The sequence below is a fragment of the Acinetobacter proteolyticus genome (genome assembly GCF_000367945.1).
GTDB classification, from domain to species: Bacteria; Pseudomonadota; Gammaproteobacteria; order Pseudomonadales; family Moraxellaceae; genus Acinetobacter; species Acinetobacter proteolyticus.
Genome location: NZ_KB849179.1, coordinates 230,687 through 288,357, shown reverse-complemented (window position 1 = coordinate 288,357; position 57,671 = coordinate 230,687). Strand labels below are relative to the sequence as shown.

Annotated in this window: 44 protein-coding genes, 2 tRNA genes and 1 pseudogene (2 of these 47 running past the window's edge); 19 read left to right on the top strand and 28 right to left on the bottom strand. The window is 41.3% G+C overall.

What is annotated here, in order from left to right; all coding sequences use genetic code 11:
* Nucleotides 1–542 carry the 5' portion of a TetR/AcrR family transcriptional regulator gene (locus F993_RS15420; protein ID WP_004652888.1) on the bottom strand. It extends 76 nt beyond the left edge of the window, so only the first 542 of its 618 coding nucleotides appear in the window; it begins with the start codon at nucleotides 540–542; its stop codon lies beyond the left edge, outside the window.
* Nucleotides 543–690: 148 nt separating this feature from the next.
* Here F993_RS15420 and F993_RS15425 point away from each other — a divergent pair, with 148 nt between their 5' ends.
* The 5 genes and pseudogenes from F993_RS15425 to F993_RS15445 all read left to right on the top strand — a co-directional run bounded on the left by F993_RS15425 (nucleotide 691) and on the right by F993_RS15445 (nucleotide 7,205).
* Nucleotides 691–1,863 (top strand): isovaleryl-CoA dehydrogenase, encoded by a 1,173-nt coding sequence (locus F993_RS15425; RefSeq protein WP_004652887.1) that lies wholly within the window; start codon nucleotides 691–693, stop codon nucleotides 1,861–1,863.
* Nucleotides 1,864–1,887: 24 nt separating this feature from the next.
* On the top strand, nucleotides 1,888–3,489 hold the full coding sequence (locus tag F993_RS15430) for a carboxyl transferase domain-containing protein (RefSeq protein ID WP_004652886.1): 1,602 nt from the start codon (nucleotides 1,888–1,890) through the stop codon (nucleotides 3,487–3,489).
* A 9-nt stretch (nucleotides 3,490–3,498) separates the two neighbouring features.
* Nucleotides 3,499–4,333: pseudogene (locus tag F993_RS15435) on the top strand (enoyl-CoA hydratase/isomerase family protein).
* The gene (locus F993_RS15440; protein WP_004652884.1) at nucleotides 4,315–6,306 is read left to right on the top strand and encodes an acetyl/propionyl/methylcrotonyl-CoA carboxylase subunit alpha; all 1,992 of its coding nucleotides are present in this window, start codon (nucleotides 4,315–4,317) and stop codon (nucleotides 6,304–6,306) included. Before F993_RS15435 ends, F993_RS15440 begins: the two are co-directional and overlap by 19 nt.
* Nucleotides 6,303–7,205 carry a hydroxymethylglutaryl-CoA lyase gene (locus F993_RS15445; RefSeq protein ID WP_004652883.1) on the top strand — a complete coding sequence of 301 codons (903 nt, stop codon included), beginning with the start codon at nucleotides 6,303–6,305 and terminating at the stop codon, nucleotides 7,203–7,205. Before F993_RS15440 ends, F993_RS15445 begins: the two co-directional genes overlap by 4 nt.
* Before the next feature lie 222 nt (nucleotides 7,206–7,427).
* Here F993_RS15445 and F993_RS15450 read toward each other — a convergent pair whose 3' ends face one another.
* A complete protein-coding gene (locus tag F993_RS15450; protein WP_032812652.1) occupies nucleotides 7,428–8,366 on the bottom strand; it encodes a LysR family transcriptional regulator in 939 nt (312 codons plus the stop codon).
* A gap of 202 nt (nucleotides 8,367–8,568) precedes the next feature.
* Between F993_RS15450 and F993_RS15455 the strand changes: the two genes are divergently transcribed.
* Together F993_RS15455 and F993_RS15460 are read left to right on the top strand one after the other, a co-directional pair.
* Nucleotides 8,569–12,036 carry an indolepyruvate ferredoxin oxidoreductase family protein gene (locus F993_RS15455; RefSeq protein WP_004652881.1) on the top strand — a complete coding sequence of 1,156 codons (3,468 nt, stop codon included), beginning with the start codon at nucleotides 8,569–8,571 and terminating at the stop codon, nucleotides 12,034–12,036.
* 181 nt (nucleotides 12,037–12,217) lie between these two features.
* Nucleotides 12,218–13,408, top strand: coding sequence for an acyl-CoA dehydrogenase (locus F993_RS15460; protein ID WP_004652879.1), 1,191 nt, complete (start codon nucleotides 12,218–12,220; stop codon nucleotides 13,406–13,408).
* 53 nt (nucleotides 13,409–13,461) lie between these two features.
* On the opposite strand, the gene F993_RS15465 is transcribed toward F993_RS15460, so the two are convergent.
* Both F993_RS15465 and F993_RS15470 read right to left on the bottom strand, forming a co-directional pair.
* Nucleotides 13,462–14,613, bottom strand: a complete 1,152-nt coding sequence (locus tag F993_RS15465; protein WP_032812649.1) for a winged helix-turn-helix domain-containing protein — start codon at nucleotides 14,611–14,613, stop codon at nucleotides 13,462–13,464.
* A 99-nt stretch (nucleotides 14,614–14,712) separates the two neighbouring features.
* A complete protein-coding gene (locus F993_RS15470) occupies nucleotides 14,713–15,489 on the bottom strand; it encodes an AraC family transcriptional regulator (RefSeq protein ID WP_004652877.1) in 777 nt (258 codons plus the stop codon).
* A 150-nt stretch (nucleotides 15,490–15,639) separates the two neighbouring features.
* Here F993_RS15470 and F993_RS15475 point away from each other — a divergent pair, with 150 nt between their 5' ends.
* The 4 genes from F993_RS15475 to F993_RS15490 all read left to right on the top strand — a co-directional run bounded on the left by F993_RS15475 (nucleotide 15,640) and on the right by F993_RS15490 (nucleotide 19,816).
* Nucleotides 15,640–16,863: an MFS transporter gene (locus F993_RS15475; protein WP_004652876.1), complete on the top strand. Its 1,224-nt coding sequence runs from the start codon at nucleotides 15,640–15,642 to the stop codon at nucleotides 16,861–16,863.
* Nucleotides 16,864–17,178: 315 nt separating this feature from the next.
* The gene (locus F993_RS15480) at nucleotides 17,179–18,369 is read left to right on the top strand and encodes a TCR/Tet family MFS transporter (protein ID WP_004652875.1); all 1,191 of its coding nucleotides are present in this window, start codon (nucleotides 17,179–17,181) and stop codon (nucleotides 18,367–18,369) included.
* 118 nt (nucleotides 18,370–18,487) lie between these two features.
* Entirely contained in the window at nucleotides 18,488–18,859 is a 372-nt protein-coding gene (locus tag F993_RS15485) for a copper resistance CopC family protein (RefSeq protein WP_004652873.1), read from the top strand.
* A gap of 78 nt (nucleotides 18,860–18,937) precedes the next feature.
* Complete coding sequence (locus F993_RS15490) at nucleotides 18,938–19,816, top strand: copper resistance D family protein (RefSeq protein ID WP_004652872.1); 879 nt, start codon at nucleotides 18,938–18,940, stop codon at nucleotides 19,814–19,816.
* A 70-nt stretch (nucleotides 19,817–19,886) separates the two neighbouring features.
* Here the strand turns inward: F993_RS15490 and F993_RS15495 are convergent, their stop codons facing one another.
* Nucleotides 19,887–21,110, bottom strand: a complete 1,224-nt coding sequence (locus F993_RS15495; protein WP_004652871.1) for an MFS transporter — start codon at nucleotides 21,108–21,110, stop codon at nucleotides 19,887–19,889.
* Between the two features lie 96 nt (nucleotides 21,111–21,206).
* On the opposite strand from F993_RS15495, the gene F993_RS15500 reads away from it, so the two are divergent.
* Entirely contained in the window at nucleotides 21,207–21,656 is a 450-nt protein-coding gene (locus F993_RS15500) for a winged helix-turn-helix transcriptional regulator (protein ID WP_004652870.1), read from the top strand.
* Between the two features lie 127 nt (nucleotides 21,657–21,783).
* Nucleotides 21,784–22,563 carry a TorF family putative porin gene (locus tag F993_RS15505; RefSeq protein WP_004652869.1) on the top strand — a complete coding sequence of 260 codons (780 nt, stop codon included), beginning with the start codon at nucleotides 21,784–21,786 and terminating at the stop codon, nucleotides 22,561–22,563.
* A gap of 85 nt (nucleotides 22,564–22,648) precedes the next feature.
* On the opposite strand, the gene F993_RS15510 is transcribed toward F993_RS15505, so the two are convergent.
* From F993_RS15510 to F993_RS15550, 9 genes are all read right to left on the bottom strand, one after another.
* Complete coding sequence (locus F993_RS15510) at nucleotides 22,649–23,095, bottom strand: VOC family protein (RefSeq protein WP_004652868.1); 447 nt, start codon at nucleotides 23,093–23,095, stop codon at nucleotides 22,649–22,651.
* Nucleotides 23,096–23,239: 144 nt separating this feature from the next.
* Nucleotides 23,240–24,106, bottom strand: coding sequence for a cysteine ABC transporter substrate-binding protein (locus F993_RS15515; protein ID WP_004652867.1), 867 nt, complete (start codon nucleotides 24,104–24,106; stop codon nucleotides 23,240–23,242).
* A 33-nt stretch (nucleotides 24,107–24,139) separates the two neighbouring features.
* Complete coding sequence (locus F993_RS15520) at nucleotides 24,140–25,042, bottom strand: transporter substrate-binding domain-containing protein (RefSeq protein ID WP_004652866.1); 903 nt, start codon at nucleotides 25,040–25,042, stop codon at nucleotides 24,140–24,142.
* An 18-nt stretch (nucleotides 25,043–25,060) separates the two neighbouring features.
* Nucleotides 25,061–25,792, bottom strand: coding sequence for an amino acid ABC transporter ATP-binding protein (locus F993_RS15525; RefSeq protein WP_004652865.1), 732 nt, complete (start codon nucleotides 25,790–25,792; stop codon nucleotides 25,061–25,063).
* Nucleotides 25,789–26,460 carry an amino acid ABC transporter permease gene (locus F993_RS15530; protein WP_004652864.1) on the bottom strand — a complete coding sequence of 224 codons (672 nt, stop codon included), beginning with the start codon at nucleotides 26,458–26,460 and terminating at the stop codon, nucleotides 25,789–25,791. The genes F993_RS15525 and F993_RS15530 overlap by 4 nt, the downstream gene beginning before the upstream one ends.
* Nucleotides 26,450–27,109 carry an amino acid ABC transporter permease gene (locus tag F993_RS15535; RefSeq protein WP_032812646.1) on the bottom strand — a complete coding sequence of 220 codons (660 nt, stop codon included), beginning with the start codon at nucleotides 27,107–27,109 and terminating at the stop codon, nucleotides 26,450–26,452. The genes F993_RS15530 and F993_RS15535 overlap by 11 nt, the downstream gene beginning before the upstream one ends.
* Nucleotides 27,110–27,334: 225 nt before the next feature.
* Nucleotides 27,335–28,735, bottom strand: coding sequence for a hypothetical protein (locus F993_RS15540; protein WP_004652862.1), 1,401 nt, complete (start codon nucleotides 28,733–28,735; stop codon nucleotides 27,335–27,337).
* 11 nt (nucleotides 28,736–28,746) lie between these two features.
* Complete coding sequence (locus F993_RS15545; RefSeq protein WP_004652861.1) at nucleotides 28,747–34,575, bottom strand: DUF637 domain-containing protein; 5,829 nt, start codon at nucleotides 34,573–34,575, stop codon at nucleotides 28,747–28,749.
* A 28-nt stretch (nucleotides 34,576–34,603) separates the two neighbouring features.
* Nucleotides 34,604–36,307 (bottom strand): ShlB/FhaC/HecB family hemolysin secretion/activation protein, encoded by a 1,704-nt coding sequence (locus tag F993_RS15550; RefSeq protein WP_004652860.1) that lies wholly within the window; start codon nucleotides 36,305–36,307, stop codon nucleotides 34,604–34,606.
* A gap of 317 nt (nucleotides 36,308–36,624) precedes the next feature.
* Between F993_RS15550 and F993_RS15555 the strand changes: the two genes are divergently transcribed.
* The 3 genes from F993_RS15555 to xseB all read left to right on the top strand — a co-directional run bounded on the left by F993_RS15555 (nucleotide 36,625) and on the right by xseB (nucleotide 39,605).
* Entirely contained in the window at nucleotides 36,625–37,983 is a 1,359-nt protein-coding gene (locus F993_RS15555) for an amino acid permease (protein WP_081401963.1), read from the top strand.
* Nucleotides 37,984–38,146: 163 nt separating this feature from the next.
* Complete coding sequence (gene xseA / locus F993_RS15560) at nucleotides 38,147–39,415, top strand: exodeoxyribonuclease VII large subunit (protein ID WP_004652857.1); 1,269 nt, start codon at nucleotides 38,147–38,149, stop codon at nucleotides 39,413–39,415.
* Entirely contained in the window at nucleotides 39,408–39,605 is a 198-nt protein-coding gene (gene xseB / locus F993_RS15565; RefSeq protein WP_004652856.1) for an exodeoxyribonuclease VII small subunit, read from the top strand. Before xseA ends, xseB begins: the two co-directional genes overlap by 8 nt.
* Nucleotides 39,606–39,818: 213 nt before the next feature.
* Here the strand turns inward: xseB and F993_RS15570 are convergent, their stop codons facing one another.
* From F993_RS15570 to F993_RS15600, 7 genes are all read right to left on the bottom strand, one after another.
* Nucleotides 39,819–40,439 carry a thiol:disulfide interchange protein DsbA/DsbL gene (locus F993_RS15570; protein WP_004652855.1) on the bottom strand — a complete coding sequence of 207 codons (621 nt, stop codon included), beginning with the start codon at nucleotides 40,437–40,439 and terminating at the stop codon, nucleotides 39,819–39,821.
* A 246-nt stretch (nucleotides 40,440–40,685) separates the two neighbouring features.
* A complete protein-coding gene (locus tag F993_RS15575) occupies nucleotides 40,686–42,347 on the bottom strand; it encodes a phosphoethanolamine transferase (protein WP_004652854.1) in 1,662 nt (553 codons plus the stop codon).
* A 554-nt stretch (nucleotides 42,348–42,901) separates the two neighbouring features.
* Entirely contained in the window at nucleotides 42,902–44,779 is a 1,878-nt protein-coding gene (locus F993_RS15580) for a potassium transporter Kup (RefSeq protein ID WP_004652853.1), read from the bottom strand.
* A gap of 38 nt (nucleotides 44,780–44,817) precedes the next feature.
* On the bottom strand, nucleotides 44,818–45,027 hold the full coding sequence (locus F993_RS15585; RefSeq protein ID WP_004652852.1) for a hypothetical protein: 210 nt from the start codon (nucleotides 45,025–45,027) through the stop codon (nucleotides 44,818–44,820).
* A 354-nt stretch (nucleotides 45,028–45,381) separates the two neighbouring features.
* Nucleotides 45,382–45,471, bottom strand: a tRNA-Ser gene (locus F993_RS15590).
* A gap of 85 nt (nucleotides 45,472–45,556) precedes the next feature.
* Nucleotides 45,557–47,587: an NADPH-dependent 2,4-dienoyl-CoA reductase gene (locus F993_RS15595; RefSeq protein WP_004652851.1), complete on the bottom strand. Its 2,031-nt coding sequence runs from the start codon at nucleotides 47,585–47,587 to the stop codon at nucleotides 45,557–45,559.
* Between the two features lie 283 nt (nucleotides 47,588–47,870).
* Nucleotides 47,871–48,788: a DMT family transporter gene (locus tag F993_RS15600; protein WP_004652850.1), complete on the bottom strand. Its 918-nt coding sequence runs from the start codon at nucleotides 48,786–48,788 to the stop codon at nucleotides 47,871–47,873.
* 156 nt (nucleotides 48,789–48,944) lie between these two features.
* On the opposite strand from F993_RS15600, the gene F993_RS15605 reads away from it, so the two are divergent.
* The 3 genes from F993_RS15605 (at nucleotide 48,945) to F993_RS15615 (ending at nucleotide 52,291) form a co-directional block, all read left to right on the top strand.
* Entirely contained in the window at nucleotides 48,945–49,796 is an 852-nt protein-coding gene (locus F993_RS15605) for a LysR family transcriptional regulator (protein WP_004652849.1), read from the top strand.
* A gap of 272 nt (nucleotides 49,797–50,068) precedes the next feature.
* Nucleotides 50,069–51,412: an argininosuccinate synthase gene (gene argG / locus F993_RS15610; protein WP_004652848.1), complete on the top strand. Its 1,344-nt coding sequence runs from the start codon at nucleotides 50,069–50,071 to the stop codon at nucleotides 51,410–51,412.
* 195 nt (nucleotides 51,413–51,607) lie between these two features.
* Complete coding sequence (locus F993_RS15615; protein WP_004652847.1) at nucleotides 51,608–52,291, top strand: pirin family protein; 684 nt, start codon at nucleotides 51,608–51,610, stop codon at nucleotides 52,289–52,291.
* Between the two features lie 45 nt (nucleotides 52,292–52,336).
* On the opposite strand, the gene F993_RS15620 is transcribed toward F993_RS15615, so the two are convergent.
* From F993_RS15620 to F993_RS15650, 7 genes are all read right to left on the bottom strand, one after another.
* The gene (locus F993_RS15620; protein ID WP_004652846.1) at nucleotides 52,337–52,567 is read right to left on the bottom strand and encodes a hypothetical protein; all 231 of its coding nucleotides are present in this window, start codon (nucleotides 52,565–52,567) and stop codon (nucleotides 52,337–52,339) included.
* 377 nt (nucleotides 52,568–52,944) lie between these two features.
* Nucleotides 52,945–53,021 (bottom strand) — tRNA-Val (locus F993_RS15625).
* A gap of 35 nt (nucleotides 53,022–53,056) precedes the next feature.
* A complete protein-coding gene (locus F993_RS15630; RefSeq protein WP_004652845.1) occupies nucleotides 53,057–55,042 on the bottom strand; it encodes a transglutaminase TgpA family protein in 1,986 nt (661 codons plus the stop codon).
* A 2-nt stretch (nucleotides 55,043–55,044) separates the two neighbouring features.
* Nucleotides 55,045–55,962, bottom strand: a complete 918-nt coding sequence (locus F993_RS15635) for a DUF58 domain-containing protein (protein ID WP_004652844.1) — start codon at nucleotides 55,960–55,962, stop codon at nucleotides 55,045–55,047.
* Nucleotides 55,963–55,975: 13 nt separating this feature from the next.
* Complete coding sequence (locus F993_RS15640) at nucleotides 55,976–56,935, bottom strand: AAA family ATPase (RefSeq protein WP_004652843.1); 960 nt, start codon at nucleotides 56,933–56,935, stop codon at nucleotides 55,976–55,978.
* Between the two features lie 78 nt (nucleotides 56,936–57,013).
* Nucleotides 57,014–57,316: a YbdD/YjiX family protein gene (locus F993_RS15645; RefSeq protein ID WP_004652841.1), complete on the bottom strand. Its 303-nt coding sequence runs from the start codon at nucleotides 57,314–57,316 to the stop codon at nucleotides 57,014–57,016.
* Between the two features lie 2 nt (nucleotides 57,317–57,318).
* A protein-coding gene (locus F993_RS15650; RefSeq protein WP_004652840.1) for a carbon starvation CstA family protein crosses the window boundary here: on the bottom strand, nucleotides 57,319–57,671 show its final stretch. It continues 1,750 nt past the right edge of the window; 353 of the gene's 2,103 nt are visible here — the last part of the coding sequence; its start codon lies off the right edge, out of view; its stop codon occupies nucleotides 57,319–57,321.

The following is a 57,671-nucleotide window of genomic DNA, read 5'->3' as shown; positions in this document are numbered from 1 at the left end:
TTGGTATTTTGTGCTGGATCCAACGGTTCAACCACCACATAGGTCATTGCCCCGACCACACACATGGCTGTTGTGTTTAAGTCATCCAGAACAAACTCGCCACTTGCATTTCCATCTGCAAGGATTTTTTTAATACTTTGTTTAATCAACTGCTTTACCCGAAAACGCTCATGTTCAACAGTTGAATCGACTGGTTCAAACATGAGTGCATATGCCAGCTGCGGACTGTTCAAGGCCCGTTTTACAAAGGTCGCGACTGCCTTGTGCAATTTTTGTTGTGCGGTCAGATCACTTTCTGTGATGGCATCAATCACCAACAGTTCGGTATTGATGGCTTCTGACAAGACCTCAATTAACACCTGACTTTTATTGTCAAAGTAGCGATAAACCAGACCACTTGAGACCCCTGCTTGCTCAGCAATGGTTTGTATCTGTGCGTCTTTGAAACCTCCCTCTGAAATTAATTTTCTGGCTGAACTCAAAATCGATTTACGATTTTGCTCCATCCGCTCCTGCATTAAAGTTGATCGTTTATAGCTCATAAATTTTATTCTCTAACAAATAAAGTGAATTGTAAATCATTTTATGAATCACTATTCACTTTTTTAAAAATTCATTGTAAGGTAGTTCCTAAGCACACACAACAACGCTTAATGGAACAACAAATATAATCACTGGGATGACAACACAATGAACCTACGTAGCTTGAACTTTGGTCTGGATGAAACGTTAATTGCTCTACAAGATTCAGTTGCTGCATTTTGTGCAAAGGAAATTGCACCTATTGCACAACAAGTCGATCAGGACAATGTATTCCCTGCCCATCTCTGGAAAAAATTTGGAGATATGGGATTGATGGGCTTAACCGTTTCTGAAGAATATGGCGGCGCCAATCTAGGCTATCTAGCACATATCATCGTGTTGCAAGAAATTTCGCGTGCATCTGCCTCTATTGGTCTTTCTTACGGCGCACATTCCAATTTGTGTATTAACCAAATTAACCGTAACGGCAGCGAGCAACAAAAGCAGAAGTATTTACCCAAGCTGATTTCGGGTGACTTTGTTGGTGCTTTGGCAATGTCTGAACCCAATGCAGGTTCGGATGTGGTCAGTATGAAACTGCGTGCTGAACAAAAAGGCGATCACTTTGTTCTCAATGGTTCAAAAATGTGGATCACCAATGGTGGTGATGCTGATGTATTGGTGGTGTATGCCAAAACTGATCCACATGCAGGTGCCAAAGGCATGACCGCCTTCCTGATTGAAAAAGACATGAAAGGCTTTAGTCATGGTAAGCATTTAGACAAACTCGGGATGCGTGGCTCTAATACCTACCCACTATTTTTTGACAATGTAGAAGTGCCTGCCGAAAACGTACTTGGTGGCGTTGGCAATGGTGCCAAAGTACTGATGAGTGGTTTGGACTATGAACGTGCGGTTTTAAGTGCTGGGCCTTTAGGCATTATGGATGCTTGTCTGGATGTCGTGATTCCCTACCTGCATGAACGTGAACAATTCGGTCAGGCCTTGGGTGAATTTCAATTGATGCAAGGCAAACTGGCGGATATGTATTCCACTTGGCTGGCGTGTAAAGCCTTGGTCTATGCTGTTGGCGCGGCCTGTGACAAAGCCGACCATGATCGTAGCTTACGCAAAGATGCGGCCAGCGCGATTTTATATGCAGCAGAAAAAGCCACGTGGATGGCGGGTGAAACCATTCAAACTCTCGGTGGTAATGGTTATATCAATGAATTTTCGGCTGGTCGTTTATGGCGTGATGCCAAACTTTATGAAATTGGTGCAGGAACTTCGGAAATTCGCCGCATGCTGATTGGCCGCGAACTGTTTAATGAAACCAAATAATAACCATAAATCAGGATGCAGCTTATGAACCAATTACACAGCAAAATTAATGTTCGAAGTGAAGACTTCAAAACCAATCAAAATGCCATGCAAACATTGGTCAGCGATCTGAAACAAGTGGCTCAAAAAGTCGCACTCGGTGGTGGCGAAAATGCCCGCCAAAAACATTTGGCCAGAGGCAAACTTTTACCACGTGATCGTATTGATCAACTGATTGACGTCGGTACTGCTTTTTTAGAAATTGGTCAGTTAGCTGCTTACAAGGTGTATGAAGATGACATTCCTGCTGCGGGAGTGATTGCAGGAATTGGTCAAGTCAATGGTGTAACCTGCATGATCGTCGCCAATGATGCAACCGTCAAAGGTGGCACCTATTATCCATTGACAGTGAAAAAGCATTTACGTGCGCAGGAAATTGCTGAGCAAAATCACTTGCCGTGTATTTATCTGGTGGATTCGGGCGGTGCATTCTTACCGATGCAAGATGAGGTGTTTCCTGACCGAGATCATTTCGGGCGTATTTTCTATAATCAGGCACGTATGTCGAGCCAAGGTATCGCCCAAATTGCGGTAGTGATGGGCAGCTGTACCGCTGGTGGTGCTTATGTCCCTGCCATGTCGGATGAAACCATTATTGTCCGTAATCAAGGTACGATTTTCCTCGGTGGCCCGCCATTGGTCAAAGCCGCGACAGGTGAAGTAGTCAGCAGTGAAGATTTGGGTGGTGGTGATGTACATACCCGCCTGTCAGGGGTTGCCGATCATTTGGCTGAAAATGATGAACACGCACTTGCGATTGCCCGTAACATCGTTGCCAATCTGAATAAAAAGCCCAATGAATTAAACAAGCAAATAGATGAACCCCTGTTTGATCCCAACGAACTCTATGGCGTTGTGCCCAGTGATGCGCGAAAACCTTTCGATGTCCGTGAAGTGATTGCCCGCATCGTAGACGGCTCGCGCTTTGATGAATTTAAAGCACGTTTTGGCTCAACTCTGATCACAGGTTTTGCCTCTTTGTACGGTATGCCTGTTGGCATCATTGCCAATAACGGGATTTTATTTTCTGAATCTGCACAGAAAGGCGCACACTTTATCGAGCTATGTACTCAACGTAATATCCCATTGCTGTTTATCCAAAATATCACTGGCTTTATGGTCGGTCGTCAATATGAGAATGAAGGTATTGCCAAAAATGGTGCCAAGTTGGTGATGGCAGTTGCTACAGCCAATGTACCGAAACTCACTCTGATTATTGGCGGTTCTTTTGGTGCAGGTAACTATGGCATGTGCGGACGTGCTTACTCACCACGCTTTTTATGGACATGGCCGAACTCACGTATTTCGGTGATGGGTGGCGAACAGGCTGCCAGCGTGCTATCAACCTTGAAACGTGATCAGATTGAACAAAAAGGCGCGCAATGGTCAGCACAGGAAGAAGATCAATTTAAACAACCGATTCGTGAACAATATGAGCACCAAGGGCATCCATATTATGCCTCTGCCCGCCTTTGGGATGACGGCGTGATTGACCCTGCTCAAACCCGTCATGTGCTGGGGCTGAGCCTTGCTGCTGCGCTGAATGCACCAATTCAGCCGACCAAGTTCGGCGTGTTCCGCATGTAAGAGGTGTCTATGAGCTATCAATTTTTACAACTGGAACAACACGGTCAAGTGGCCTATGTTTGGCTAAACCGACCAGAACTGCACAATGCCTTTAATACTACGGTGATTGAAGAATTACATGCCTGCTTTACCAGCTTAAATCAGCGTGATGATGTGCGTGTGGTGGTCTTGGCTGGACGTGGCAAAAGCTTTTCAGCAGGTGCCGATCTGAACTGGATGAAACAGGCAGGTCAAGCCTCTTCCGCAGAAAACGAAGCCGATGCGCTCAAACTTGCACAGATGCTAAATGCTCTCGCGACCTTAAAGCAACCGACACTTGCGCGTGTGCATGGCATTGCCTTTGGCGGTGGTATGGGCTTGGCCTCGGCCTGTGATATTTGTATTGCCAGTACTGATGCCAAATTTGCCACCTCAGAAGTTCGACTCGGTCTTGCGCCATCTACCATCAGTCCTTATGTAATTCGTGCCATTGGTGCTCGGCAGGCTTCTCGCTATTTCTTAACTGCGGAACGCATTTCAGCACGCGACGCCAAACAGATTGGCTTGGCTCATGAAGTCGCAGATGCAGAAGACTTAGACCAAAAAGTTCAAGAAATTATTGATGCACTGTTACTCGGTGGACCACAGGCACAGGCTGCATCGAAACAGTTGATTCAGATGGTCAGTCACCAAACGATGAGTGATGATTTACTCCAGCAGACTGCACAGCATATTGCTCAAGTTCGTCAAGGCAGTGAAGCCAAAGAAGGTCTGAATGCCTTTTTAAATAAACAACAACCTGCGTGGACTTCCACCTCTCAATAACAACAATTCAGGACGATCACAATGTTTGAAAAGATTTTAATTGCGAACCGTGGCGAGATTGCCTGCCGTGTGATTCGTACCGCAAAAAAACTTGGTATTGCAACGGTTGCGGTGTATTCAGATGCAGATGCTCATGCACAGCATGTCAAAATGGCTGATGAAGCGATTTATATCGGGCAATCCCCTGCCACACAAAGCTATTTACAGGCGGATCGTATTATTCAAGCAGCGATTGATACAGGTAGCCAAGCGATTCACCCAGGCTATGGTTTCCTGTCCGAAAATGATCAATTTGCCTTGGCTTGCCAGCAACACAATATTTGCTTTATTGGCCCACCCGTGGATGCGATTTTAGCCATGGGTCTCAAAGCCACTTCCAAAGCCTTGATGGAAAAAGCTGGTGTGCCATTAACACCGGGTTATCACGGAACCAATCAAGATGCCGACTTTTTAAAACAGCAAGCCGATGCAATTGGCTATCCAGTATTAATCAAAGCCAGTGCTGGCGGTGGTGGTAAAGGCATGAGCTTGGTTGAGCGTAGTGAGGATTTCTTGCAGTCCTTAGCCTCGTGTAAACGTGAAGCCAAGTCTAGCTTTGGTAATGACGATGTCTTAATTGAACGCTATGTGATTCAACCGCGTCATATTGAAGTACAGATCTTTGGCGACACACATGGTAACTATGTGCATCTGTTTGAACGTGATTGTTCGGTACAACGTCGTCATCAAAAAGTACTCGAAGAAGCCCCTGCACCGCAAATGCCCGCTGAGAAACTGGATGCCATGCGTCAAGCGGCCATTGATGCTGCCCGTGCAGTGGATTATGTCGGTGCGGGTACGGTTGAGTTTATTGTGGAACAGGACGGTACCGCCTATTTCATGGAAATGAACACTCGCCTGCAAGTTGAACATCCTGTCACTGAAATGATTACCGGTGAAGATCTGGTGGAGTGGCAACTGCGTGTTGCCGATGGTGAACCACTCCCAAAACTGCAACATCAATTACAGATTCATGGTCATGCCCTTGAAGCACGTATCTATGCCGAAGAACCCGAAAAAGGCTTTTTACCTGCTATTGGTAAAATTGACTATTTACACTACCCTACTCAAACCCCATATGTACGTGTCGACAGCGGCATTGTTGAAGGGGATGAAATCACCACCTATTATGACCCAATGATTGCCAAATTGATTGTATGGGGCAAAAATCGTGAAGCAGCACTCATTCAAATGCAACATGCGCTCAGCCAATTCCACGTCGATGGCTTAGGCAACAACATTGCCTTTCTGGAAAAAATTGTACGCAGTGACTCATTTAAACAAGCCCAACTGGATACCAATCTGATTCAACGTGAACATGATTTCTTGTTCCAGCCTGAACAGATTAAACCTGAATTGGTCATTGCCACCGCCTTTATCGAATTTTTAAGCAAACTCAATCACAACCACTCTAGCCAAAAACAGTTATGGCAAGCACAACCGCTATGGCGTTTAAATATTGCCTTTAAGCAAACCATCAAACTGAACTATCTAGATCAGACTATTCACATCAAGCTAAGTTCGGCTGAACACGGTTTTAATGCTGAATATAACGGCGAAAGTTACCAGATTTCTGGACAATTACTGGATGCACACACAGCAGTGATTCATCTTAATGATACCCAACAGAAACTGTCATTTAACCAGAGTCAGCAAGGCATTACCCTGTTCCATACGGGACAAAGCCATAAATTTGCTTATATTCGCCAAGATTATCATCAAGAGGATAGCCAAGCAGATCAAGGCCACCTCAAAGCACCCATGCCGGGTGTAGTGACTCAGGTTCTGGTCGGTGCCAATCATAATGTCAAAAAAGACGATATCTTGATGACGCTTGAAGCGATGAAAATGGAATACACCATTCGAGCACCACAAGACGGCGTGATTGTTGATGCCTATTTTCAGGTTGGTGATCAGGTGAAAGCGGGTGATGAACTGGTGGAATTTCAGCCTTTACAGGAGAAAGTTGCATGAGTGAGTTTGTCAAAATCGTGGAGGTCGGTCCCCGAGACGGTCTGCAAAACGAAAAACAGGCGTTGACCGTCGAACAACGCCTAAACTTCATTCATGATCTGATAAATGCTGGACTACAATCAATTGAGGTCGGTTCCTGTGTGTCTGCCAAATGGGTGCCGCAAATGGCACAAAGCGATGAACTGTTTAAGCAGCTCCCACAAGGTACTGATCTGAATTTAAGCTTGCTCACCCCCAATATCAAAGGTTTTGAAGCTGCTCAGGCAGTGGGATGCAAGGAGGTTGCGGTATTTACCGCAGCTTCTGAAAGCTTTACCCGTAAAAATATTAACTGTTCAATTGATGAAAGCTTTGAAAAATTCGCTGATGTGCTACGTGCAGCCAAAGCGCAGCATATCCGTGTGCGTGGTTATGTCTCTTGTATCGTGGATTGCCCTTATGAAGGTGCAATTGCACCTAAGCAAGTGGTGGCCGTAGTTAAACGACTGTATGACATGGGCTGCTATGAAGTGTCTTTAGGTGAGACCATCGGTACAGCTACACCTGATCGAGTCAAAAAAGTTTGGCAAGCCTGTCTGGCGGAACTCGACAGTAAGGTTTTGGCAGGACATTTCCATAATACTTATGGCATGGCAATTGCCAATATTTACCAGTCCTTACAACAAGGCATTCGTGTGTTTGATTCATCCCTTGCGGGACTGGGTGGCTGCCCTTATGCCAAAGGCGCTTCTGGCAATGTCGCGACCGAAGACCTATTCTATCTACTATCGCATATGGGTTTTGAAACGGGCGTTGATGTAGAAAAACTGATGCGAGCCAGCCAAAATATTAGCCATGTCTTAAACCGAAAAAGCTTATCCAATTACAGCAATGCCTACTGGCAAACAAAGTGTGCTTAGTTACGATTCGTATTCACTCACCATTTAACAAGCTTAATCAATTAAGCTTGTTCTGCTCATTGGCTCGTTCCACGGATGTATTGGGATGAAACTCATCTATGCGATTTATTTAAATATAATATTCATCTCTGAACGGAATGCCTCTTTCTAAAGAAGCATTTTCAACTTTTTATTTTAATCCTTTTTGTTCTTGATCCTTTTTTGTAAGGAGCATTTAAATTTTTATAAAAAATAATCCGTATCCATTTGGATTTTCGGAGAAATATGCTGCTCGACCCACTCCAGCCATGCCCGTGTTTTTGCATCCACAAAATGACGCGATGGCAATAAGGTATACACCCCGATATCAGGTGATCGCCAAGCAGGTAAAATACGACGCAGTCGCCCTGCCCGAATTGCATCAATCGATGAGAAGGTCGGTAATAATGCAATCCCCATATCCTGCTGTACCACATCCAGCAACAATTCAGGGGTATCTGCAATCAAGGGACCATTGATATCAATCTGATAAGAACAACTGTTTTCGCTGACCAAATGCCACTGTGGTGTAATCGAAGGATTGACCAGACGTAAACAGGCATGTTGCTGCAAATCATCCAGCGATTGAGGTTCGCCATACTTTTCCAGATAGGCAGGCGAAGCACACAACACCGAAAAAATCGTACCAATGCGACGCGCCACAAATCTCGAATCCGCCAGAGATTCAGTCAAGTAGAGACTGACATCAATGCCCTTACCCAATAGATCGGGTACATTTTGTGAGGTTCGATATTCAACTGTCAGGTCGGGATAGGTTTGACAGAACTCCGCCATCATCGGTGCCAGATAATGATGACCGAAACTCGCCATACTCAACACTCGTAATCGGCCCTGCGGCTTGGTGGCCATACCCATTGCCTGTGCTTCAGCCTCCTCCACCATGGCAAGCACCTGACGGCACTGCTCTGCATAGCTTTCACCAATCTCAGTCAAGGCGTGCTGGCGGGTAGATCGTTGTAGTAGTTTTGTACCTAAACGTCCTTCTAATTCGCTAATTAATCGCGAAACTTGCGCAGTTGTCAGTTCCATCTGTTCAGCGGCAGCCGTGAAACTCCCGCTATCAATCACTTTCAGGAAGGCATGCATTGCATGTAAAAGTCCACCATCAAGATTTTTGCGCATAACGTAAATATCTTTTTCTAAATTACGCATTGTTGCACCAGTCTGGATCAACCACAATGACAAATATGTACATTGATTGAGCAGTTTTTTTTAGCGAACGCCGCTGATCAATCTTTTTAAAATATGTACTTACTCCAAATATTCAACCGGATGTTGAAAAAAGAAAGTAGTCAAAACTACACACAATTCTAAGGAGACATAAATGAATATAGCGACAAAAGTTACTTCAAAAATGATCGCTACTAAAGATGTATCACTGGATGATAAATATATCAGTGATCACGGTTCGGCCTATATGACAGGCATTCAGGCACTGGTTCGGTTACCTCTAGCACAGACTCGCCGTGATGAATTGAACGGCTTACACACTGCTGGCTTCATTTCAGGTTATCGTGGTTCCCCTGTCGGGAATTATGATAATTTCCTTTGGCAAATTGGAGGCATACTTAAAGATCACCATGTCGTCTTTCAACCCGGTATCAATGAAGACCTCGCGGCGACTGCCATTTGGGGCACGCAACAAGCGAACCTTGCAGGTCAAGGCAAATATGATGGTGTAAGCGCATGGTGGTATGGCAAAGGCCCAGGTGTAGACCGCTCAGGCGATGTACTTCGCCATGCCAACCTTGCAGGAACAGCAGAACATAGTGGCGTGGTTGCCCTGTTTGGTGATGACCATTCCTGTAAATCTTCGACCGTACCCCACCAATCCGAACATGTGATGATGGGTTGTGGTATTCCAATTTTCTATCCAACTTCGGTGCAACATATTCTCGATTTGGGCGTCCATGCGATTGCCATGTCACGTTTTGCTGGGGTTTGGACCTCAATGAAACTGGTCAGTGAAATTGTTGAAACCTCTGCTTCGGTCATTGTCGATCTCGATCGTGTCACACCTGTTTTACCTGAAATCGAGCTGCCTGCCGACGGCATCCATATTCGCTGGCCAGATCATGGCATCCAACAAGAACAACGACTCTATCAATATCGCTTACCCGCAGTATTGGCCTATGCACGTGCCAATCAACTGAATCAGATCACATGGCCGTGTGAGCATGCCCGTATTGGTATTGCAGCCAGTGGTAAAGGTTATCTCGATACCATCGAAGCCTTGCGCATTCTCGGCATTGAAAATGAAACAGCGCAACAACTTGGTCTGCGGGTCTATCAAGTCGGTTTAATCTGGCCTTTGGAACCACAAGGTCTGCGTGAATTTGCTGCGGGTTTACAAGAACTGATTGTGGTCGAAGAAAAACGTCCGATTCTGGAAGCACAAATTAAAGATGAATTGTATTCCCTGCCTGATGAGCAACGTCCACATGTAATCGGCAAAGCGATCCATGGTAAAGGTGAATGGAGTACCTCATTTGAAGAAGCACCGCTGATTGGGCATTACGAGTTCCAACCTGAACCGATTGCTAAAATGTTGGCAGCACGGTTTTTACAGTTAGATTTGCCTGAAAGTTTAAGACAGCAAATCCAGAGTCGTGTCGATTTACTGCATAAAGCTGAGCAAGAATCACGCCGCGTACTGGATTTGGCCGAGCGTAAACCGTATTTCTGTAGCGGTTGTCCGCATAACACCTCGACCGCCGTACCAGAAGGCAGTCGCGCACTAGGTGGCATTGGTTGCCATTATATTGCGGTGTCACTGGATCGTGGCACTGAAACCTTCTCGCAAATGGGCGGTGAAGGCGTCAGTTGGGCGGGTGCCTCACATTTCACTAATGAAAAGCATATTTTTGCCAATCTTGGTGACGGCACCTACTTCCATTCAGGCTATCTGGCGATTCGACAAGCTATTGCAGCAAACATCAACATCACCTATAAAATCCTCTATAACGATGCGGTTGCCATGACCGGTGGTCAGCATGTTGATGGACATTTGAGTGTGGCGCAACTGACTCGCCAGCTCGATGCAGAAGGCATTAAAAAACAGGTCATTGTGACCGATGAACCCGAGCTGATCCATGCTGAAGAACACCTTGCGCCACATGTCGAAATCCGCCATCGCAATGATCTTGATGCAGTACAACGTGAATTGCGTGATATTTCGGGTGTGACCGCTTTAATCTATGTACAAACCTGTGCCAGTGAAAAACGTCGTCGCCGTAAACGTGATGCTTATCCAGACCCGGCTGAACGTCTTTATATCAATAGTGACATTTGTGAAGGCTGTGGCGATTGCTCAAAAAAATCAAATTGTCTTTCAATTGAGCCAGTAGAAACGGCTTTGGGCACCAAACGTCAGATTAACCAAAGCAGCTGTAATAAGGATTTCACCTGTGTGGAAGGCTTCTGCCCAAGCTTTGTCACCGTGCATACCCGTGATATGAAACGCCCCGCCAAGTTTGAAGGTTTTGCAACAGGTTGGCCTGAACGTCCTTTGATTCCTCAACTTGTTGATACACCAAATCGGATTATGGTCGGTGGTGTGGGTGGAACCGGAGTGGTTACCGTCGGGGCTTTACTGGGTATGGCCGCACATCTGGAAGGTAAAGCCACTCGGGTCATGGACATGGCGGGACTGGCGCAAAAAGGCGGTACGGTGTATTCCTATATTCAAATTGCCGCAGATGATGCGCAAATTTCCTCAACTAAAATTCCAGAACACCAATGTGATCTATTGATTGGTGCTGATGCCATTGTGGCGGGTAGTAATGCCGCGCTATCACGTTTAAAACAAGATGCGATGGTGATCGTCAATGAAGATGGCTCACCCACCTCAGACTTTATTAACAAACGTGACTGGTATGCACCGATTCATGATTTGATTGATCGTCTGCGTGGCCGTGTCCACAAAGAAAATCTGCTCTCCTTACCTGCGGCACGAATCGCAATACAGGTTCTAGGTGATGCCATCTATGCCAATCAACTGCTCTTAGGGATGGCATGGCAATCAGGGCAAATTCCACTGTTACGTGAAAGTATTGAAAAAGCCATTCAACTGAATGGCACGGCGATTGATAAAAACCTTGAAGCCTTCCGTATTGGATGCCACCTTGCCAGTGACCCGAGCCTAATTACCCGTTTACTCGACAGCTTACCAAAAAGCAATGCGCCACAAACACTGACTGAACTGATCAATGATCGCACGATACGTTTGCAAGACTATTGGAATGAAGCCTATGCCAATCAATATCGTATGTTGTTGGAACAGGTTGCTAAATTACTGCCAGAAGCGCTGGCAAAAACTATCGCTACTCAACTGTATCGTGTCATGGCCTATAAAGATGAATATGAAGTGGCACGTTTACTGACAGGTGCAAACTTTAAACAGTCCATTGAGTCGCAATTTGGTCGTGGTGTACGTTTATCCTATCATCTTGCTCCACCAACACTGGGGACCAATGTGCGTAAACGTATCTTTGGTTATTGGATGCGTTTTCCAATGATGTTACTTGCTCGCCTACAATGGCTACGCGAAAGTTTCTTTGATCCATTTGCACGTCAACAAGAACGTCAATATGAACATGCATGGCGTGATCGTTACATCGCCTTTGTTGAAACGCTGATCTCATCACCAAATAGCTATAATCTGGCTGTTGCAGAACAGATTGCCGAACTGCCTGCTGAAGTCCGTGGTTTTGGACATATCAAAATGCAAGCCATGCAAGTCGCAAACCAACGTTGGGATGAGTTGTCAGTTGATCTCACCAACAAAGTCTAAGTACCATCAATCACTGGCTGAGCAGATCCAATATCTGAGGAGATGCTTGGTCAGCTGATTAAAATTTAATTGCAGCACATCCCAAATACGTTAAAGTATTTCGACTTAAGCTGAGTTCACCAAACAGCTCAGCCGAGAAAAATGATAGGAACTTGCTAGAACAATGATGAAGGAAAAAATAATGAGCCGCGTAGAGTTTAACTGGAATGACCCTTTTTTAATTGAACAGCAACTGAACGAAGAAGAACGCATGATTCGTGATACAGCCCATGCATTCTGCCAAGACAAGTTAATGCCACGGGTGCTTGATCAATTCCGTCATGAAACAACCGATCCACATATCTTTAGAGAAATGGGTGAATTAGGCCTGCTCGGCCCCACCATCCCAGAACAATATGGCGGTGCAGGCTTGAATTATGTGAGTTATGGTCTGATTGCCCGTGAAATTGAACGAGTGGACTCGGGCTATCGTTCAATGGCCAGTGTACAAAGCTCATTGGTGATGGTTCCCATTCATGAATTTGGGACTGAACAACAAAAGCAAAAGTACTTACCCAAACTTGCGACAGGTGAATGGATTGGCTGCTTTGGCCTAACCGAACCAGACCATGGTTCAGATCCAGGTAGTATGGCCTGTCGCGCCAAAAAAGTAGAAGGCGGCTACCGTTTAAGTGGCGCCAAGATGTGGATTACTAACAGCCCGATTGCAGATGTATTTGTGGTATGGGCCAAAGAACTTTCGCCAGAAGGAAATGTCGGCCCGATTCGCGGCTTTATTTTAGAAAAAGGTTGGCAAGGGGTTTCTGCCCCTGCAATTCACGGCAAAGTCGGCTTAAGAGCGTCTATTACGGGTGAAATTGTGATGGATCAAGTCTTTGTGCCTGAAGAAAATGCATTCCCAGAAGTTCGTGGCTTAAAAGGCCCTTTCACCTGTTTAAACAGTGCCCGTTATGGCATTGCTTGGGGCGCCATGGGTGCAGCCGAGTTTTGCTGGCACACCGCCCGTCAATACACACTAGATCGAAAGCAGTTTGGCAAGCCACTGGCTGCCAACCAACTGATTCAAAAAAAGTTGGCAGATATGCAAACCGAAATTGCGCTCGGTTTACAGCTCGCGCTTCGTTTTGGTCGAATGAAAGATGATGGCATTGCCTCAGTTGAAGCGACCTCTCTGATTAAACGCAATAACTGTGGTAAGGCTTTGGAGATTGCCCGTTTGGCGCGAGATATGTTAGGCGGAAACGGAATTAGTGATGAATTTGGTGTCGCCCGTCATCTGGTCAATCTTGAAGTTGTGAATACCTATGAAGGTACCCATGATGTGCATGCTTTGATCTTAGGCCGTGCCCAAACAGGACTCGCAGCGTTCTAAAGCGAAGTGACTATTGAGACAAAACGGCGAGCATCAAGGATAGATAACTCGCCCTATCCCATCTTGATCTTATCTAGATCAATACTCGTACATTGATTAAACTGAGCGAAACGTTGTAATTCTTGTTCTAATACAAGCAGGAACTCATCTCGATTTCGCATATTGGCATCTTCTAAATGCAAACTTATCACTTCTAATCTTTGTTCACGACGATGCACTTTACAGTCGATTCGTCCAACAAAATCATCTGCATAAAGCAGCGGTAAGCAGAAATAACCATATTGTCTTTTGGCTGCAGGTACATAGCATTCAATGCGATAATCAAATTCAAATAAGCTGCTTAAACGCTCACGATGAATGACCAGATTATCGAAAGGAGACAATATTTTGACCTCCATTTGGATGTTCGGTTCATGCGCTAACACTGCTCTGGCCACATAAACTGTTTGCCCATTTTCAAGTTTAATCAGGTTAATCACGCCTGCATCAATCTGCTCATCGAGTAATTTACGCATGATTTCACGTAAATCCTTATTGGTTTTCAAATGCAGTAATTGCTTCCATGTAAATACGCCATGAGCGCGTATGGCCGTATCCAATAAATACTGTGCATACTCCTGTAAAGTCGGTGTGCTTAGATCAATGCCCTGCGGTATGCAACGTTCAGTCAGGTCATAGACTTTTTCCATGCCATTACGTTCACAGATCATTAAATCGCCTTGCATGAATAACTGCTCAATCGCCTTACGGCTCGGCCCTGCATTCCACCAACCTGCGGCACCTTCCCGTTTGCCTTTTTCCATATTTCTAAGTCGGATTCTGCCTTCGGCTTTCACCTGAGCTAGAATCTCATGCATGAGTTGCTGATCACCTCTTGAGAAGTAACGGCTTTCCCCATTACGCACTGAATTCATCAAAGGCATAGCATAGCGATAATCTCGCATCGGTAAATAGGATGCCGCATGCGCCCAATGCTCAAAAACAAGCTGATCTTGTACCAGTTGATTTAAATGACCCAATTGATAATTCGGCACCCGACTCCACAACACATGATGATGGGCACGTTCCACGACAGAAATGGTATCTATTTGCACATAACCCAGATGTTCAATCGCCTGTTGTGTTCCAGATAAGCCCTCACCAAATTTATTGTTTTGTTCTAAACCCTGATGGGATAAAGCTAAGCGTTTTAATAATGAAATCATAATATTATCGTATAAATAGTGTTCATCAACCATGATGAACGAAAGCAAAATAATGGCCGTTATTCGAACTAAATTAACACAATCCTGCCAATTCCTTGCTTATTTCCCTTGTAAATAAAAACGTGGTGCCGCTCCTAAAGAACGTTTAAAGGCTGCAGTAAAAGCACTGCTGCTGCTATAACCCAGCTCCATTGCCACACTGGTAATGGATTGGCCCAATTCCATTCGGGTCAACGCATTGAGTAAACAGGCTTGCTGCCGCCAGTTGCTAAAACTCATCCCTGTTTGCTGCCGAAAAATCCGCGTAAAGTTACGACGACTCATCCCCACCTGCAGCGCAATTTGATCAAGATCATCCTCCAGACTCGGTGTCTTCAACAATTGCAGACACAAGGCAGCTAAACGCGGCTCTTGTGGTAAGGGCGCATTTAAAGGCAGTTCAGGCATCAACGCAATTTCTTCAATGATCAAACGCATCAAATAATCATCTCGGCCACCCAACTGATATTCCGCAGGGAGATCAACTGCTGTAGACAATAGTTCATGCAATAACGGTGATACATTGATCACTGCACAATGGCTGGGCAAATCTGCCTGCATTGCAGCTTCTGGAAGAATATAAGCACTGCGTGTTTTGGTGATCCCCCCCATGTGTACTTCATGGTCAATCCCTGCTGGAATCCAAAGGGCACGTTTGGGTGGAACCACCCAGCTTCCAGTATGGGTGATCACCGTAAGTACGCCTGTAATGGCATATAGACATTGACCTCTGCTATGACGATGACTTGCCAGAAGATGACCATCTGGGTAGTCATTGCCTGTTGCCATCACATTACGCGGCACATCCTGAAAATCATTGACCTGAATATTGCGCATTGCTCTCATCCCTGAAAATGGCCTGAACTCGATACTATCTGTCCCAAATATGATTGTGGGCCGATTTCTGTTCAGTTTAGGATAAACGCACTGAAAAACAAACCTCTTTCAGCATCACCATTTAAGCTGATACAACGTGTTGGAGCAATCATGGCAAGCAATACAGGCACTCTTGAGAATGCATATCCACAAGCGCAATTTCCACCGAATGATCAACCCCAGAAGTTCGTATTACGCGTTGTAGGTGCAGTTGCGTTTGCCCATCTGTTAAATGATTCGATTCAAGCTGTGGTCACTGCAAGTTATCCGATGTTGAAGGCCGAATTTTCATTAAGTTTTGCTGAAATTGGCTGGATTGCTTTGGTCTATCAAATCACTGCCTCTTTATTACAACCTTGGATTGGCCTGTATACCGATAAACACCCAAAACCTTATTTATTACCTTTAGGCATGGCAGCCACACTGCTTGGTATTGGCTTGATGGCAATTGCAGCAAGCTTTCAAGGCTTATTGTTTGCTGCTGCACTGATTGGAGTAGGCTCATCAACCTTTCACCCTGAGGCCTCTCGTATCGCCCGTACAGCATCAGGTGGGCGTTTTGGTACAGCCCAATCCATGTTTCAGGTCGGAGGCAATACCGGTTCTGCGATTGGGCCATTAATGGCTGCGGCTGTGATTATCCCGAATGGACAAGGGGCGATTGGCTTATTTGTCTTGGTTGCGGCTTTGGCGATTTTCGTTTTATTGCGCGTCACCAAATGGGTCGTCAAACAAGCACCAGTACAACGCACTGCCAGTCAAAAGGCGATCTCGACCTTGACCCGTAAACAAGTGATTCAGGCCATGGCCGTGATTTGTGTGTTGATGTTTGCGAAATTTATCTATATCGCGGCCATTACCAATTATTTTACTTTCTATCTGATCGAACGCTTTAACGTGTCCATTCAAACCTCTCAGCTGTATCTATTTATATTTTTAGGTGCAGTAGCACTGGGTACTTTTGCTGGAGGTCCAGTTGGAGACCGTATTGGACGTAAAGCTGTGATTTGGGTGTCATTCTTAGGCATTGCCCCATTTGCGCTGATGTTGCCTTATGTCGGCTTAACTGGCACAGCAATACTGGTCATTATTATTGGTTTAGTCATGTCTTCAGCCTTCTCAGCCTTAGTGGTCTATGCACAAGAAGCGGTACCTGGTCGTGTTGGTATGGTTGCTGGTTTGATGTTTGGTCTTATGTTCGGTATTGGTGGGATTGGCGCAGCAGGTCTTGGTCACTTAGCTGATACCCATGGCATTGTATGGGTGTACAAGCTCTGCTCTTTCCTACCATTATTAGGTTTTATGACGGCATTATTGCCAAATACCAAAAAATAATTATTTTATGAGCAGATGTAGCATGCCAACGAGCCTGATGCATCTGCTCCCATAAATAAGCATGATCTTGTTTCTCTTCACGGTTAAGTGCTAAAATTTTCAGCAGATGTGTGGATTGTTATATTCATTCATCTTCATGGTTACGATAAAAAATCGCGAAAAATTGATGTCTTTTTTGATTTGATAAAAGAATTCATCAACACACATCCCAATCTTTAAGATTCGGTCAGCGTTCATCAGGGCTTGAGTTGTTATCAGGCATCGTTAACAGGTTTTCGCAGCATTGCTGTACCTGCTTTTTCGATAGGACGCTTTATGAATCGCTCTCTATTTATTATTTTTTTGACCATTGCTTTAGATGCTGTTGGTATCGGGCTGATTTTTCCAATTTTACCCGCCTTACTTCAAGAGATTACCCATCATCACCAAACTGCGCTGTACATCGGTCTGCTTGGTAGTCTCTATGCCGCGATGCAATTTATCTTTTCCCCCATTCTGGGTGCATTAAGTGACAAGTTTGGACGGCGTCCAATTCTGCTGTTGTCACTGGCGGGCTCAGCCATCAACTATCTATTGCTCACCTTTTCACATAGCCTCGTACTGTTATTAATCGGGCGGATCATTGCAGGCATGAGCAGCGCCAACATGTCTGTTGCTTCCGCCTATCTGGTTGATATTGCAAAGCCAGAACAACGTGCCAAATACTTTGGTCACATGAGCGCGATGTTTGGCGCAGGTTTTATCATTGGGCCAATCCTTGGGGGTTTGCTCGGTGAATATTGGCTCAGACTTCCCTTTTTGATTGCAGCCATACTCACAGCTCTCAACTTTTTATTGGCCTATTGGGCACTACCTGAATCAAAAACAGCAGATCATCCTCATCAAGACTCTGCAATAACACTCAATCCATTTAAAGCTTTTGCATCAGTTCGTTCGATCCCGAATGTAGTCCCCTTGATTGCCACCTTTTTTATCTTGAGTGCCACAGGTGAAGCCTATGCGGTTTGTTGGGCTTTATGGGGGCATGCCGCCTTTCAATGGAATACTTTCTGGATCGGTCTTTCGTTAGGAATGTTTGGTCTATGCCAAATGTTGGTTCAGGCTTTTGTTCCTCAACATGCCTCAAAATTCTTGGGTGATCGCAACACCGTCTTTGTGGGGATAAGCTGTACTTGTCTCGCCTTAGGGGGCATGGCCTTTGCTCAGCAAGGCTGGATCATTTTTGCCATCATGCCTCTTTTCGCCTTAGGCAGTATCGGTACACCGTCTTTACAAGCTTTAGCCTCTCAAAAAGTTTCACCAGAACAACAAGGTCAATTTCAAGGCATTATTGCATCGACAATTAGCTTGGCTTCAATGTTTGCCCCCCTGTTGTTTTCTACGCTGTATTTTCAATTTCAAGCTGTGTGGCCGGGCGCAATCTGGCTGAGTGTGGTCATGATTTATTTGCTTGCGCTACCTATTGTGATTCGTAGCCTCAAGCCAAACATACACTCCTCAAAATGACAAAAACGTAATTTTCCTGTCGCGTAGAAGTACTGATGCAGCTTGGATAATCAAACATGAAACCAGATGGTGCTGATTGTGCCATTTCCCATACATCATGCTTCAAAGAGGATAAGAAATGAGTTTTGTACAAAACAGTAAAACCATGTTACGCAACCTGATTGTCGGTACAACCCTCACCATCGTCGCATCAACCGCCTTTGCACATGTCAGCTTGATCAGTGCTAGCCCTGCTGCAAATACCATTGTTTCAACCCAACCTAAAAATCTAAGCCTTAATTTTGGTGATGAGGTGATGTTAATGAAGATTCAAGTTTTAGATGAACAACGCCGTGAACTTCCATTGAATTACAAAGTCAGTCATGACTTGAAAAAAACCTTTGATGTTGCCATCCCCACCCTGAAAAAAGGTAAATATACCGTGCTTTGGAGCACCATGGGCAAAGATGGCCATAACATGAATGGCGAATATAGCTTCAGCTTTAAATAAGACATCGCGCATAACGATCTATGAACAATTTACTAACTTGATCAGTTGGCAAATTGTTCATACAAAGGAATAAAAATAATGTCTGAATATTGGATATTTGCCGCTTGGTTCAACAAAATAAGTCTCTATCTTGGTAGTGCTATGGTGATAGGCGCAGCTTTCTGTTACTTCCTATTAGCACGTTATAACGCAATCAAAAATAGCTTAATTCAATATATGACACTCGGTGCAGCTATAGGACTGATTTCAAGCATTTTAGCTTTCTTACTTTTAATTGGTAGTTTTTCTAATAGCGGTCTAGGCGGCATGTTTAATTGGACCTATATCAATATTATATTGAACACCGCTACTGGGCACATCCATCTGATTCGTATCATCTGCTTTGCACTGATCCTCGGCTTGCTGATTTTTAGACTGAATCGGAAAAGTAATAAAGTGACAACACTTGAAAAATTCTGTCTGACCAGTGCTTTACTGCTGATCGCTTACAGTTTTTCTCAACTGGGTCATGTCACCAACCTGTCTATTTTTGCTCAGCTGTTATTGACTGTGCATGTGCTTTTAATGTCTGTCTGGATGGGATCACTGTACCCATTATGGAAAATCAGCCACATCATCACGGGGCTACCATTAAAGCAGTCTATGCATTTATTTGGTCGGATTGCGGCATTTATTGTGGCGATATTAATTGCATGCGGCGTCAGCATCGCTCTGCTCTTGTTTAAGGATGTTGATACCCTCCTCGCGACGCCTTATGGGCAAGGTTTTATCATTAAACTGTTATTTGTGATCAGCATCTTATTATTAGCAGCTTTTAATAAATGGTATTTCACCCCACGTTTGCAACAACCGCAATTTGCCAAACAATTGGGCTATGCCATCCTGTTTGAAATGTCGCTTGGCCTACTCATTTTAATGACAACAGCCTATATTACGACTGTTGTTGGCATTGAGTGATTTATTATAATGTTGATGCTGATTTTAATATCTATCGATTAACCTTATGTTTCTACACAGTGTCTAATGACTATTTAACATGCCGTGTTAAGCACCAAAATAATAATGCCATTAGACTTCCGCAGGCACCCAGTAGGCAAACGCCATACCATCCCGCTTTTGCATAGGTGATGGTTGTTGTGATTGCTCCTAATCCACTGCCTGCGGCATAGAACAACATATACAGCCCAATCAAGCGGCTTTGATTGTCCTGTCCAGTTTGCAAGATCATGCTTTGATTGGTGACATGTAATGCTTGTCCGCCTAGATCAAGTAATAAAATACCGATGATTAATGCCACAATTGAGTATTCCATTTGAGCGAATGCCAACCAAGACAACAAGATGACGAGCAATGCAAAAGCACTGGTTCTTTGTGCAAAGCCTTTATCTGACCATTGCCCTGCTTTTGTTGCCATTAACGCACCCAGTACCCCAACCAAGCCAAATGCACCAATAGCGGTATGGGAATACTGATAAGGAGGAGAACTCAACAATAAAGCCAATGCACTCCAAAAAATATTAAACACTGCAAACATCAGCAATGCCAATATGCCTCGTATTTGTAATAGTTTATTGTGATAAAGCAAACTTAACATCGACAAAATCAAACGAGGATAAGCCAACGTATTCTGTCTATTAGACCGTACCGGCAAGGATTTCCAAAGTGGGAATGCAATCATCAACATCAGTGTTGCCGCACAAAAATATACGCTCCTCCATCCAGCTAAATCGCTCACACCTCCAGCAAAAACTCGTGCTAATAACAATCCGATAAACACGCCACTTTGTGCTGTACCTAAGACATATCCACGCTCATGGGATTCGGCAACACTTGCAGCATAGGCAATCAGTCCCTGCGTCATGGCAGTCCCTAGCATGCCAACAGCAAACATACTTGCAAATATGCCTACAGCCGTTTTAGTGATACTTACAGCAGTCAATGCAAGCACCAATCCGAATAGCTGTAATAGCATTAATCGCCTGCGATCAACTCGATCCCCCAATGGGACTAACAACAATAAAGCGATCGCACAACCCATTTGAGTCACGAGAATGACACTACCAACAGCGGCATAACTGATTGCCAAATCCGTTGCAATTGCATCAAGTAATGGTTGTGCATAATAAACATTCGCAACACTCAGACCACTTGCTATGGCAAATAGCCACACCAAACTGGTCGGCAATTTTTTGGACTGGATTAAACAATGCTTTTCATTTTGTGATAAAGCAGATGTGCTAGGACTATTCATGGCACCGCCCAACCAGTTTCAAATTAAAACTACTTGAACCATAAGTCATCTAGTTTTAAAATGCAACTAGTCTGTTCTAACTGTTCCGAGAATGCGATGTCACTCGATAAAACTTCCGTAGATGAACCTTGCCCTGTTGCACGTTGTGTTGATGTGATTGGAGATCGTTGGTCATTGCTGATTATTCGAGATGTGATGGATGAGATACATCGCTTTGGTGATCTACAACGTAGTCTGAGTGTTGCACGTAATATTTTGTCCAACAGACTACATAAATTAATTGATGCTGAAATTCTGGAACTGCGAGCTGCGTCTGATGGCACAGCCTATCAAGAATATATTTTGACGGATAAAGGAAAACAGCTGTTCCCGATTGTGGTTGCATTACGCCAATGGGGTGAACAATATTTATTTGGGGAAAATGAAGCGCATTCTGTCCTGATCGAAAAATCGACCCAAAAACCTGTGCCATTAATGACACTCAGCTCAAGTAAAGGACATATCTTAGACATGGATACAACAGAAGTATTAAAAGTGAATCTATAGTATCTATAAAATATGCGTTAAAAATTTATGCTTTGTTTACGCAGAATTTACGATAATTTTATTATTTATCAAAATATTAGAACCTAATATACATGACATCAAATTTAACTCACATGCTGAGGATGTTATGAAAGGTTTTCATCAATTATTGGCTTTGATTTCAGCTTGCTCGTCAAATTATGCATTTGCATCAGATCAGCCCACAACATCGAATTTAGTGCTGAATGGAAATGTCGCTTTGGCCAGTGAATATCGCTGGCGTGGTCAAACTCAAACCCAAAATGATGCAGCCTTACAAAGTAACTTTATTTTAAACCATTCTTCTGGATTCTATGTCGCGGCTTTTGCATCAAATGTCGATTTTGGTGATGAAGCACACTTAGAAATCGATCCTTTTATTGGCTATACGACTCCGATAAGCTTAGGGAAATTCCAGCCCACCTTTGATATCGGTATGCTACGTTATCATTACGTGGGAAAAAGCGATTTAAATTATAACGAATACTATCTCAAACTAATCATCAATAATGCTTTGAACGATAATGATAGCTTTACACCGAGTGTGAGCTATACCCCTCAATACGGCGGAAAAACCACTCGCCAAAACTTCGGTGAAAATATCAAAAATTGGTATTTTAACCTTTTATATACTACTCCCATTGCCGAAACCAACTTTGGTGCCGTTGCGAGCTTAGGCTATTCCAAAGCCAGCCAAGCCATTTATGGTGAAAATGCCAAAGATCATTTTTTCGACTGGAAAATCGGAGCGAATTATAATTACAAACCGATGAACTTAAGTGCGGAATTGGCTGCAATTGGGACCAACCTAGATCACACAGGTTATTCCGATAGCAATAAAAAAGGTGTTAAAACCGCCGCCGTGTTTAGCTTGACCAAGTCTTTTTAGAATAAAGATCAAATGAGCGAACTACAGCAAGCATCAACAAATATGAGGCTTGCTGTATGACATTGCAGTTTTATCGACTGATTTGTTAACCAGATTTACGCTGAAAACCTTGTTGTTCTAATAACTGAGCTCGTGTTTCATAATCGACGACTTCAAGTACCTGATGCAATAACCACATATAGCCAAACGGATCTTTAAACATGGCATTTTTGATGCCCATTTTAGACATCTCCTGCACCGCCTGAATCACCGCTGCACCCGCATCAACTGCCTGCTGCAATGTTTTCTCGATATCAGTGACGGTAATATTAAACCAAATCGGGATATAGCTTTCTTGGGTAGGTGCCAGCAATTGGAAATCTGGATTTTCATCCAGCATATGAAAATGAACCCCATGAATACTCATAATCACACTATTTTGTCCAACGACAAAATCACCGACTTCAATTCTTTCGACCTCAAAAACCCGCTCATAAAACGCCAATGCAGTTATGCTATCTTTCACAATAAAATCTATTTCTGTACTTTGCATTTGATGTATTCCCTTTGTTTTATTCATTCTAAGGGGCGGTTTTTCTGATCACTGTCTGTACTTTGTAATTCAAGTAAATACTCAGCTATAAAAAAGGCGAAGCAAGATTTAATCTCGCCTCGCCTTTGTCTTCAGTACTACTGATTATTCAATAATTAAATCTTTGGCAGGAATACCATCACCATAGACTGGCTTTAAGGTCTTCTCATAGGCTTGATGAATCACCCCTTGTTTGGCTAGTTTTTCCAAATCTTGATTTAACCAATCCAATAATTCCTTGTTACCCTTTTGTACTGCGGGTGCAATTAAATCCTGCTCGCCAAGATTGGTAATCCCCACGGTATAATTTGGATTTTCTTTTGCCCACGCTAAGACTAAAAGATTGTCATGGGCCAACGCTGCACCACGACCATCTTTTAAGGCATCAAAAGTTTTTGTATTTTGCTCATATTTTTGCAACTTAATTTCAGGGTGTTGCTTGCTAAAGAAAGAGTCCGCTGTCGTCCCTTTATTCACCAATAAAGTTTGATCCTTTAATTGGGCAAGATCGGTAATCGGCTTGTCTTTAGGTGACACCACTCCCAAGGCGACTTTTAAATAAGGCTTGGCAAAATCCACCACTTGTTCACGTTCAGGCGTCACGGTAAAATTAGCAAAAATAATATCGACTTTATTGGCTTTCAGATATTCAACTCGATTGGCCGCTTCTGTCAGTACGAACTGAACCTTGTTTTCATCGCCCAATAAATCTTTGGCCACATGTTTGGCAATTTCAACATCAAAGCCCTGATTTTTACCTTGTGCGTCTAGATAACCAAATGGTGGCTTATCACTAAACACCCCGATACGCACCACCCCATTTTTCTTGATCTGTTCAATACTGGAGACTTGCGTTGAGGCCTCAGCCGATTTCTCTGCTGACTGTGGATTTTTATTACAAGCCGTCAGTCCTAAACTGAATATAGAAGCCAGCAGTAATTTTTGAATATTTGACAATGTTATTGTTTGCATAAGTTCACCTATTTTTTAACGTTTTAAATTCTGTTATTGCTTGGAAATATCGACATCCAAAAAGATATTTGGATTCACTTTTTCGCCATAAATCGGCTTCAAGGTTTGGTCATAAATCTTTTGAACTTCACCTGTCGCTCTGAGCTGTTTAATTTCATCATTGAGCCAGTTCAGTAATTGGGTATTGCCCTTCTTCACGCCCGCTGCAATAAAATCTTCGTTACCAATTTGTGGGATACCTGCCACATAATTCGGATTCTTGGCTGCCCATGCCAGTGCATAAGTACTGTCTTGGGAAATGGCATCCCCCCGACCATCAATCAGTGCATTAAACGCATCAGTATTTTGTCCAAATTTCAATAAATGAATCTTGGGATAGTTTTTACTGAAATAAATCTCCGAACTTGAGCCCTTATTTACAATTAAAGTTTTGCCTTCAAGACTTTTAACATCGGTAATGGCTTTAGCTTTTGGAGAGACAATTCCTAAAGATGCTTTTAAATAAGGCTCGGAAAAATCAACCACCTGTTGCCGTTCTGGTGTCACCGAAAAGCTGGCAAAAACCACATCAACTTTTCCTGACTTTAAAAACTCAACCCGATTGGCAGCTTCCGCAATCACAAACTGGATTTTATTTTCATCACCCAATAAATCTTGAGTGACACGCTTTGCCAAGGCCACATCAAAACCCTGATTTTTACCCGCGCTATCGACATAACCAAAAGGTGGATTGTCCGCAAATACACCAACTCGCAAGACGCCATTTTTCCGAATCTGTTCCAGTGAAGTATCTTGTGCTGTAGCTTTGTGTTCTGAGGAAGCTGGTTGATTACAGCCCGTCAACACGCCAGCCATCAGTACAAAAGTGATGCCCAGACCAAACATTTTTGTTTTTGAAAAAGAGTGCTGTTGCCCAATTGCTAAATTCAATTTCATAAAGTCCTCTTATTGCTTTTAATAATTCAAAATATTTAAAAAGGTTCTCGCGCGTTCCGTCTGCGGATGCTGAAAAAATGCTTCTGGCGAGCTTTGTTCAATGATCTTGCCCTTATCCATGAAAATAATGCGATCTGCCACTTTGCGCGCAAAGCCCATTTCATGTGTCACAATCAGCATGGTCATGCCTTCCTGTGCCAATTTCAGCACCACGTCTAAGACTTCCCGCACCATTTCAGGGTCTAAGGCTGCGGTAATTTCATCCAGTAAGATCACTTTCGGTTGCATCACCAAAGCACGGACGATGGCAATCCGCTGCTTCTGACCACCCGATAAATTGGAGGGATAATCATATTTACGATCGAGCAAACCCACACGCTGCAACAATTGATCTGCCAGTTGTTCCACTTCTGCGCGTTGGCGTTTTTGTGCTTTTAGCGGACCCAGCAAAATGTTATCAATCACATTCATATGTTTGAATAATTCATAGTTCTGAAACACCATCCCGATCTGCTGGCGCACGTTATCCCACGGCAAGTCCTGCCCCAACACCCCGACATCTTTCAGGTGAATTTCACCTTCTTGTATGGGTTCCAGCCCATTGATACAGCGCAACAAGGTACTTTTTCCACAACCCGATGGGCCTAAAATTACCACCACTTCACCTTGTTGTACGTCTAAATCAATGCCATGCAAAATATGACTTTGTTTATAAAACTTGTGTAAATGCTGTATCGATAACAAAGTCATGCGTTCTCCCACACTTTTTCTAAATGCGCTGCTAAAAGCGATAATGGATAACAAATCAGGAAATAAAGAATGAAGATGAAACCGTAAATCCACAGCGATGCACTTGGAACGGTTAATAATGAATTTTCAATAATCTGCTGCCCTACTTTCAGGACTTCCACCATCCCGATCAGTACTGCTAATGAACTGGTTTTAATCATGCGGGTAAACAGATTTAATGCGCCAGGGGTTACTCGTTTTAAGCTTTGCGGGAAAATCACATAAGTTAAAGCTTGGATATGATTCAAGCCCACTGCATAGGCCGAATCACGTTGATGCTGATCAATTGAAGTAATCGAAGCACGTACCAAATCGCCCATTTCCGCAGTTCCCCATAAGGTAAATACAAAAATACAGACCCAAAATGATGACAGCTGCCAGTTAAACCAAGTTGCAAAACCAAAATAAAAGACAAATAAAAGCACGAGGATGGGCACAATTCGTATAGTTTCGAGATAGAAACGGCACAGGATTTTGACCAACACATTTTTTGAGGTCATGATCACCCCAAAAACTGTCCCGAAAATGGCAGATAGAAACACGGATAGAAATGCAATTTCGATGGTTTGCAGCAAGCCATACAGCAAACGTTCGACATGGCTCGGTTGAAATAAATACTCAAGTCCCATGGCTCACCTTCCGACTGCGGTATTCCAGATAACTTGTTAAAGCTGATACAGGTAACAAGATAATCAGATAGGCCATGATTAATAGGAATAAAGCCTCTGTAGTTTTGTAATCCATCCCAATCAAGTCTTTAGTCACAAACAGGAGTTCCACCACTGCAATGGCACTCAAGATGGAGCTTTCTTTAATCAGAAATAAGCAGTTTGCACCAATGGCTGGAATAGACAGCGACAATGCTTGTGGAAATACTACATATTGAAAGACTTGCACGGCGTTGAGACCCACACTTCGAGCAGAATCAATCTGCCCTTGAGCAACTGACTGTAAGCCTGCACGAAAGGCTTCTGCCATATAGCTGCCACCTAAAAAAGTCAGACCAATCACACCACAGGTAAATCCATCGAGTTTGATCCCGATCTTAGGCAAACCGTAGTAAAGAAAAAATAGCTGAATGAGCAAGGGTGTATTGCGGGAAACCTCGATATAGACTTTGACAATTTTATTGAGTACTCGAACCTGATAAGTGCTGATTACGCTGCAGATCAGCCCTAATAAAATAGATAACACGATACCAATCAAGGAGATTTTTAAGGTCATGAGGGTGGCCGCATAGAACTGCGGCAGCACACTCTGTATATACTGCCAATCCAAAGAAAACATCCGACTGAAAAATTGATTTTTTTGATAAATACGTTGTTGTTATTTATCTTTGGATGAGTTTATGCTGATTGAAATTTCACATGAAATATTATTATTTGCTAAGCTTTGCTGAAATTTGGATGATAAATGTCTGCTTTATTTTATCAAAATAGAAACACAAGTAAGCTCTTATTTTGTCAAGAGCTTACTACTTAAAATCATATAAAATATAAGTAATTATTTAACTTGAAACGAACTAAAAATTGGATCAGAGATTTGCTTGGATTCGCTCAGTTCGTTACACCAGTAGTCCATAAAAGTTAGCTTAACAAAGTAACTATCGAAGATAATTACTTTAATTGCTATACGAAATAAATTGAAATCCTGTTGGTCGGTTTGATCCAAATAAACCTCTGAATACTCTTCAAAATGTACAATCTTACTTTCTACTGTCACCCATTTTGACGCTGCTGGCGGATAGTTTTCAATCAACGCTTGAATACTAGATTCAGCATATTCTTGACGACTTATTTTTTCTTGATCAGTTCTATCCCATGCACCAATAAACAACTCTTTTTCAATAGGTGAATCATAACCATCTGGTTTATAAAAAAACTCTATTTCTTGCACGTCGCCATGACTATAAATATCATTAGCACTATAACCAAGTGCTACAGGATCAAAAGGACGTAATAACCACGCTTGAGATAATTGAATAGACCATTGATCAGTTTCTAGTTTTTTTATTTCACTCAAATATGTATATATATTTGCTGGGGGAGTTTCTGCCTGCATATAACTATCAGAAATTAAATTAAAATGAGGTACACGAAATACATCTGTATAGTTTGTTTGTAAAGGAATATGAACAACTGTGTGTTCTGACAAACCTTTTAAAAATCTGTAATCAATATTAATTACATAACTTTTTTCAGCAGACCAAAATGCATCATAACCCAAATGATGCTTCACTAATTCACGCTGACCATCTATTTGGTCATTTTTTTCAAAGACATCTTGTAAGTGTTCAGACAGTTGGATATAGACTGCATGATCAGACAATTTTTCGACTAGATATGCAGGAGTAGATAACAGGCACTCTAAACCAAATAGATCAACATATGGCTTACCAAATACAACTCCCCAATACATATCTGGTAGCCAATGCTTAAGCTGATGAGTATAGGGTGTAACATTACTCCATCCCTCAATAATTCTAGGATCTGGATCTTTATGCCGATTCGCATCAATAACAGCTAAATCCCCATTAAATTGGAGTGTGGCGATCTTAAGATAATTTATTAATTTTTTTTGATCTATTTGTTCAAGCTCAGGACCAATATACTCAGTGCTATGTGTATGTCCATGTCGTGATGGAGAAAACTGTATCTGACAACGCGGTTTTTTTAAACGCTGACATGACAGTCGGTCTGCAGCTCCACCGCGATCATTAGGAATCATATTTTCTATTATCTCTGGTGAAAATGGGATTTTTAATGGTGACCAAAAACCACATTTTTCTGGCAGCATTTCTGGAAAATAATCACAATAATGCTTTACACGTCTAAAAAAGTCTTTTGGTTCCGTCAACATATTAGGTGTATAGATTTGAGCGTGAATTTGACGTTTAAATTTCATTACATTATCTCTTAATATGGATGAACTGTCTGAGTTTTTGAATTAAATCTCTGGATTCGACCGCCATTAGCTAAAATATTATCCCTTACTGTTTTAGTTACAACAGTATCCATATTAACAACTAGTTCAATAGGTTTTTTAGTTGCCTCATACCCACGTAATTGTTTGGTATCCGAAAGATACTTCACATTTTTAAACTCAACTAATGTACCACCATTGCCAAATGCATCTGGAATAATATTGATCTGTCCATCTCTTTCTGTTTTAACAGTAATCATTTGTCGATCAGTATTACGTTGTATTCCTAACTTACTAGCAGCGCTCGTTTCAAACTCCTTACCATTCAATCTATTGCGTGTAATAACATCAACTTTATTTTGGTAAACTGTTTGAACAAAGGAACGATCTGTTTTTAATTTATCTAGTTCAGTCTTTGCAAGTTTCAGTGAATCTCCCTTACCAGGTTTTAAGTCGGTTCCAACGATTAAGTCTATTGCCGCTAAAGCACGATCAAATGATGAGGTACCTCTACCAAATACGGCTAATAAATCATCTGCAATGCCTATCAGCTCATCTGCACTCTGTTTCTTTAGAGATGCCACAATATCATCTTTTGTAACTTGTTTTCCTGCTTTTCTTAATGCATTAAACTCATCCAAAGTCTTAACTAAAACTTTACCAGTCGTGGTCGCTAATTTAACTAAAGAGTTATTCTGAATTGCAGTATCAGCACTATTAGCAGCAGTATTTACATCATAACCAGCATATGCTGCGACAGTGCCTGAAACCAATTTACCAATATTCCGGATTTTTAGTTTTTCTGCATCTGTGTATTCTATGCCATTGGCTGGATCAGGCATTAATCCTGCAACGATTTCTCCTACACCAGCCCCAATAGCGCCTGCTTCACAGCTAGCTTTCGTTGCAGCCGCTGCTGCACAGCCCGCAGCAGCATGAGCAACTTTATGAAGAACATATTCAAATGTATTAGGATCAACTTTATCTAAACTATTTCCAATTTGACTCGCTAATTCACCTTGTAACGCACCAGCCAATCCAGCTAGCAAGGCTTTTTGGAGATTATCCTGTAAATTTCCGCCATTAATCGCTGTCTGTACTAAAGTTGAGCCAATAGAACTTGTAAAGTTATTCATTAAACGATCAGGAAAATAAGTACTATCAGGCTTAAGGTTTAAAGCTGTACTTACTTGGCTCAATAAACCTGCTGTTACAATGCTTGTCGCTAAACCTCTTACTGATTCTTTACTACCAAGCTCATTTAAAGTCTTAGTAATATCCCCACCATTATTAATCAGGCTTACACTCGCTTGTGTCGCTAAAGTTGTAATTGCTGCCTGAGTCATTGCAACAGCAGAACCACCCAAAGTTGATGCTGTACCACCTAACGCACCTACTGCTGTAGCACCAGCACCAGCTGTCGCAGCTACCACAATAATAGCAATGATCGCAGCACCGGCCCCTGTTAAACCTTGCTGTTTATAATCCCAATTCTCTTGAGCGAGTTTTACCGCCTCCCAATTGACATCTTTCCGAGCAATCAGTCCTTTTAGATATTCATTACCAGGTTGATTAGAAAGCTTGATTACTTCCGCACGAACATCATTATTCTGACCAGAAACCACCGGCACTTGTACAGTTAATCCACCATTTGCGATAAATGTTGGTGTAACAGGCCCATTAAAACTTGGTAATTTTGCTGTCTCTGTAATTGAGCCTTTATCTTGCATTGACTGCCATACGACTGAATTGCTCTCTTTTTTTACAGCTTGCTCTACTCGGTCTACAATAGGGTTAAAAGTAATTGTCCCACCAGCTTCTATATGCGCCCCTTTTAAGTAAGTAAATTCTGTTCCATCGAGGCGAGTGTCATAACCTGATTTAGTGCCTATGTAATCTGCTGTAAGTTTAGCTGGAATTTGGGTCGCTTGATTACGTGTTGCGTTACTCGTAGATGTGTTTAATGTCACACCTAACCAAGAAGATTTCTTAACCGTATTGACATTAGTATTTCTAATCTCGGGTACACTCAGCAAGTTGATATTTCCCCCTGACTGCACATTAATTTTCCCTCCATTTGCCGTAAGTCGAGATGAATACATATCAATTGAAGTTTCTGGCCGGGTTGGATGCTTAAACTTACTCAAAATATTAATATTTTTCCCTTCAATATCAACCGATGCTGGAGTAATAACATCACCTGTTGCCGTAGTTGTATAGACTTTTTTCTTACCATACCATGAACGTTTCACTTCTGTTCTTGTTGCTCTGTCATAACCAGACTCAACTGCAACATCAAAGAGAATACTACGATCTGCCTCTATATTTACATCACCACTATATGAAGTAATATCAACACCTTGCATAACAATATTATCATTAACTGATGTTCCCATAGCACGGATATTCACGCCTTTGTGTCCGGTTAAACGACTCGCCTGAATCTCTTCTTGATAACTATAGTTTGCATCAGTATCTTTACCTCTTTCAAATACATTTACATTGGCATCTACAATAATGCTGGCTCCTAATGTCTTTGCACTATCGCCGTTTTTTACTGCAGTAGATTTATAAACTTCGTCTAATGGACCTTGTGCTTGTATATTTAACTGATTTTCAGCTCCAAGCGTAGAACCGTTTATTGATATCCCTTTTTTTGCAGATAGGTTTAAATTTCTTTCCGTAAATATTGAACTTACATTATGGATTACACCATTCGTAACAGCGTCTTTCCAACTCGTATCTAAAAGCCATGAGGTATTTCTTATTCTATCTGGTCCAGTAAAGTTCTCTTTGATCCCTCTAATTTTAATATTACCGTCTGTCGCAACAATATTTGTATCCCCAGTCGTTAACTTCGAAGTCGTTAACGATACGGATTGTAAGTCCACATTACGCCCTTGCAGTTGAACAACACCATCCGTCACCACCCGAAAGTAATCCCTTTCTCCACGACCCGAGTAGCCTAATATTTTCAAATCACCTGATTTAGATATTAGATCAAAGCTCCCCCAACCATATTTTTGGAATTGTATTTTTTTCGGATCGATAATAAGATCTTTATTGGTTTGTATTGAAATACTACCAAGCAATGGGCTTAATTTTGATTTATTCCACAATATATCATGAGCTTGTTGCTCTTTTGGATCAAAAATTAGAAAAGGAACATCGGTAATTATTTCAACCTCGTTAGGATTAAAACTATTGGCTTCAATCAGTACTGCCCCAGCATTTAATTTACTATTTTTAAGATTAATATCTCCATCACTTTTCAAGGAAAAAATACCTTTTGTACTTGGGTTTTCTAAATCAGAAATATTAATATTTCCTTTCGTGCTTAAAGCTGTATGATGGGCAGAATTAATTTTCGTTGAGGCCAAGTCCATACCTCCATTTGCATTAATTTCAATATTAGCTTCTGACTCTAATTTACTTGTATTAATATTCAGTTTACCGCCACTATTAATTAACAATCCACCCATCATATTTTTAAACTGCGTGTTATCTACAAATAAATCCCCACCTTTATTATCAATATTAATATTTTGTGCTTTAAAACTATTCGGGCTAAAAAAAGATCGACCATTATCATCATTATGCATACTTACATCAGTATTAGCTGAAATTTTCACCCCACTACCACTAACAATAGATATATCACCTTGAGTAGAGTTTAAGTCAGAAGAAAAAATATTAACCTTTCCATCACCAACAGACCCTAATAAAATCCCTTTAACGCCATCTATATTCGTACGGTCTGTAGTAATAACATCATATGATGCCATTGAATATATATCTTGATTTGAATTCACATTTATATTTTTATTAGCTAGTATTGAAATCTTACCAGCTGAGGTAGCTTTTAAGCTATTACTGGTAATACTACCAGCCATAGAAGAAACATTAATATTACCTTGTGCTGTTATTGCCTTATCCAAGTTAAGATCACTGACTTTAGACACAATATTGATATTCTTCTGAGAGCTCAGTGCTGTACCTAAATTGATCTTATTGGCCTGGAGTGTAATATCGTCTTTATTTGAAATTGTGCCACCAATCAAATCAAGTTGATTCGCAGCATCTAACTGAACTTTTCCTGTAATCTGCGGTAACATAATACCAGCATTATCCCACTTCAAATTCTGCCCACTATAGGCTTTGATATTCTTCACTCGGCTCGCTGAGTTCTCCACAGCCAAACCTAAATTCTTTAAGTTAATATCACCAGTACTGTATAAATTTAAGTCTTTTCCTGCATAGATAGTGCCAGCTTGAATATCAATTAAGCCTTGGGTATTAGATGAGTCTACTTCTAGGTTGACTGAGCCTAACGAGGCTTGAAGGGTATTGCCTGTTAATGCTAATTTGCCCTTACCAGACACATTCAAATCTTGAGCTGCAACTAATCTTGCACCTTGTGCTGCAATAATGTCCTTTTGTGACTGAATATAAGCAGAACCACGGTTACTTGTAATACCTGAGTTTGTAGCTAAATTGATGTTAGCCGCATCTACATATAGCTCTCCACTCTGTGAATCGTTAAAAATTCGGCTATTCGCAGCTAAATTTAAATTACCTTTGACATTGATCAATAATGGTGATGCTGTAACACCTCCAAGGTTCACCATAATTTCTTTGGCATTCACATTGAGGTTATTGCCTGAATCAATATTGATTATGCTATTGCTATTGATACTTCCAGATGAGTTGATGTCTCCTGCAACTCCTGTACCCGTCGTAATAATACTCACTAAACCTTGTGTTTTGCTAGTTGAACTGATCGTGCCTTTATGTTCAATTTTGCCATTACTATTCAGCACTACATTATTTAGCGCTTGGATTATCCCCGCATTGTTTACCCCTACCCCTGCTTCGTTGGCATACAAATAAATACTATTGGCATAAAGCCCTCCCAACTGCGCGACATCAATCGCAACTGTGGGTTTTGTCCCTGTTCCTGTCGTTGCAGTAAAAGCTCCTGTATCAGCAGCAATTGTGTTTGCCCCTGTAACAGCGGTAATGGTCGTGGCATTCACTGGTGCATTAATCGCAATGGAGCGACCTAACAGTTCTAATGCAACAGGATTATTCGCATTGCCACCTAGTCCTCGGTTATTGACATCCGGATTAATCGTGATTGCACCTTGTTTAACGGTATGGTCTTTAATTGAACCATCACTGTTATACCCTAGTACCCCTGTGGAGAGCGTGACTTGATTGGCATTGATAAATCCACCACCATTCACGGTAATACCAGTTGGGTTGGCAATCACCACGTTTGCTCTTGATCCTAATACCTCAAGATTACCCTGTAATAAACTTGGATTGCTTGAAACCACCTCATTCACAATTGTGGTCGCAGCTCCTTTTGCCAAATTCGGGTTCGCTGCAATTGAGGTTTTAGTAATCTGACTGGTTGCTGCACCGCGTGAGTTATTTAAAATCACACCATTTTGATTGACATCAAACTGGGTATAGCTATTACGTGACACACCTGATGCAGATGGTGCTGTAATCCAGACATTGGCTGCATTGCCTTCCTTGAGTACAGTCGCCTTATGCGCCGCAGCTGCATTATTATTCACGACCACATTGGCATAAATCGGGCTAATCGCCATCAAGGCTGAAAGTGCCAGTACCAATTGTTTTAAAGTTCGTTGCCCAGTTGCAGCAATACTTGTCTCTGACACATCATTATTACTGTGGATGGAAGCTTTAATGCGTGGAGAGGTATCACCTTGATGGGATTTTGCCAATTCTGATACTGCGACATACGTCCCGAGTTTGGCGTTAAATTTAGTTCGATAAAATTGTTTGTTCATATTGTGACCTTTTTATTCATTAGTTTGTTTAGTAATTAAATGAGAGATTAAAACCAGTGATGAGGTCTTTCTGGATATGTTGAGGTGCAACCAGTCCCCGACCCACGAAAAACTCACCATTGAGATGTTTGAATTGAGTTCTTAGACCAATCACGCTACCTAACAGATAACGGTCGGAGTAATATTGAGTGCCTTCACCCGTCACCAGTCCTTGATCCAGCCCTGCGTAGAGTGAGAAATTAGGAATAGGGTTAAGCCAATGCACGGTCTGTTGTAAATAATGTCCATTACTGCCCACAATGCTTTGCTCAGGTCGATAACCGCGAATGCTGTAGCGTCCACCAATATTGAAAGTTTCCTGACTGACCACTTTCTGCGGACTCCACTGTCCTTGCCAGTTCAGCTGATACATAAAGTTATTTTTAGCAGTCTGCCATGGCACAGCATATTGAAAAGCAGCATTCCAGATCCCAGCGCGAGAATCGCCCTCACCGGTAATATCTTCAGCAGTTTGGCTGGCTCCTAAGATGCCTGTACCCTTGCGATAACTGAATTGAGCATTGATGGTTTGCTGCCCGAGCCGTAACTGGTATTTACTGCCAAGTTCCCAACCTGCTGTGCGTTTACGTTGCACTTCAATTTCGACATCTTCAATAAAACTAGATGCCGATTTTCGGTACAGTTGCGCATAACCTGAAAGGCGGTAGGATTTACTACGGCTAAGTTCGCGTTGTGCTTGAAAGTTAAAATCTTTGTTAATGGTTTTATAATCAAACCACTGATCAAAGCCTTCTAGCTCTTGAGTGTTGGTATATTGACTGGCATTAATATTAAACAGCCAGTTTTGATAAGGAACTTCGTAGGAAACAAAGACATTATTAAAATCGGTATGGTCTGCGTTCCAATCATTCAGTGACTTGGTATAGTAAACAAATAGACTATCTGCAAAATTAAGCGGGTTTTCTATGGCATAGCTGGCATAGCCTTGGTATTTACCAGAACTTTTACTACCCGCATCATTGAGTCCAGCAGTGATAAAGCTCCGCTCCCGAATCTCCCATACAATTTCGACATCGCTATAACCTGCATCTTCAGCACTTTTTTGGCTGGGTAAGATATCGAAACTGGTCTGCATCCCTTGTAAACGAGCAAAGGTTTCTAGAATTTGTTCCAGTTGACGAATATTGAGGATATCGCCTGCGTGCATAGGCAAACGGTAATTCAAAGTTTGGTTCTTACTATTTTTAAGTCGGATTTCCCCAATTAACCCTGGAATTAAAGTTAAGCGTAAATGTCCTGTGGCAAGATCCTGCTCAGGTACCATCACTTGAGTCGACACATAACCCAATTGAACCAGACGCTCATTGATGTAATTCACGAGGCCCGAAAGCCCTTTTTCACCAATACAGCGGTCTAGAACTTTATTGTCTGAATACTTTAGTTCCTTAAATATACGATTAAAATCTGCGGTTTTTATACTGGGATGTGTGGTCGGAACATCAACCTCTAAAGATGTAATGCCAAAACAAATCGGTTCCTTTTGTAACCAAGGATAGCTTGAATCAACCTTGGTTTGTTGTAACTGAATAAAAGGAGCAACGGATTGAGTTAACTGATCAATCTGCTGTTTCTGCGAAAGATAATCTCTAGTCTGTTGTTGACCCACCTGCTCTTCGGCATACGTCAAGCTTGAAAATATAATTAGCGAAGTTAATAGACATTTTTTATACATTTATTACTTAAATTAACAATATACAGACAGACATGTATTGTGCAAAAAAAATATTACACTCTAATTAAAAGAATAATAGGTATGGCTTTTTTAATTAATAGATAACCAAGTCACTCTATTTATTAGTAAAATAATTTGCCTTGGCTATGTTTTTCAATACGAGAAGATGAGTGCTCTAATAAAACTGATCAAAATTTAATGTAGAAATACTCCCATCTAAATAGGGCTATAAAATTACAGCTGCATTCTCCTATCTAAACTAGTCGATCTCCTCGCGATCCTTTACAATCACTTCTTTTTGTTCAGCGCAGCGTATTTTGAGTAATTCCTCTCCCCAATTAAAACGTGGACTAAAAAACCGCCATATCCAATTGATTGCGATGGGTGGTGCTGTGGGTACAGGTCTGTTTTTAGGTTCAGCTCAGGCGATTCAGTCCGCAGGCCCTTCGATTATCCTAGGCTATGCCATTGTCGGTTTGATCGCATTTCTGATCATGCGTCAAATGGGTGAAATGATTGTTGAAGAACCAGTAGCAGGTTCTTTTAGTTATTTCTCACAAAAATATTGGGGAAGCTTCGCTGGCTTCTTATCAGGTTGGAATTACTGGGTGGTTTATATTTTAGTGGCAATGACTGAGCTGACAGCGATTGCCAAATATATCCACTATTGGTGGCCACATATACCTGCGTGGATCTCGACTTTGTTCTTCTTCATTGTCGTCACCTGCTTAAATCTGGGCAATGTGAAATTTTATGGCGAATCTGAATTCTGGTTGGCCATTATCAAAGTCGTTGCAGTTATTTCAATGATCCTGTTTGGTTTGTACCTATTACTGACCGCTGGAGCTGATTCGACAGCAAGTTTCACCAACTTATGGCAGCACGGCGGATTTTTTCCGCATGGTTTCTCAGGCTTGTTTTATATGTTGGCCTTTCTAATGTTTGCCTTTGGTGGCATTGAATTGATCGGTATGACTGCGGCTGAAGCAGAAAATCCTGAGAAAAGTATTCCTCAAGCCATCAATCAGGTGATTTTCCGAATCTTGATTTTTTATGTAGCGTCGCTGGCGATCATCATGTCATTGATTCCTTGGAATCAACTTGATCTGGGTGGTTTGGACAAGAGCCCTTTCGTGATGATTTTCAGCCAATTGGGCATTGATTGGGCCGCGCATTTGCTTAATTTTATTATTTTGACCGCGGCACTCTCGGTTTATAACAGCGGCATGTATGCCAATAGTCGTATGCTGTTTGGACTTGCAGTACAAGGTAATGCCCCTAAGATTTTTGCCAAAGTCAGCAAGCAAGGCGTACCAATGCCAGCAGTGATTTTTTCTTCTATCTTGATTTTTGGTTGTGTCTTACTGAACTATTTTGTACCAGAACAAGCCTTAAGTCACTTGATGTATATGGCAGTTGCTGCCTTGGTTCTAAACTGGGCGATTATTAGCTTTACCCATTTAAAATTTAAACAGGCTATTCGATTAGAAGGCAAAACTGTAAAATTTCCAGCCTTGTTCTCACCACTTAGCAACTATCTGGTTCTCGCATTTATTGTCATGATTCTGTACATCATGTGGACCCAAGGCTTTAAAGAATCTGTGATTCTAATTCCGGTCTGGATCATGTTTATGTTCGGATTATTTAAAGTCTTGAAATGGAATAAATCGCTTTAAAGCATGACCACTTATTCGCATCTACAGTACTTAACAGGAATAAGCTGTAGATGCATTTTCTCTACTTTCTATCTGAAGCATAAGTTTCAACATATTAGGCCTGATTTGTTATCAGCTGACTCAATTTGCTACTATAGTGCTGTCCCCTTTATCACTCAATCCAATGTCCGAACCTCAATTCTCTCTTAGCGATTATCTCTCAGCAGTACAGGAAGTCATTCGCCTGTCTTTTGATGAGCCTGTCTGGGTCAAAGCGGAGATTCGGAATTTAAATATTAAAGGTGGGCATTACTATCTTGAGCTGACTGAAAAGGAACAAGATACCGATAAAGTCATCGCAAGCTGTAAAGCCACAATTTGGAAATTCACTGCAGCTAAAATGGTGCTTAAATTTGAGCGTGAAAGTGGGGTTGAACTTTCAAAAGATTTAAATGTACTGATTAAAATCAAGGCTCGTTTTGATCCGCAATATGGCTTTTCGGTCAATATTGAAGACATTGACTCAAGCTTTACCTTGGGCGATATTGCGAAACGCTATCAACAGATTCTAGCGCGATTAAGCAATGAAGGTCTGGTACATTTGAATAAAGAACTGCCTGCACCTTTTGATATTGAAAATGTACTGGTGATTGCCCCAGAAAATGCTGCAGGTTTAGGTGATTTCAAAAAAGATGCCGATGCATTACACCAAGCCGGTGTTTGTCATTTTGTTTATCACACCGCGACTTTTCAAGGCAATACCGCCGCACACAGTATTATGGAGTCTTTAAGCTCAGGGCTACGCCAGTGGGCAAAAGATTATACCCTACCACCAGATCTAATCGTGATCATTCGTGGTGGTGGTGCAGTCAACGATTTAGCTTATTTAAATGACTATGATCTGGCTGCCCTGCTGTGTAAACGCAAAGTCCCTATCTGGGTCGGTATTGGACATGAAAAAGACCGAACCATTTTAGATGAGCTTGCACATCGTTCCTTTGATACACCCAGTAAAGTCATTGCAGGAATTCGAAATCTGATTGCAGAACGCTCACAAGATGTCGTCAATCATCTACAAACTATCAAACTACTGTCTCAACATCAGATTACCGCCTATCAAAGCCAAAATGATCGATTGATGAGTGTTATCAAATCACAGGCAGAGAATCAAATCAGCGCCAGTAATTTACACCTCCAAGTTGCTAAATCAACCCTGCAATATTTTGCGAAACAGCAACTTAAAACGGCCTCGACCCAAATCGAAGCCTTGATGCGGGAAACATTACTGCAAAATCCCAAACATGTTTTAGCCAAAGGCTATGCCATTGTGCGTAGTGAAAACAAAGCAATTCGCTCTGTGCAACAAGTCGGCTCAAGCATTGCTGTTGAAATGCATGATGGTTATATCCATGCCAATGTAAGTCATATCAAAGAGGTCATTGATCATGAGTAAAAAAGAATTAAGCTTTAAAGACGGTTATAGCCTGCTCAAAAAAAATGCGGCGCTGCTCGAAGCTCAGGAAGAACCTGATATTGATAACTTAATGAAGATTGTTGAGGAGTCAATGAATGCATACAAAGCCTGTAAATCACGTGTAGATGCAGTGCAACAAGCATTGAATGAAACCTTTAAAGAGAGTTAATTTTTAGTATAAAGAAGTCTGTTTGATCATGAGTCGTATAAAACCATGACAAGGCCGCAAAACGATGCGGCGCTGGCTCGGCCTCTTTATTTTAAATCGTGAACAATTTTATAAACGAAGAAGTGTTGTAGCAATCGTACTGACAACACCTTCATACGTGCTTGATTTACGACACAGACTTTAAAAGGTCTGCCATCGGTTCAAACATCAAAATTACTGAGCCTTACGCTCTTTATTCACTAGATATTCAACAACTTGAACAACTTTATTATCCCCGCCTTGGACAATATATTTACCATTGACCACAACAGCTGGAACGCCCGTAAGTTGATATTTTTGCGCCAATTGATTTGATTCCGCAATTTTTGCTGTAATCGGGAAAGAATCATAGCTGCTATTAAATTTAGCCTCAGAAATACCATATTGAGTAAAAAACTTAGCAAAAGCCTCTTTTTGTAAGACTCTTTCTTGACCTGAAAAATTGATATGGAATAACGGTAAATGGGTACGTTTACGTACACCTAAAGCCTCACTCACATAATATGCACGCGCACCCTGCTCCCACATCGGGTTCATTGCCGCTGGCGTACGCAGAAAGTAAACATCTTTAGGAATGGTCTTTAACCAAGACTGCATATGTGGTTCTAATTTAAAGCAATAAGAACATCCATACCAAAAAAACTCTCTCACTTCGATTGTATTGGCAGGGGCGGAGGTTTTTACTGGATTTTGAACCACGGTATAATCTTTACCAGCAACAAAATCAGCGGCCATACTCTGTGTAGAACATACTGCAACAATTGCAGCCGCGCTGGTTAAAATAAAATTTTTCATTAAATTTATAGCTCTTACAGTCATTTCCAATCGAGTTAATATATGCATCAAAATAAATATATTAATCAGCCATCAACCCCAATTTAACGATTACTCATTTAAAAAAATCCCAAACACTTCGCAAAGTGAATGGGATGACGATATAAATATTTCACTGGAGGAATGTATATCGTGAAGTTGTTATTTTTACCACACACTCAGGATTAAAATAAATACCACATCACAAAAATAAACAAATCCGTCTGTTTAATTAACTTTACGCGCTATAGGTGAACAAGTTGCTAGCATATCCGTTTCAGCATCGATAACTTTCGTTTTTATATCCAATAAACTTAACATGGTTGGAAATAAATTATCCTGACTCAATACTTCATTTTTTTGATTCGACAAACATTTTATCTGCTCTGGATTAGACTGTTTCCAAAGTGCTGAAAACCACATGATCATCGGAATATGTGTTTGCTGTTGTGGTGCGATCATATAAGGGGCTCCGTGTAAATACATACCACTTTCACCTGTGGATTCTCCATGATCAGACAAATACCATAAGCCTGTTTCATGCTGTGTATTCTGTTTTAAGGTTTCAACCAATTGGCTCAAAATATAATCAGTATATAACAATGTATTGTCATAGGTATTTTGCAAAGCTTCACGACTACACCCCTGAATGGCATTGGTATCACATGTAGGCCTAAAAACTTTAAATTGGGGTGGGACGCGCTTGTAATATGCTGGGCCATGACTGCCTAATTGATGCAATACAAGCAAACGAGGTTGAGTATCGCCTTGAGGAATAGATTGTAGATAGGATTTCAGACTATCAACTAAGACTTCGTCATAACATTCTCCGCTCTTACACCATTTTTTCTGAATCGGTTCTGCAATCTTATACATCTCAACCCGGTCACAAACCCCTTTACAGCCTGAATTATTTTCAATCCAAGTGACCTGATAACCAGCACGTTGCGCAATATCGAGTAAGCCCTCTCTACGAATGGCTAAGCGCTCATCATAGGATTTACGAGGCATCCCTGAAAACATACACGGAACAGAAACAGCCGTTGCCGTGCCACACGAACTCACTTTAGAAAAATTCAAGATGTCTTGTTGAGCCATTTCAGGATTGGTGAGTTTGTTATATCCATTTAAAGAGAAATTTTCAGCTCTGGCTGTTTCACCCACCACAAGTACCATTAACTTGGGTAATGCATTTTCCCGTTGAAAAAGCTTGGCATCTTGACCATAACTGATGAAGGGTTGATTCTTTTTTGGCGCCTTCTTTTTGTAATATGAAACAAAAGAGCTAATCATATTTTGTGGCGAAATCATTCCTTTTAAACTGCGATTTTCACGGAAAATAGCTGCAAAATCGACATAGAAAATAAACAGCATAACGATGACAATAGATAAAGAAACAACAGCAGTTATAATTTTTTGAGTAAATTGAAACATAAAGGGTTTAGCTTCATGTCTAATTTTAACCCTAGCAACAACAAAAATAGGCAGAATGATCAGTCCCAAGACCCAAGCCAAAAGATACCAAGACCAAAGATCTCGTGCTTCTGTAAAGTTGGTTTGCATCATATTCTGGATTTGATCAGAAGTAATCCATACACCAAGTGAAGTTACGGTATAGGATGCAAATCCGCCAATTAAGATCAGAAAAATCGCAATAGGTTTTGCAGTCCAACGCCAGTTAAAAATCTGAAATATAAAATTATATGTAAAGATCACGACCAATATAGAAGCAATCAAAAATAGAAAACTTTGGATACCTGAATAAGGGGTTAGATCTTGAATTTTCATAAAGAATGAAAAGTTCAAAAATAGACCCAGCCAGATTGCCAATATAAAATTAAACCATAATAATGAAATATCTCTTCCAAATATATTTTTAAGCCAAAGCATTTTAAAATCCCGAAAACCAGACACCCCAGCTTTTTTAGAAATAAATAAAAATTAAAAACAAAACCCGAAAAAAATAAACAACTTTACTTTAAAAAGTATATATCAAATTTAATCTATTTTTTTAATATGACAAAAATGTAATTTAGGCGTCATAATTTTAAAAATTAAGCACTAAATTAAATATAAGAGTGAATAAAAAGTTATATCCTATTAAATTCATAATGATTATTTAATGTATGGAAAACTGTATAAAAAAGTCAGAACAGCAAAAAACTGGCATAAAAAAACCACATCTGAGGATGTGGCAAAAGGTGTAGCGATGCTTGTACGGCTTTACTATTCTTTTAGAGTAGAAAGGCTTGCTTAAATGAAACTGAAATGAAAGCATCATTCTTGGACTTTCTAATCTTGAATATCATGCTATTCAGTCAGGGCCGTGTAGGACCCCATAATCATTGGAAAGCTCAAGCAAGATAAAGCCCTTGTATTCACAAGAGCTGTCTGAATTTTGCTAAAGCAATCATAGTTAAATTTGAAGCTTAGTACACATTTTTTTAAATTTCGATCTGACTACCCAGCTCCACCACGCGGTTGGTCGGGATTTGATAAAAATCACTGACTGGACTGGTATTACGTTGCATTGAAATAAATAAATGCTCCCGCCAAGGGGCCATGCCATCCCCGACACTATGCATAATACGTTCACGTGAGATAAAGAAGCTAATCTGCATCAAATCATATTCAAACTCTAGCTGCTCATAGGCTTGAGCCAATGCGCGTGGTACATTCGGCTCGTCTTTAAATCCATAGAAAATTTTAATCCGATAGAAATGATTATCTAAAGTTTCAACATGAATGCGTTCTTCTTGCCGAACATAAGGGACATCTTCAATTACGACAGTCGCCAGAATATTGCGTTCATGTAACACTTTATTGTGCTTAATATTATGCAACATGGCATGTGGAACCACATTCGGCGTACCGGTCAGGAATACCGCATCTCCTGGCACACGATGTACATTATCGCCAATACTTCTTATGAATAAATCGAGTGACAATGTGTCATGTTCAAGCTTGGCAAAAGTGAGCTCTCGACCTCGCTTCCAAGTCATTAGGATGATCATTGCGACAGCACCAATTAATAATGGCACCCAACCACCTGAGAATATTTTTAAAGATGCAGCGGCAACCAAAACTGACTCTAGAATGAAAAATGGAATAATAAGTAAAAATACCTTCGGTAAGCTCCATTTCCAAGCATAATAAATAAAGACTGCAACCAAAATCGTATCGCAGAGCATGGTTAATGTAACCGCTAGACCATACGCACTGGCAAGGTTTGAACTGGTCTGGAAGATTAAAATTAGAATTAAAATTGCAATCAGTAATAGCCAGTTTAGAAAAGGCACATAAATCTGCCCTTCTTCTGAATCAGAAGTATGTTTAATCCCTAATCTTGGTAAATAACCCAATTGAATTGCTTGGCGTGCCAAGGAAAACACCCCAGAAATAACCGCTTGTGAAGCAATCACTGCCGCCATAGTCGCCAAGATAATCATTGGGTATAGCGCCCAACTAGGCACCAATAAATAGAATGGGTTTTCAATTGCGGCTGGATTACGCAGTAATAATGCACCTTGACCGGCATAGTTTAAAACCAAGCAAGGTAACACGACGCTGAACCATCCAAAACGAATTGGACGTGGGCCAAAATGTCCCATATCTGCATACAATGCTTCACCTCCAGTGACCGTTAACACCACGGCTCCCATGATAAAGAAGGACTGGACTGGATGGGTAAAGATAAACTGTATTGCCCAATGTGGACTCACCATCCCCAGTACTACAGGTGTCTGTATCACACTGGCAATACCTAAAATGCCAAGTGACAAAAACCAAACCAAAGTTATGGGTCCAAAGAACTTACCCACAAAGGCGGTGCCATGTTTCTGCATCAAAAACAGCGTGGTCACAATCACAATCGCAATTGGCACAATGAAAGGGTCAAGCACATTGGTGGCAATGGATAAGCCTTCAACAGCAGAAAGAACGGATATGGCTGGGGTAATAATCCCATCTCCAAAGAATAAAGATGCCCCAATAAAACCAATTGCAATGAGATAGATCTTTTTTGTTTCTGATAATTTCGCTTTACGTAAGTTCAAGGCCAATAAAGCCATGATCCCACCTTCACCATTATTGTCTGCACGCATGACGATCGCGATGTATTTAATACTGATGATCAGCATTAAGCACCAGAAGATAATAGACAAAATACCTAATACATTTTCAGGTTGAATCCCCAAACCATGAGCCGCATGGAAGGATTCCTTTAACGCATATAGCGGACTTGTTCCAATATCTCCAAAGACCACCCCGAGCGCTGCCAACGCTGTGGCAGGCAATGCTGCTTTTTTTGTAGTATTTTGCATAATGAGCTTTCTTTAACTGTTATAGGGCAAAACTTTGGTCATTTATTTTCTTTAAGCATATGCTCTATTTCTCGCGAAGAATACCCTCTCTCTTTAAGAATCTGAACAATAATCTGCTGTATTTCTTCCGATGCACCGGCATATTTTTCGACCAGCACGTCTACGGGATAACCCATGAGTACCTCTTTTTTATTAAGAAGCAGGTTATGAAAATGATTGTTTTGATCAGATGTATTAAAGAAACTCATTAACCTATCCATAAGAACGATTGCAAAGTGTATTTTAATAAACTTAAAAAAATGGCCGCGTAAAATTTGCGTAAATTTTTAAGCTATGTCATCTAAGCACAACATGTCCAAGCTCTCCTAAAACTACAATCGGAATTCTAGCTTTAAGAAATAAAGATAAGCTTGGGTTAGTTCGGCTCGATATTGCTCAAGTCAATATTCTAGACGCTTGCTTTTTTAATAGTCGAACTTATTCGATTTCACGTAGAGTGAGAAGTATCGTCACTATTGGTATTACCAATTGATGTGATTTTTATGTGGAAAAAAAGCATAAATAAGAAAAAAGCCCTTGTAGATACAAGGGCTTTTTGAATTTGGCGGAAGCGGTGAGATTCGAACTCACGGAGGACTCACACCCTCGTCGGTTTTCAAGACCGGTGCATTAAACCGCTCTGCCACGCTTCCATGTGCGTAAGAATACAAAGCTTGCCCTCTTTATACAAGAGAAATTTAACTGCAATGTATTCAAATGCATATTGTTTCATCAATTTTAGAGTTTTGCGGCTAATTCAGCACCATCTCGGATCGCACGCTTGGCATCTAGCTCTGCTGCGAGCTTCGCACCACCAATAATATGATAGTTCGCCGAAGTATTTTCACCATCTTTTGGCATCAAATCTTTCACGGATTCTTGTCCTGCACAGACCACGATGGTATCCACACGCAACAATTGATCATGACCATTGTGTTCTACCCACAAACCTTCATCGGTCACTGCTTTATACTGCACACCACGCAACATACGTACCGCATGCTTTTTTAACTGTGCACGATGCACCCAACCAGAGGTTTTACCCAAACCAATTCCAAGCGGTGTGGTTTTGCGCTGCAATAAATAAATCTGACGCACTGGAATTTCAACTTCTGGGCGTTGCATTCCACCTTCAGAGATATAGTTAGGATCTGGGTCTACACCCCACTCACGTTGCCATTCTGCTAAGGGTTGCGGCTGAGGTTGGTGTGGTGGTTTTAATAAGAACTCGGATACGTCAAAGCCAATCCCACCTGCACCAATCACGGCGACCTTATGGCCCACTTCTGCGCCACGTAATACTTCAGCATATGACAACACTTGAGGTGCGGTACTGCCTTGAATTTTTAATGCGCGTGGTACAACACCTGTTGCCACAATTACTTCATCAAAACCTTCACGTTCTAGCTGCTCACGACTTACACGAGTATTTAAACGGACATCTACCCCAGTTTGTTTGAGTTGTACTTTAAAATAACGAATGGTCTCATGGAATTCTTCTTTACCAGGTACCACTTTTGCCAAGTTAAACTGACCACCAACATCGTTATTTGCTTCAAATAAAGTTACGGCGTGACCTCGACTTGCAGCAACCGTAGCAGAAGACATACCTGCCACCCCGCCACCGACAACCGCAATACGTTTTGGTTTTTTGGTTTTGATATAAACCAATTCTGTTTCATGGCATGCTTGCGGATTGACTAAACAGCTGACACGTTCATTCTTAAATGCGTGATCTAAACACGCTTGGTTACACGCGATACAGGTATTAATTTCATCCACACGATTGGTTGCAGTCTTATTCACCCAATAAGCATCAGCCAAGAATGGACGCGCCATTTGCACCATATCCGCCTTGCCAGAAGCAATAATCTCTTCAGCAACATCAGGCATATTAATACGATTCGATGCAATCACGGGAACAGAAACGTGCTGTTTTACCGCAGCGGTATAATCGACAAACGCGGCACGCGGCACAGAGGTTACAATCGTAGGAACACGGGCTTCGTGCCAACCGATCCCTGTATTTAACAGCGTAATCCCTGCTTTTTCTAATGCTTTGGCAACCACAATCACTTCTTGCATGGTGTTGCCATCATGCACTAAATCCAGCAAAGACAGACGGAAAGCAATAATAAATTTTTCACCGACTTTGGCACGGATCGCTTTGACGATCTCCACTGGGAAGCGCATACGATTTTCAATGTCACCGCCCCAACGGTCAGTACGCTTATTCACATGACTGCTGAGGAACTGGTTAATTAAATAACCTTCTGAACCCATAATTTCGACACCATCATAGCCTGCTTTTTTCGCTAAGCTCGCACAACGCGCATAATCTTCAATGGTTGCCAATATCTGAGAATCAGACATTTGACGTGGTTTAAATGGGTTAATCGGTGCTTGAATCGGAGAAGAAGATACCGAAAACGGATGATAACCATAACGACCCGAATGCAGAATTTGCATCAAAATCTTCGCGCCATGCTTATGTACCGCATGGGTGACTAAACGATGATGAGGAATATCGGCCAAACTATTCATGGTTCCGCCCGCAGGGAGTAACCAGCCCTGACGGTTGGGAGAAATACCACCTGTGATGATTAAGCCTACACCGCCCTTTGCGCGCTCACCAAAATAAGCAGCGAGTTTTGGATAATTAAAGAAACGATCTTCTAAACCTGAGTGCATCGAACCCATTACCACACGGTTTTTAATGGTGGTAAAACCCAAATGTAATGGCTTTAAGATATTTGCATAGCTAGTCATGGTATTCCTTCTCTAATTTTGGCTTTGCAACTTGTTGCATAGTACTTTAATACTTTTTTGTTGATTTGGGATGACTCTATCTAAAAATTTAGCTGTTGAAAGTGTCAATTTGGCTTAAACATACTTAAGATTCTGCTGCTGCAACTCTAAATACTATTTATGGCAGAAGCACCTCGACATAAAAAAGGCAGCCACAATAATCATAGTGACTGCCTTTATTTAATCTAAAAAACTAACTCAAGCTGATTGATCAATGCTTCGGTTTATTCTCATTCTACTCAATTTAATGTTGTTGATGACTCGAATAAGCCAGACGATTTTTCTGTGCTTTCATTTTGAGCGAACTCATCACAATGCCCGCACAGATAAAAGCAGCACCAATCAAGATATTGAGGGTCAGCGGCTCATGCCAGATTAAAGAACCAAAAAATAGACTCAGAATCGGGATACACATAATTGAAATCGAAGCGACAAAAGTATCAACCTGACTGACAATCCAGTTCCAAAGCACAAAGGCAAAACCAGTGCCTACCACTGCAATATAAAATAAAGCAGATTCGTTCAGTGGATTAAGCCAAACCTGAGTATCAACTGGTTCGAACAATAAGGCCATCACAAACATTAAACTTCCACCGAGTAACAGTTGCCAAATGGTGAGTTTGATTTTGTCATAGGTGGCAAAATTCTTTTTGATGTAAACCGTCGATAATGCCCAGAAAAAGCCTGAACCAATGAGTAACACCTGCCCCAGCAATGACATATTCATATGCACATGATGTAATTGCGGCCATAAAATTGCGATGAGTCCCAAGGTTCCTAAAACGAGCCCCAAGATTTTCTGGGTATTCAACCTTTCATTTAAAAAATAATGCGCTAATACAGCAATAAAAATCGGCATGGTAAATACCAATACAGCTGATAAACCTGAACCCACAAATTGCATGGCAAAGGTCTGCGTGGCATAAAAACCAAAACAGATCAATACACTTAAAATGATTAAGGGCTTCAACTCAGCTTGCTCAGGCAAAATGGATTTTTTTAAAATCCGTTGTACCAGCATTAATGTCACTGCAGCTAAAATCAACCGTGTAGAGATAAATAAAAATGGTGGAAACACTTGTAGGCTGTGTTTGACCAAGCCCCATAACGAACCCCAAACCAGACACAGCAACGCGATTGCACTCACGACTCGAATATTCACGTGTTGTACTCAACCGATAAAAAGTAAGCTTAGTGTATAAAATAAATGACATCATGAATAATGCTATGTTTTAATAGATACATCATTTTTTTTGATGCCTAATTCAATTCATCCTTTTTGATAGCACCTTTCGAATTGAAATATTGAGGACTTGCCGTGAATATTGATATTAGCGATATCCGATCATTTGTGACTGTGGCCGAGCTAAAAAGTATTACTGCCGCGGCAAATAAGCTCAATTATTTACAGTCTAATATGACTGCGAAAATCAAAAAGATTGAAAATCACTATAAGCGCCAACTGTTTATTCGTAAGCCCAAAGGTGTTGAACTGACTGAATCGGGCATGAATTTATATGCCCAATATAAAAAGATGATTTTCACTTGGGAAGAAACTGAAAATAAAATCTATCAACAAGAAAGCGTTTTACGCTTTGGCACCAATACCAGTCTAGGCGGGATGCGTTTCTACCCCTCTTTTAGTCAGCTCTATGAAGCCTACCCTGATCTTTCCATCACCATGAAAACAGGTCCAACAGGTTACATCGAGAATGAGATTTTAGCGGGCAATTTGGATATCGCTTATGCCCTAGGACATCCTAAACATAAAAATCTGCAATATATTCAAAAAGCGGATGATCAACTGGTGATTATTGGTAAAAACATGATCAACCATGACAGTCTCGAAGAGTGTCTGAATCATCAAAATATCTTGCTGGCTTCTGAACAATGCTGCTATGCCACTACCTTAGACAGCATCTACACAGACTATAAGCTTAAAAAAGGTGAACTCACCCATATTTATGATCATGAGGCTCTAATTCACTTTACCCAATTAGGTATGGGCATCTCGATGATTGCCAAATCTTTGATTGAAAAATATAACATTCAGTACTATCGCGAAACACCTGAACAGTATCGGGATATCGGCCTTTATCTGATTGCACGTCATGATCATGTATTTACCCCGATCGAGAAACAATTTATTGGCTTAAATGATTCGCTTTGAACTAGACACTTTTTATAAAGAACGTTTGCAACTCTTGATGTACTTTTCACTTGAGACTTTTTAAAGTTCAGGCCTGTTAACGCCTTATTGTGAATGCTTATCGTAAAACTTTATATTTTCCCGATGTTAATCTATTTTTCAAATGAAAAAAAAAGAATTCCTTTCCTAACAGAAAAAAAATCGATTTGAAAAGTGATATAGTACGGGACGTATAAATTCTCTTTGGTCACCGAAGTATTAGGGTGCCTATTTCGAAATAGTTAGGACTAGCAATGACTGATAATGCAACGATCTTGCAGCATGTACCAGTAGGTAAAAAAGTTGGGATTGCCTTCTCTGGTGGTTTAGACACTTCAGCAGCTTTATTATGGATGAAACAGAAAGGCGCAGAGCCTTATGCATATACTGCAAATCTGGGTCAGCCTGATGAAGATGACTATGATGCTATTCCAAAGAAAGCTGAACAGTACGGTGCAGTCAAAGCTCGATTAATCGATTGTCGTTTACAACTTGCGCTTGAAGGTATTGCTGCGATTCAATGTGGCGCGTTCCACATCAGCACAGGTGGTGTTCCTTACTTCAATACCACACCTTTAGGTCGTGCAGTGACAGGTACGATGCTTGTTACCGCGATGAAAGAAGATGACGTCAATATTTGGGGTGATGGTTCAACTTATAAAGGCAATGATATTGAACGTTTCTATCGTTACGGTTTATTGACCAACCCTGCGCTTAAAATCTATAAACCATGGTTAGACCAAACCTTTATTGATGAGTTAGGCGGCCGTGCTGAAATGTCGCAATTCTTAATCGACAACGGTTTTGACTATAAAATGTCAAAAGAAAAGGCGTATTCAACTGACTCAAATATGTTGGGTGCGACGCACGAAGCCAAAGATTTAGAATACCTCAATGCGGGTATTAAAATCGTAGATCCAATCATGGGCGTTGCATTCTGGAAAGATGACGTTGAAATCCAACCAGAAGAAGTAAGCATTACCTTTGAACAAGGTATGCCAGTTGCATTGAATGGTCAACGTATCGAAGATCCAGTTGAATTTATTCTTGAAGCGAACCGTATCGGTGGTCGTCATGGTCTAGGGATGTCTGACCAAATCGAAAACCGTATTATTGAAGCAAAATCTCGTGGTATCTATGAAGCACCGGGTATGGCTTTGTTACATATCGCTTATGAGCGTTTGGTGACTGGTATTCATAACGAAGACACGATTGAACAATACCGTATTAATGGTTTACGTTTAGGTCGCCTACTTTACCAAGGCCGTTGGTTCGATTCACAAGCGCTCATGCTTCGTGAAACTTCACAACGTTGGGTTGCTAAAGCGATTACTGGTACGGTGACTTTAGAATTACGTCGTGGTAATGACTACACCATCATGAACACTGAATCTCCTAACCTCACTTATGAAGCTGAGCGTTTAACCATGGAGAAAGGTGATTCAATGTTTACGCCAATGGATCGTATCGGTCAGTTAACTATGCGTAACCTCGACATTACCGATACCCGTGCAAAATTGGGTATCTATACTGAAACAGGTTTACTTGCAGTGGGTCAAGGTTCTGCAATTCCACAGCTTGAAAACAAATCAAAATAAAAGATGGGTTAATTAATTTACCTATTTGAAAAGGCTGAATATTTTTATTCAGCCTTTTTTATTTTATCCAAGAAAATACGCATTACTCAATCATTGCATTTATAGAACAATATGTCGCAATTACAGACTATTTATCGTCATTATGAATCGATAATATAAGCCTTAAGCAAAACACAATAATTTGGGAGATGAAAGATGAATGCTTATCTACATCGTAGTGAAAACCGTGGTCATGTCAAAGCAGGCTGGTTAGACACCTATCATAGCTTTTCCTTTGGAAGCTGGTATGACCCGAAATACATGGGCGTCAGCGCGCTTCGCGTGATTAATGACGATACAGTCGCTGCGCATAATGGTTTCGGTACTCATCCCCATGACAATATGGAAATCTTGACCTGTGTACTCGATGGCACCATTTCTCATAAAGACAGTATGGGCAATGAAGGCCAAATCAATGCAGGTGAATGGCAATTGATGAGCGCTGGAACTGGGGTCACCCACAGTGAAATGAACAAGCATGATAAAGCGGTGCATCTATTACAGATTTGGATTCAACCGAATGTGCAAGATGCTGAACCAACCTATCAGCAAATTCAACTCAACCCGAAAGATCATCCAAACCAATGGCACTTGATTGCTGGTGATGAATCTGCGCCAATGTCGATCCGTCAAAATGCTGAAGTGAAAACTGCAGTGATTGAGAAAGATCAACATTTAGAGATTACAGCACGGAAAAAAGTCAACTACGTGCATGTGATTTCAGGTGAAGTGATGATTGCCGATCATTTGGTTAAAGCGGGTGATGCTTTACTGTTTGATGAGACTGCAACCATTACTGCATTACAAGACAGTCAAATGATCTGGTTTGACCTACCTTAAACTCGGTTTATCTTGCACCTCTTACCCTCAAGAGGTGCAAGCTTTTTAATCATTATTACTACTATCACAACTGCTTGAGTCAGAACTTGAGTCAGCATTAAAACCACAATCATCTACACGCTGATCATTATTATTCTGGACTGAATCGCAATTTGAAGTTGTTGACGAATATGGATGACTATAATCTGAAGAATCTGACGTAGCACCAGTTTTCTTTGCGAAGAACAACAATAAAGCCAAGCCAGCCACGATGACTAAAATAATAAACATCAGCATCACAATCCCATATTGCTCATCCAATCTTTATTACACACTATAGCCTAGATTTGTTTTAAAAATAATCAGCATTAAAAAAGCCCGATTAACGGGCTTTTCTACAACCTTGAACATTTTTAAAAACGACCTGAATCGTTTCGTTCGTTGTTAGCTGTGTGTTCAGGTTGTCATATCTTTGTTCATTTAGGCAAGATTTCTCTTAAATCCCAAATAGTATATGACTTCCTTATTGATTAAATTAGCACCAATAGTGAGTTGGGTCAAGTCGCTTAATTTTCTAACAAAATAAGTTGGAATAAAAAAAGCCCTGAATCTTTTCGAATTCAGGGCTTTGGAGTTTTCGTAACTTCATTCGAAGCTATAAAACCTAAAAATCTTGGTAGGTATATCCAGACTCGAACTGGAGACCTCTACGATGTCAACGTAGCGCTCTAACCAACTGAGCTATACACCTAGAATGAGAAGCATCATATTCATTTTTTATCAGCTTCACAAGTTTTTTTGAGATTGTTTTAGTGCAATCGCACAGTCTTTAAGCAAGCGCTTAAAATCTTGAGTATTTGCGCTATCCTGCTGCTCTAAAAAAACAATTTGTTGATATAACACAATTGCTTGTTCAAAGACCTGTTTGTTTTCAAGCTGACTTGCCAAGCGCTGCATCCATTCTTGAAAAGTCTCTGCTTGTTGCTTATGCAGATTTCTAGGTAGTTGCTTCTGAAACTTAAGTACAGCTCTTTGATAATCAGCTTGCTGCCTTCTTTGTCGCCACCAATAAATCCCCACATAGACAATCAAAATAGCGAATACGCCAACAATTAGCACAATCGCATATGCATAACTTGAATCCAGACCTAATCGAGACAACCAGTTCTTCTGTTTGTCTGCATCATAACCAACAACTTTGCTTTGCCATTGATAACTTAAATAATCACTCCAAATCCGCATATTTTTTAGAAACTTAAACTGTTGTAAACGCCAAGCCTTACTTTCATCTCCCCACACATTCTGATCTTGTGCCAAATAATCCTGCATACCGGTGTCAATCCGTTGCGGTGCAATCATGGCTGTCGGGTCAATTCTTTTCCATTTTCCATTGAGGTAGACTTCACTCCACGCGTGGGCATCCAGTTGTCGAACCTCCCAACTTTGCCCATCAGGCGCCAGTTGACCGCCTTGATAGCCAGTCACTACGCGTGCTGGAATACCTGCATAACGCATTAGCATGACAAAGCTTGAGGCATAATGCTCGCAAAAACCTTTGCGACTGGAAAACAAGAATTGATCAATACGATCACCACCCAATGTCCCCGGTGTTAAAGTATAAACAAAGCCATTTTTCCTATACCAAGCAAGAACGGACTGTAAATACTTTTCAGGTTGCTTTTGACTTTGTTCAAAAAGCTCATGCGCCAATTGCTGGGCCTTTGCATCTCGATCTGGATCAAATTTGAGATTTAACTCAAGTTGGCGCGATGATAATACAACCGCTTCGGCTGGCAACCGTCCCAACCACAACATCTGTATGGGTACATTGCGCTTAACTAATTTAGTTGGACGAATACTATTATCTTGATACAACTGCAAATAGCGTTGTTGTGGAATCGAATATTCCAAGCCCATAATCCAATTGGCTTGCTCATCTGCCGCTAAATATTGATAAGGTACACTGCTTGCTGTGGACTGCACATTTTTAATCTGCTGATTAAAAAAACTACTGGTCCATGTGGCTCCATCATATTGATCTAAGACTAAAGCTCTCCAGTACAATTCTGATCGACTTGGAAATTGCGACATATTTGCCACTACCCGAAAGGCCAAAGCCGAGGACTGTGATAATTGTGCAATATCTCCCGGTGACATGCGATCACTAATCCCAGTCGTGGCTTGATTACTCTGAATTGGTACTGCCCAAAGCGGTGGCAATCGTGGAAAGAAAATAAATAAGATCAGAAAGAAAGGAATTGCGATTCCTACAAATTTAAAAATTTGCTTCACATCTTGTTTAAGTTGATTTGATGATAGTTTCGTTTGATTAAATAATCCTGTCTGTATTCGATAAAGACCGACTAAACACATCACAAAGGCTGTAAATACAATCAGTGCCATCCAAAAAGCTTGGCTATGTAATAATAAGCTGGCACTGACAAATAGAGCAAAATTAAAGACAATCAATAAATCACGGGTGTTTTTCGCTTCTAAGCATTTGGCAAATAAACAGGTGCTTAAAAAGGCGACGCCCGCTTCTACTCCCAAAATGGTTTGATAATTGCCATAAACAATACCCAATGACAATAGAATAAAAATCACCAAAAACCATTTCGGAAAAGGCACCCAACTCTGTTTACGATATCTCCGAACCAATAACAGCCAAACCACTGCCCATAATCCCGTTAAAGCAGCAGGTGCAAAAGTAGTTTGCCCAAGTAATATGAAAGCCAAAACAGCTAAAACACAGAAATAGACTTGTTTAGTCATCATTATGCCTGCGCTAATAAAAGTTTGGCCTGAATCAACTGAGATTGTCCCTGCCCGCTTTCCAAGCGTGCATGCGGCAAAATAAGTGCATAATCATCACCTAACTGTTCACATTGCTCAATCAAACCCATCATAAAGCTTAATTTATCTTCATGGCTTTGAGCTGGAATCTGCTGATAGTCAATTTCCAGATGCTGGTGATTGGCCTGAGCTTCAAACATTTTGATCAGAAAGCCCTGCCCACGTGCGACCTGTTTCCATGCCACATTTTGATAAGAATCACCGTATTGGAAGCCACGTAACTCTTTAAATTCATCTAAACTATCTTGGGCAGAAGTCGGCTTATTTTTATGCTCTTTCTGCCAATCATAGCCCTTTGGAGCAACCCAGACTTTATGTTTTGGATATAAATAAGTCCAAGCACGGACTAAACCGAGAGGATAAGTCGAATAAATTTTAATGGTCTCAAATGCATACAACCCTCGTTTGTCTGGCATAACTGCTAGTTCAACACTGTGTTGAGTTTGATCGATATAAACCGATTGCTCTTGAGTTTGCCATTCAATGCGTAGGTAGCGTGCCGAAGCAACCGATTGTTTAAATAGCAACTTTAAACTGAGAACTTGATCAACCTGCCCAACCTCAGGCATCACAACATCAATTTGTAAATCATGTAATTGTTTAAAGGTCAGATAAAAACTAATACAAAGAATGGCACTGATTAAAAAGCAAAATCCTAAAATCAGATTGTTTGCATAGTTAATTCCAGCAATAAAGGTAATTAGAATCAGGACTAGATATAGAAAACCTTGTTTATAAATAAAAACCAAAACGTCCTTTTGTCGCAGGGTTTTACTACGATCCATTTGGAAACGTTTTGCGATCCATTGATTGACCTGTTGTTTAAGTCCAGTTTGCATAGTTTGTACTCACCTACAATGCTTCAACCGACTGCAACAGGTGTTTTACCTCCATCTCACCCAAACTTAAACGATGTGCAACTACAGCCACAAATACCATTTGTACATCATCCGTGGTCACGAAACTGCGTCCTTCAACTAGCGCATAAGCTTGTGCTGCGGCTTTCAGTGCCAATACTCCACGTGTTGACAGGCCATGGCGTTGCTTACGTGTTTCGGCAGCTAAATCTAAAATATAATTGAGTACAGCGTCACTGAGGAAGATCTGTTTGGCCAATTCACGTAAATGCAAAATATCTGCTTGGTTAAACACAGCATCTAATTGATGAATCAGAACTTGACGTGAGCTTTGTTGTAATAATAATTTTTCTGCTTGACGAGATGGATAGCCCAATGACAATCGCATCAAAAAGCGGTCTAACTGTGACTCTGGCAATGCATAAGTGCCACTTTGAAACAGTGGATTTTGCGTAGCCAACACCCAGAAAGGTTGTGGCAATTCATAATGGACGCCATCTACAGTAACAGCCCCTTCTTCCATTGCTTCTAACAAGGCACTTTGGGTTTTAGGACTACAGCGGTTAATTTCATCGGCAAGTAAGATTTGAGTAAAAACTGGGCCTTGCTTAAACTCAAACACATGTTCTTTTTGATTAAAAATATTGATGCCGATCACGTCACTGGCCAACATATCATTGGTAAATTGAATGCGCTGAAAATGCAATCCCGCTAGCCGCGCCAATGCACTGGCTAATGTGGTTTTCCCCAATCCAGGTAGATCTTCAAACAACACATGACCACCAGCCAATAGGCAGGTCAAAGCCAGTTTGGTTTGTTGCGGCTTATCTAAAATCAACTGATTCACTTCAATCAAAAAGTGCTCAATCTTCTGTGCAAAACTTTTAATATCTTGTTCTAATGCTTGGTTTTGTTGTTTTTTGTGCTGAACCGAAGTCTGCTGCATGCCCCACATCATCCTCTCCCCAAAATAAAACAGTGCATGTTTCAACATACACTGTTTTGGTTTTTTTTCAACGAAATCAAATGATTTCTAGCAAGGGCATTTTTTCATATTACCGCCCGCAGAAGGATAACGTGCATCAATACAATGACGATAAAAAGTCTTGGCATCCATCGGGGTTAGATCAGGATGATGTGCTTTCATATGCTCGACATAGGTTTCATAGTCAGGCACACCCACCATCAAACGAAAACTCTGCTGTAAACGTTGCCATAACACTGCAATCCGTGACCAATTCTTCGGTGATAAAAGCAAATGTTTTTGTGACATGATAGTGAACTTAATAATCTTCACAATCACCGCACTGCCTTGTCGAGCAATTTTAAAGTCCATACTTACTCTCCTTTGATGCTATTCGCTGTCATTGGGATTTCTGAATAAACGGCTGGTGCTTCGTTTACTGTTGGAGTTGGGCTTGCCAATGCTCTGCGGATAATGCCAATAGAAGCAATCACCATCACAATTGCAACAATCATAAAGAAGCCACACAGTGCTGCATTGATCTGATTTGACATCACAATGGTCTGCATTTCAGCAACGGTTTTGGCTGGCGCAAGCACCTCACCACGTGCAATCGCATCCGAGAAACGATTTGCTTGCGCAAGGAAGCCAATTTTTGGATTTTCATGGAAAATCTTTTGCCAACCCGCCGTCATCGAGGTAATGAATAAGAAAATCGTTGGGATAA

Bases quoted from the DNA above. Each gene is read 5' to 3' on its own strand.
- F993_RS15425 (WP_004652887.1), top strand. From the start codon at position 691: ATGAACCTACGTAGCTTGAACTTTGGTCTGGATGAAACGTTAATTGCT.
- F993_RS15430 (WP_004652886.1), top strand. From the start codon at position 1,888: ATGAACCAATTACACAGCAAAATTAATGTTCGAAGTGAAGACTTCAAA.
- F993_RS15440 (WP_004652884.1), top strand. From the start codon at position 4,315: ATGTTTGAAAAGATTTTAATTGCGAACCGTGGCGAGATTGCCTGCCGT.
- F993_RS15445 (WP_004652883.1), top strand. From the start codon at position 6,303: ATGAGTGAGTTTGTCAAAATCGTGGAGGTCGGTCCCCGAGACGGTCTG.
- F993_RS15450 (WP_032812652.1), bottom strand. From the start codon at position 8,366: ATGCGCAAAAATCTTGATGGTGGACTTTTACATGCAATGCATGCCTTC.
- F993_RS15455 (WP_004652881.1), top strand. From the start codon at position 8,569: ATGAATATAGCGACAAAAGTTACTTCAAAAATGATCGCTACTAAAGAT.
- F993_RS15460 (WP_004652879.1), top strand. From the start codon at position 12,218: ATGAGCCGCGTAGAGTTTAACTGGAATGACCCTTTTTTAATTGAACAG.
- F993_RS15465 (WP_032812649.1), bottom strand. From the start codon at position 14,613: ATGATTTCATTATTAAAACGCTTAGCTTTATCCCATCAGGGTTTAGAA.
- F993_RS15470 (WP_004652877.1), bottom strand. From the start codon at position 15,489: ATGCGCAATATTCAGGTCAATGATTTTCAGGATGTGCCGCGTAATGTG.
- F993_RS15475 (WP_004652876.1), top strand. From the start codon at position 15,640: ATGGCAAGCAATACAGGCACTCTTGAGAATGCATATCCACAAGCGCAA.
- F993_RS15480 (WP_004652875.1), top strand. From the start codon at position 17,179: ATGAATCGCTCTCTATTTATTATTTTTTTGACCATTGCTTTAGATGCT.
- F993_RS15485 (WP_004652873.1), top strand. From the start codon at position 18,488: ATGAGTTTTGTACAAAACAGTAAAACCATGTTACGCAACCTGATTGTC.
- F993_RS15490 (WP_004652872.1), top strand. From the start codon at position 18,938: ATGTCTGAATATTGGATATTTGCCGCTTGGTTCAACAAAATAAGTCTC.
- F993_RS15495 (WP_004652871.1), bottom strand. From the start codon at position 21,110: ATGAATAGTCCTAGCACATCTGCTTTATCACAAAATGAAAAGCATTGT.
- F993_RS15500 (WP_004652870.1), top strand. From the start codon at position 21,207: ATGTCACTCGATAAAACTTCCGTAGATGAACCTTGCCCTGTTGCACGT.
- F993_RS15505 (WP_004652869.1), top strand. From the start codon at position 21,784: ATGAAAGGTTTTCATCAATTATTGGCTTTGATTTCAGCTTGCTCGTCA.
- F993_RS15510 (WP_004652868.1), bottom strand. From the start codon at position 23,095: ATGCAAAGTACAGAAATAGATTTTATTGTGAAAGATAGCATAACTGCA.
- F993_RS15515 (WP_004652867.1), bottom strand. From the start codon at position 24,106: ATGCAAACAATAACATTGTCAAATATTCAAAAATTACTGCTGGCTTCT.
- F993_RS15520 (WP_004652866.1), bottom strand. From the start codon at position 25,042: ATGAAATTGAATTTAGCAATTGGGCAACAGCACTCTTTTTCAAAAACA.
- F993_RS15525 (WP_004652865.1), bottom strand. From the start codon at position 25,792: ATGACTTTGTTATCGATACAGCATTTACACAAGTTTTATAAACAAAGT.
- F993_RS15530 (WP_004652864.1), bottom strand. From the start codon at position 26,460: ATGGGACTTGAGTATTTATTTCAACCGAGCCATGTCGAACGTTTGCTG.
- F993_RS15540 (WP_004652862.1), bottom strand. From the start codon at position 28,735: ATGAAATTTAAACGTCAAATTCACGCTCAAATCTATACACCTAATATG.
- F993_RS15545 (WP_004652861.1), bottom strand. From the start codon at position 34,575: ATGAACAAACAATTTTATCGAACTAAATTTAACGCCAAACTCGGGACG.
- F993_RS15550 (WP_004652860.1), bottom strand. From the start codon at position 36,307: ATGTATAAAAAATGTCTATTAACTTCGCTAATTATATTTTCAAGCTTG.
- xseA (WP_004652857.1), top strand. From the start codon at position 38,147: ATGTCCGAACCTCAATTCTCTCTTAGCGATTATCTCTCAGCAGTACAG.
- xseB (WP_004652856.1), top strand. From the start codon at position 39,408: ATGAGTAAAAAAGAATTAAGCTTTAAAGACGGTTATAGCCTGCTCAAA.
- F993_RS15570 (WP_004652855.1), bottom strand. From the start codon at position 40,439: ATGAAAAATTTTATTTTAACCAGCGCGGCTGCAATTGTTGCAGTATGT.
- F993_RS15575 (WP_004652854.1), bottom strand. From the start codon at position 42,347: ATGCTTTGGCTTAAAAATATATTTGGAAGAGATATTTCATTATTATGG.
- F993_RS15580 (WP_004652853.1), bottom strand. From the start codon at position 44,779: ATGCAAAATACTACAAAAAAAGCAGCATTGCCTGCCACAGCGTTGGCA.
- F993_RS15585 (WP_004652852.1), bottom strand. From the start codon at position 45,027: ATGAGTTTCTTTAATACATCTGATCAAAACAATCATTTTCATAACCTG.
- F993_RS15595 (WP_004652851.1), bottom strand. From the start codon at position 47,587: ATGACTAGCTATGCAAATATCTTAAAGCCATTACATTTGGGTTTTACC.
- argG (WP_004652848.1), top strand. From the start codon at position 50,069: ATGACTGATAATGCAACGATCTTGCAGCATGTACCAGTAGGTAAAAAA.
- F993_RS15615 (WP_004652847.1), top strand. From the start codon at position 51,608: ATGAATGCTTATCTACATCGTAGTGAAAACCGTGGTCATGTCAAAGCA.
- F993_RS15620 (WP_004652846.1), bottom strand. From the start codon at position 52,567: ATGCTGATGTTTATTATTTTAGTCATCGTGGCTGGCTTGGCTTTATTG.
- F993_RS15630 (WP_004652845.1), bottom strand. From the start codon at position 55,042: ATGACTAAACAAGTCTATTTCTGTGTTTTAGCTGTTTTGGCTTTCATA.
- F993_RS15635 (WP_004652844.1), bottom strand. From the start codon at position 55,962: ATGCAAACTGGACTTAAACAACAGGTCAATCAATGGATCGCAAAACGT.
- F993_RS15640 (WP_004652843.1), bottom strand. From the start codon at position 56,935: ATGTGGGGCATGCAGCAGACTTCGGTTCAGCACAAAAAACAACAAAAC.
- F993_RS15645 (WP_004652841.1), bottom strand. From the start codon at position 57,316: ATGGACTTTAAAATTGCTCGACAAGGCAGTGCGGTGATTGTGAAGATT.